Annotated in this window: 47 protein-coding genes (1 of these 47 only partly in view); 22 read left to right on the top strand and 25 right to left on the bottom strand. The window is 59.7% G+C overall.

All coding sequences use genetic code 11. The features are described 5' to 3' along the window. Positions 1-837 precede the first annotated feature (837 nt). The 8 genes from BLU75_RS00535 to rplM all read right to left on the bottom strand — a co-directional run bounded on the left by BLU75_RS00535 (position 838) and on the right by rplM (position 6,642). Positions 838-1,587, bottom strand: a complete 750-nt coding sequence (locus tag BLU75_RS00535) for a FadR/GntR family transcriptional regulator (RefSeq protein ID WP_084376329.1) — start codon at positions 1,585-1,587, stop codon at positions 838-840. 163 nt (positions 1,588-1,750) lie between these two features. Further along, the gene (locus BLU75_RS00530; RefSeq protein WP_084376330.1) at positions 1,751-2,170 is read right to left on the bottom strand and encodes a ClpXP protease specificity-enhancing factor; all 420 of its coding nucleotides are present in this window, start codon (positions 2,168-2,170) and stop codon (positions 1,751-1,753) included. 17 nt (positions 2,171-2,187) lie between these two features. Further along, positions 2,188-2,805: a glutathione S-transferase N-terminal domain-containing protein gene (locus tag BLU75_RS00525; RefSeq protein WP_084376331.1), complete on the bottom strand. Its 618-nt coding sequence runs from the start codon at positions 2,803-2,805 to the stop codon at positions 2,188-2,190. A 150-nt stretch (positions 2,806-2,955) separates the two neighbouring features. Then, positions 2,956-3,735: a cytochrome c1 gene (locus BLU75_RS00520; protein WP_084376332.1), complete on the bottom strand. Its 780-nt coding sequence runs from the start codon at positions 3,733-3,735 to the stop codon at positions 2,956-2,958. Continuing rightward, complete coding sequence (locus BLU75_RS00515) at positions 3,735-4,946, bottom strand: cytochrome b (RefSeq protein WP_084376333.1); 1,212 nt, start codon at positions 4,944-4,946, stop codon at positions 3,735-3,737. The genes BLU75_RS00520 and BLU75_RS00515 overlap by 1 nt, the downstream gene beginning before the upstream one ends. Continuing rightward, on the bottom strand, positions 4,946-5,539 hold the full coding sequence (gene petA / locus BLU75_RS00510; protein ID WP_038443372.1) for a ubiquinol-cytochrome c reductase iron-sulfur subunit: 594 nt from the start codon (positions 5,537-5,539) through the stop codon (positions 4,946-4,948). The genes BLU75_RS00515 and petA overlap by 1 nt, the downstream gene beginning before the upstream one ends. A gap of 267 nt (positions 5,540-5,806) precedes the next feature. Further along, complete coding sequence (gene rpsI, locus BLU75_RS00505) at positions 5,807-6,199, bottom strand: 30S ribosomal protein S9 (RefSeq protein ID WP_002555064.1); 393 nt, start codon at positions 6,197-6,199, stop codon at positions 5,807-5,809. A 14-nt stretch (positions 6,200-6,213) separates the two neighbouring features. After that, on the bottom strand, positions 6,214-6,642 hold the full coding sequence (rplM, locus tag BLU75_RS00500; protein ID WP_029291908.1) for a 50S ribosomal protein L13: 429 nt from the start codon (positions 6,640-6,642) through the stop codon (positions 6,214-6,216). A 248-nt stretch (positions 6,643-6,890) separates the two neighbouring features. Here rplM and BLU75_RS00495 point away from each other — a divergent pair, with 248 nt between their 5' ends. Beyond that, positions 6,891-7,931 carry an NADP(H)-dependent aldo-keto reductase gene (locus tag BLU75_RS00495; protein ID WP_084376334.1) on the top strand — a complete coding sequence of 347 codons (1,041 nt, stop codon included), beginning with the start codon at positions 6,891-6,893 and terminating at the stop codon, positions 7,929-7,931. Positions 7,932-8,048: 117 nt separating this feature from the next. Here the strand turns inward: BLU75_RS00495 and BLU75_RS00490 are convergent, their stop codons facing one another. After that, a complete protein-coding gene (locus tag BLU75_RS00490; protein ID WP_084376335.1) occupies positions 8,049-9,185 on the bottom strand; it encodes an acyl-CoA dehydrogenase family protein in 1,137 nt (378 codons plus the stop codon). A gap of 244 nt (positions 9,186-9,429) precedes the next feature. Here BLU75_RS00490 and BLU75_RS00485 point away from each other — a divergent pair, with 244 nt between their 5' ends. Beyond that, positions 9,430-10,326: a GlxA family transcriptional regulator gene (locus BLU75_RS00485; RefSeq protein ID WP_172832090.1), complete on the top strand. Its 897-nt coding sequence runs from the start codon at positions 9,430-9,432 to the stop codon at positions 10,324-10,326. 122 nt (positions 10,327-10,448) lie between these two features. Here the strand turns inward: BLU75_RS00485 and zapE are convergent, their stop codons facing one another. The 3 genes from zapE to BLU75_RS00470 form a co-directional block, all read right to left on the bottom strand. Further along, the gene (gene zapE, locus BLU75_RS00480) at positions 10,449-11,543 is read right to left on the bottom strand and encodes a cell division protein ZapE (protein ID WP_084376337.1); all 1,095 of its coding nucleotides are present in this window, start codon (positions 11,541-11,543) and stop codon (positions 10,449-10,451) included. 79 nt (positions 11,544-11,622) lie between these two features. Continuing rightward, the gene (locus BLU75_RS00475) at positions 11,623-12,978 is read right to left on the bottom strand and encodes a tryptophan--tRNA ligase (protein ID WP_084376338.1); all 1,356 of its coding nucleotides are present in this window, start codon (positions 12,976-12,978) and stop codon (positions 11,623-11,625) included. 24 nt (positions 12,979-13,002) lie between these two features. After that, a complete protein-coding gene (locus BLU75_RS00470; RefSeq protein WP_084376339.1) occupies positions 13,003-13,632 on the bottom strand; it encodes an alpha/beta hydrolase in 630 nt (209 codons plus the stop codon). Between the two features lie 147 nt (positions 13,633-13,779). On the opposite strand from BLU75_RS00470, the gene BLU75_RS00465 reads away from it, so the two are divergent. Beyond that, on the top strand, positions 13,780-14,217 hold the full coding sequence (locus BLU75_RS00465; protein ID WP_084376340.1) for a Z-ring associated ZapG family protein: 438 nt from the start codon (positions 13,780-13,782) through the stop codon (positions 14,215-14,217). 196 nt (positions 14,218-14,413) lie between these two features. Here the strand turns inward: BLU75_RS00465 and BLU75_RS00460 are convergent, their stop codons facing one another. Next, positions 14,414-14,974, bottom strand: a complete 561-nt coding sequence (locus BLU75_RS00460) for a response regulator transcription factor (RefSeq protein WP_084376341.1) — start codon at positions 14,972-14,974, stop codon at positions 14,414-14,416. Further along, positions 14,967-16,229 (bottom strand): ATP-binding protein, encoded by a 1,263-nt coding sequence (locus tag BLU75_RS00455; RefSeq protein WP_084376342.1) that lies wholly within the window; start codon positions 16,227-16,229, stop codon positions 14,967-14,969. Before BLU75_RS00455 ends, BLU75_RS00460 begins: the two co-directional genes overlap by 8 nt. 224 nt (positions 16,230-16,453) lie before the next feature. Here BLU75_RS00455 and BLU75_RS00450 point away from each other — a divergent pair, with 224 nt between their 5' ends. The 9 genes from BLU75_RS00450 (at position 16,454) to BLU75_RS00410 (ending at position 29,447) form a co-directional block, all read left to right on the top strand. Continuing rightward, on the top strand, positions 16,454-17,170 hold the full coding sequence (locus BLU75_RS00450; protein WP_084376343.1) for an SIMPL domain-containing protein: 717 nt from the start codon (positions 16,454-16,456) through the stop codon (positions 17,168-17,170). 834 nt (positions 17,171-18,004) lie between these two features. Beyond that, positions 18,005-19,606: an ABC transporter substrate-binding protein gene (locus tag BLU75_RS00445; RefSeq protein ID WP_084376344.1), complete on the top strand. Its 1,602-nt coding sequence runs from the start codon at positions 18,005-18,007 to the stop codon at positions 19,604-19,606. 169 nt (positions 19,607-19,775) lie between these two features. Continuing rightward, a complete protein-coding gene (locus BLU75_RS00440) occupies positions 19,776-21,170 on the top strand; it encodes an OprD family outer membrane porin (RefSeq protein ID WP_084376345.1) in 1,395 nt (464 codons plus the stop codon). 80 nt (positions 21,171-21,250) lie between these two features. Then, the gene (locus BLU75_RS00435; protein ID WP_084376346.1) at positions 21,251-22,846 is read left to right on the top strand and encodes an ABC transporter substrate-binding protein; all 1,596 of its coding nucleotides are present in this window, start codon (positions 21,251-21,253) and stop codon (positions 22,844-22,846) included. 73 nt (positions 22,847-22,919) lie between these two features. Beyond that, positions 22,920-23,930, top strand: coding sequence for an ABC transporter permease subunit (locus BLU75_RS00430; protein ID WP_084376347.1), 1,011 nt, complete (start codon positions 22,920-22,922; stop codon positions 23,928-23,930). Between the two features lie 10 nt (positions 23,931-23,940). Further along, positions 23,941-24,852 (top strand): ABC transporter permease subunit, encoded by a 912-nt coding sequence (locus tag BLU75_RS00425; RefSeq protein ID WP_084376348.1) that lies wholly within the window; start codon positions 23,941-23,943, stop codon positions 24,850-24,852. A gap of 10 nt (positions 24,853-24,862) precedes the next feature. Further along, positions 24,863-25,831, top strand: a complete 969-nt coding sequence (locus BLU75_RS00420; protein WP_084376349.1) for an ABC transporter ATP-binding protein — start codon at positions 24,863-24,865, stop codon at positions 25,829-25,831. Then, a complete protein-coding gene (locus BLU75_RS00415; RefSeq protein ID WP_084376350.1) occupies positions 25,831-26,802 on the top strand; it encodes a peptide ABC transporter ATP-binding protein in 972 nt (323 codons plus the stop codon). The genes BLU75_RS00420 and BLU75_RS00415 overlap by 1 nt, the downstream gene beginning before the upstream one ends. Positions 26,803-27,188: 386 nt before the next feature. Then, positions 27,189-29,447, top strand: coding sequence for a TonB-dependent siderophore receptor (locus BLU75_RS00410; protein ID WP_084376351.1), 2,259 nt, complete (start codon positions 27,189-27,191; stop codon positions 29,445-29,447). 132 nt (positions 29,448-29,579) lie between these two features. Here BLU75_RS00410 and BLU75_RS00405 read toward each other — a convergent pair whose 3' ends face one another. Continuing rightward, positions 29,580-31,163, bottom strand: a complete 1,584-nt coding sequence (locus BLU75_RS00405; RefSeq protein WP_084376352.1) for a peptide chain release factor 3 — start codon at positions 31,161-31,163, stop codon at positions 29,580-29,582. A 294-nt stretch (positions 31,164-31,457) separates the two neighbouring features. Between BLU75_RS00405 and BLU75_RS00400 the strand changes: the two genes are divergently transcribed. From BLU75_RS00400 to BLU75_RS00380, 5 genes are all read left to right on the top strand, one after another. Continuing rightward, positions 31,458-32,207 (top strand): ABC transporter permease, encoded by a 750-nt coding sequence (locus tag BLU75_RS00400; protein ID WP_373863630.1) that lies wholly within the window; start codon positions 31,458-31,460, stop codon positions 32,205-32,207. A gap of 20 nt (positions 32,208-32,227) precedes the next feature. After that, positions 32,228-33,121, top strand: a complete 894-nt coding sequence (locus BLU75_RS00395; RefSeq protein WP_084376354.1) for a glycine betaine ABC transporter substrate-binding protein — start codon at positions 32,228-32,230, stop codon at positions 33,119-33,121. 14 nt (positions 33,122-33,135) lie between these two features. Continuing rightward, positions 33,136-33,789 carry an ABC transporter permease gene (locus BLU75_RS00390; RefSeq protein ID WP_084376355.1) on the top strand — a complete coding sequence of 218 codons (654 nt, stop codon included), beginning with the start codon at positions 33,136-33,138 and terminating at the stop codon, positions 33,787-33,789. Continuing rightward, positions 33,786-34,943, top strand: a complete 1,158-nt coding sequence (locus BLU75_RS00385; RefSeq protein ID WP_084376356.1) for an osmoprotectant ABC transporter ATP-binding protein OsmV — start codon at positions 33,786-33,788, stop codon at positions 34,941-34,943. The genes BLU75_RS00390 and BLU75_RS00385 overlap by 4 nt, the downstream gene beginning before the upstream one ends. A 441-nt stretch (positions 34,944-35,384) precedes the next feature. Beyond that, positions 35,385-36,548 carry a type III PLP-dependent enzyme gene (locus BLU75_RS00380; protein WP_084376357.1) on the top strand — a complete coding sequence of 388 codons (1,164 nt, stop codon included), beginning with the start codon at positions 35,385-35,387 and terminating at the stop codon, positions 36,546-36,548. 129 nt (positions 36,549-36,677) lie between these two features. Here BLU75_RS00380 and BLU75_RS00375 read toward each other — a convergent pair whose 3' ends face one another. Further along, positions 36,678-37,433 (bottom strand): tetratricopeptide repeat protein, encoded by a 756-nt coding sequence (locus tag BLU75_RS00375; RefSeq protein ID WP_084376358.1) that lies wholly within the window; start codon positions 37,431-37,433, stop codon positions 36,678-36,680. 2 nt (positions 37,434-37,435) lie between these two features. Next, positions 37,436-38,116, bottom strand: a complete 681-nt coding sequence (locus tag BLU75_RS00370; RefSeq protein ID WP_084376359.1) for a Fe2+-dependent dioxygenase — start codon at positions 38,114-38,116, stop codon at positions 37,436-37,438. A 217-nt stretch (positions 38,117-38,333) separates the two neighbouring features. Between BLU75_RS00370 and BLU75_RS00365 the strand changes: the two genes are divergently transcribed. The 3 genes from BLU75_RS00365 to BLU75_RS00355 all read left to right on the top strand — a co-directional run bounded on the left by BLU75_RS00365 (position 38,334) and on the right by BLU75_RS00355 (position 44,048). After that, entirely contained in the window at positions 38,334-40,616 is a 2,283-nt protein-coding gene (locus tag BLU75_RS00365; protein ID WP_084376360.1) for a TonB-dependent receptor, read from the top strand. A gap of 135 nt (positions 40,617-40,751) precedes the next feature. Continuing rightward, positions 40,752-43,277: a PepSY domain-containing protein gene (locus BLU75_RS00360; protein ID WP_084376361.1), complete on the top strand. Its 2,526-nt coding sequence runs from the start codon at positions 40,752-40,754 to the stop codon at positions 43,275-43,277. A gap of 366 nt (positions 43,278-43,643) precedes the next feature. After that, positions 43,644-44,048 (top strand): endonuclease domain-containing protein, encoded by a 405-nt coding sequence (locus tag BLU75_RS00355; protein ID WP_084376362.1) that lies wholly within the window; start codon positions 43,644-43,646, stop codon positions 44,046-44,048. On the opposite strand, the gene BLU75_RS00350 is transcribed toward BLU75_RS00355, so the two are convergent. The 4 genes from BLU75_RS00350 to ptsP form a co-directional block, all read right to left on the bottom strand. Then, positions 43,990-45,531, bottom strand: a complete 1,542-nt coding sequence (locus BLU75_RS00350) for an alkaline phosphatase D family protein (RefSeq protein WP_084376363.1) — start codon at positions 45,529-45,531, stop codon at positions 43,990-43,992. The two genes, BLU75_RS00355 and BLU75_RS00350, sit on opposite strands and share 59 nt — an antisense overlap. A 66-nt stretch (positions 45,532-45,597) precedes the next feature. Continuing rightward, positions 45,598-47,316: a fructose-specific PTS transporter subunit EIIC gene (locus BLU75_RS00345; protein ID WP_084376364.1), complete on the bottom strand. Its 1,719-nt coding sequence runs from the start codon at positions 47,314-47,316 to the stop codon at positions 45,598-45,600. 11 nt (positions 47,317-47,327) lie between these two features. Beyond that, positions 47,328-48,269 carry a 1-phosphofructokinase gene (gene pfkB / locus BLU75_RS00340; RefSeq protein WP_084376365.1) on the bottom strand — a complete coding sequence of 314 codons (942 nt, stop codon included), beginning with the start codon at positions 48,267-48,269 and terminating at the stop codon, positions 47,328-47,330. After that, positions 48,270-51,128: a phosphoenolpyruvate--protein phosphotransferase gene (gene ptsP, locus BLU75_RS00335; protein WP_090221340.1), complete on the bottom strand. Its 2,859-nt coding sequence runs from the start codon at positions 51,126-51,128 to the stop codon at positions 48,270-48,272. It abuts the gene before it with no gap. 294 nt (positions 51,129-51,422) lie between these two features. On the opposite strand from ptsP, the gene cra reads away from it, so the two are divergent. Both cra and BLU75_RS00325 read left to right on the top strand, forming a co-directional pair. Beyond that, a complete protein-coding gene (cra, locus tag BLU75_RS00330) occupies positions 51,423-52,418 on the top strand; it encodes a catabolite repressor/activator (protein WP_084376367.1) in 996 nt (331 codons plus the stop codon). A 2-nt stretch (positions 52,419-52,420) separates the two neighbouring features. After that, positions 52,421-53,197, top strand: coding sequence for a TatD family hydrolase (locus BLU75_RS00325; protein WP_084376513.1), 777 nt, complete (start codon positions 52,421-52,423; stop codon positions 53,195-53,197). A 32-nt stretch (positions 53,198-53,229) separates the two neighbouring features. Here BLU75_RS00325 and BLU75_RS28195 read toward each other — a convergent pair whose 3' ends face one another. The 4 genes from BLU75_RS28195 to BLU75_RS00305 form a co-directional block, all read right to left on the bottom strand. After that, complete coding sequence (locus BLU75_RS28195) at positions 53,230-53,934, bottom strand: methyl-accepting chemotaxis protein (protein ID WP_462687347.1); 705 nt, start codon at positions 53,932-53,934, stop codon at positions 53,230-53,232. A 1,501-nt stretch (positions 53,935-55,435) separates the two neighbouring features. Next, positions 55,436-56,272 (bottom strand): regulatory signaling modulator protein AmpE, encoded by an 837-nt coding sequence (gene ampE, locus BLU75_RS00315; RefSeq protein WP_084376369.1) that lies wholly within the window; start codon positions 56,270-56,272, stop codon positions 55,436-55,438. Further along, on the bottom strand, positions 56,269-56,832 hold the full coding sequence (ampD, locus tag BLU75_RS00310; RefSeq protein ID WP_084376370.1) for a 1,6-anhydro-N-acetylmuramyl-L-alanine amidase AmpD: 564 nt from the start codon (positions 56,830-56,832) through the stop codon (positions 56,269-56,271). The genes ampE and ampD overlap by 4 nt, the downstream gene beginning before the upstream one ends. A gap of 61 nt (positions 56,833-56,893) precedes the next feature. Next, on the bottom strand, positions 56,894-57,671 hold the 3' end of the coding sequence (locus BLU75_RS00305; protein ID WP_084376371.1) for a DUF1631 domain-containing protein. It continues 1,406 nt past the right edge of the window; only the last 778 of its 2,184 coding nucleotides appear in the window; its start codon lies beyond the right edge, outside the window; its stop codon occupies positions 56,894-56,896.

Below are 57,671 nucleotides of genomic sequence, written 5' to 3'. Positions count from 1 at the left end.
TTGATCGTTCATGTCGTACGTCATCGTACAACTATAAAAATATTCGTCAACTGTCTTTCGCTCTGCGAGGCAGAATTTTGCTGAACGATGGCGCCTGCGGCGCAATGTTGATCAGTCAGGATTGAGCCATTTTCTGTTGGACCGCCCTCTCCAGGACAGTGTTTGGAACACCGCGGCGCCGCCAGGACGTGAATGTACTGGACGCATGATTGGTGAGGATGGAGTCCGTATTTGTTGCTTAAGGGTTAAAAGCCGATACGCCTTTGCCCTGAAGTGGAGCCTGGACCCGGGCGGTTGGGACCGTTTGACGAAACTATGATTTCTGACAATTTAAGAGCAAATCGGAGGGAAGGATAAATCTGCTCAGGAACCAGAAGCCTGGCGCCTGAGTTGAACCTCTGCCGCTACGACGGCAACCCCAGGAAAATTCATCATGGAAAATCCAGCTCCCGGCCTCAATACCCTATCAGCGGCCCCTTTGACCCGGCAGAGATCAGCCTTGCCACTTTCACTGGGCCTCTGATACTCCGCATCCCCAACACCGCCAAGCTTTTACCCGAGGGCTCGGTGTACGCAATCCTGGGACCAGACCCGACAATTCCGACCTGGTCTGGCGCAAAAGAGAACGGGGTTATGGCGAGTGAGTGGCGTAGCGCTCCACCGCCGGCGGAGGAGATGAAGGGCAATACGAGCAATTGAAGCACCTTGAAGTCAAAGTGCCTAAATCCGCTTTGGAGCCGTTCGCGAACCAAACGACGCTACTGCGCGATCAAGCCAGCGCAGAGTCCAGCGTGCCGATCAACTCGGAGCCGGTTTCGCTGACTATCAACCGATGACTCAACCGCGCTGCGCTTGCGCCTCCTCATGGGCCTGGCGCAGCCGCTCCCGGCTGTTCGTCAGATGCAAGCGCATCGCCGCCCGCGCCGCGTCCGAATCCTGACGCTCGATCGCTTCGTAGATTTCTTCGTGTTCGCGGCTCAGGCGCTGCATGTAGTGTTGCTGGTCATCATGCGCCAGGCGCGCCGAGTTCAAGCGCGTACGCGGAATAATGCTGGTGCCCAGGTGGGTAATGATGTCAGTGAAATAACGGTTACCGGTCGACAGGGCAATCTGCAAATGGAACTGAAAGTCCGACGCTACAGCATCACTGGCATGCGCCGCGCTTTCGTTCAGAGCATCGAGGGCGGCACGCATGCCGGCCAGTTGCTCGTCACTGCGCCGCAAGGCCGCCAGGCCAGCGGACTCCACTTCCAAGCTGATGCGCAGTTCGAGAATCGCCAGCACATCACGCAATGTCACCACAGTGGCCGGATCAATGCGGAACCCGCTGGGACTGGGCGTATCCAGTACGAATGTGCCAATGCCGTGACGGGTTTCCACCTGCCCCGCCGCCTGCAATCGCGAGATCGCTTCACGTACGACCGTGCGACTGACCCCATGAGCTTCCATGATCGCCGACTCGGTGGGCAACTTGTCGCCGCGCTTGAGCTGTCCGTCACGGATCTGCTCGGACAACACCGTGACCAGTTCCTGGGCAAGGCTGCGACGCTTGCGGGGCATACGCGGGACAGTGTTGGAGTTTTCCATGGGCAGTCAGCTATCTCGGCGATCATAAACGAGCATCATAGCCCAAGGCGGTTGTACGATCACCGTTGGTGATCATTTTAGTCTGCACGATTTTGTTTCACGCAAAAAAATGCCCCGGCACAGCCGAGGCATTTTCAACACGTCGCCACAGGCTCGTGTTCTATCACTTGACCACTTTCAGACTCGGCCGGCCGGTTGGACGCGGTGGCTCGGAATCCGGCGGTGGCAGATCATCGTCACTTTCGAGTTCGATCGCTTCGTCATCTTCAAGAGACGCCTCCAGATCAAACACCATGCCCTGCCCATTCTCACGGGCATAAATCCCCAGGATGGCGCCAACAGGCACATAGAGCGTGTGCGGTACACCGCCAAAACGCCCTTCAAAACTGACCGCTTCATTGTCCATGTGCAGTTGTCGCACAGCACTCGGTGAAACGTTCAGGACAATCTGTCCATCGCTGGCAAAACCTTGTGGCACCTGCACCGCAGGAAACTCGGAATTGACCAGCATGTGCGGGGTGCAATCGTTATCCACAATCCACTCGTAGAGCGCGCGGACCAGATAAGGTCGACTGGAGTTCATCAACGGCTCCTTAAGCCTTAGCGCATGTCGCGTTCGACGCCAGACAAACTCGCCTGGAAAGCCTCACGCGCAAACTGGCGCTCCATGTAGTCAAGCAGCGGCTTGGCAGGCCGCGGCAGTTCAATGCCCAGAATCGGCAAACGCCAGAGTATGGGTAATAGGCAGCAATCCACCAGGCTTTGTTCCTCACTGAGGAAAAAAGGTTTATCCGCAAACAATGGCGAAACCCCAGTCAGGCTTTCACGCAATTCCTTGCGTGCCTGAACCCGGGCAGCTTCTTTGCTGCGTGAATCCAGTATCACATCCACCAGGCCACACCAGTCACGCTGGATCCGATGGATCAGCAGACGGCTGTTGGCACGCGCCACCGGATACACCGGCAGCAAAGGCGGATGCGGGTAACGCTCATCCAGATATTCCATCACCACGGTCGACTCCCACAACGCCAGGTCACGATCGACCAGGGTGGGCAAGCTGCCGTAAGGGTTCACTTCGATCAGTTTCGGCGGCTGTCGACCGGCCTCCACGCTGATGATCTCGGCGCTGACACCCTTCTCGGCCAGTACGATACGTACTCGGTGGGAATAGTGGTCGGCGGGGTCGGAGTAACAGGCCAACCGGTTGGTCACGCCCATGGCGGTCCTCCTCGCTTGTTGAAATTATGGAAAGCTCAAAAACGAGCGCGCCCAGTGAGCATCTCCCGTAACACCTGGATCAACCAGATCGTTACCTGTTCAGAGATGTCGCTGGGCGCGCAAGATTAACAGCAATTGCCTACGCTTGGATCAATGCACATCCTTCCAGTATTCACGCTTGAGCAAATAGGCGAATACGAAGAAGAAAGCCAGGTACAGCAACACGTAGGTACCGATGCGCTGATGCTCCAGCTTCACCGGGTTGGCCGAATAGGCCAGGAAGGTCACCAGGTTCTTGACCTTCTCGTCGAACTGCTCTTCGTTCAGAGTACCGGACTTGGGCACGATGGTCAGTTGATCACACGCTTCATGGGTCAGAGGCGTGCCGGTCAACGGGTCATATTGCTTCTTGCCGTCTTCAACGACCTGCACCTGTTTGCAGCCTATTACCTGGCGACCTTGCAGGCCGACCAGCACGTTAGGCATGCCGACGTTCGGGAAGACCTTGTTGTTCACACCCCAGGGACGCGTCGGATCTTCGTAGAACGACTTCAGATAGCCATAGAGCCAATCGGTGCCACGCACACGCGCCACCAGGGTCAGGTCAGGCGGAGCAGCGCCGAACCAGGCCTTGGCATCGTCGGATTGCATGCCGATGTTCATGTGGTCGCCGATCTTGGCCCCGGTAAACACCAGGTTTTCGAGCATCAGCTCATGGGGAATTCCCAAGTCGTCGGCGACACGCTCGTAACGCTGGAACTTGGCGCTGTGGCAACCCATGCAGTAGTTGGCGAACGTACGGGCGCCGTCTTGCATAGCAGCCTTGTCAGAAACGTCGATGTCGACTTTTTCCAGTTCCACGCCTGAGCCGGCGGCAAACGACAGAGCCGGCAGGGCAGCAAGAATCAATGCAGCGAATAATTTTTTCATCAGCCAGTCACCCTTTCCGGAACCGGTTTTGTCTTCTCGAGCCGGGTGTAGAACGGCATCAGAATGAAGTAGGCGAAGTACAGGAAGGTGCAGACCTGCGACAGCAGCGTGCGGCCTGGAGTCGGTGCCAATACGCCCAGCACACCCAGGATCACGAACGAAATGCAGAACACCCACAGCCAGATCTTGCTCATCCAGCCCTTGTAGCGCATGGACTTGACCGGACTGCGGTCGAGCCATGGCAACACGAACAGCACCGCAATGGCCGCCCCCATCGCGATCACGCCCAGGAGTTTGTCGGGGATCGCGCGCAAAATCGCGTAGAACGGCGTGAAGTACCAGACCGGGGCAATATGTTCCGGCGTCTTGAAGGCGTTCGCCTGTTCAAAGTTCGGTTTTTCGAGGAAATAGCCGCCCATTTCCGGGAAGAAGAACACAATCGAGCAGAACACGAACAGGAACACCACCACGCCGACGATATCTTTCACGGTGTAGTACGGATGGAAAGGAATGCCGTCCAGCGGAATACCGTTCTCGTCCTTGTGCTTCTTGATGTCCACGCCGTCCGGGTTGTTCGAGCCGACTTCGTGCAACGCCAGGATGTGCAGCACCACCAGGCCGAGGATCACGATGGGCAGGGCCACCACATGCAAGGCGAAAAACCGGTTCAGGGTGATACCGGAAATCAGGTAGTCACCACGGATCCACTGGGTCAGGTCGTTGCCGATGACCGGGATCGCACCGAACAGCGAGATGATCACCTGTGCTCCCCAGTAGGACATCTGACCCCACGGCAGCAGGTAGCCCATGAAGGCTTCGGCCATCAGCGCCAGGTAGATCAGCATGCCAAACACCCACACCAGCTCACGAGGCTTCTGGTACGAGCCGTAGAGCAAGCCACGGAACATGTGCAGATAGACCACAATGAAGAACGCCGAAGCGCCAGTGGAGTGCAGCAGGCGCAGGATCGAGCCGTACTCGACATCACGCATGATGTATTCGACGGAGGCGAAGGCTTCTTCCGCCGACGGGGTATAGCTCATCGTCAGCCAGACACCGGTTACGATCTGGTTGACCAGTACCAGCAATGCCAGGGAGCCAAAGAAATAGAAGAAGTTGAAGTTCTTCGGAGCGTAATACTTGCTGAGATGGTCTTCCCACATTTTGGTGGCGGGAAAGCGCGCATCCACCCAATCCATGAACTTGCTCATTACGCGCTCTCCTTATCGACACCAATGACAATAACGTCGTCAGATTCGTAGTTGTGCGGCGGAACCGGCAGGTTCAGGGGAGCAGGCTGCGACTTGTAGACGCGACCAGCGAGGTCGTAGTGAGAGCCGTGGCACGGGCAGAAATAACCACCGACCCAGTCCTTGCCCAAGTCCACGGGCGCCACTTCCGGGCGGAAGGTAGGCGAACAACCGAGGTGAGTGCAGAGACCGACCAGCAGCAGAATCTCTGGCTTGATCGAACGCACTTCGTTTTGGGCGTAGGCGGGCTGGTCGGAATTCTTAGACTCGGGGTCAGACAACTGGCCTTCGATCTTCTTCAGATTCCCCAGGATTTCCTCGGTACGACGAACGATGAAGACTGGCTGGCCGCGCCACTCAGCAATCATCTGCTGGCCTGGCTCGATCTTGCTGACATTCACCTTCACCGGTGCACCTGCGGCTTTCGCCTTGGCACTGGGAAACCATGACCCCACGAACGGGACCGCAGCCCCCACCGCTCCTGCAGCACCCACCACGGATGTGGCTGCTACCAAGAAGCGACGCCGGCCTGCATTCACGCCGTCATTGCTCATTCAGTCCTCTCCCATCAGCTTTTTGGCCTGTTAAATCAGGCGTCTACTAAGTATTAAATCTGAACTTATAAAAATTTTGCCGAATGGTAATGAAAAGCCCCACCTCTGACAAGGTAATTACCCGGAGCCCAAGCTCCAAGCCTTGTAGTATAGGGCGTCTACAGATGTGGCAAGTTGTCACAGTGAAAAAACCTGGATAAATCTCAGGCAATAAAAAACGCCCAGCTCCGCGAGGGGGCTGGGCGTTTTCTGGAACGTAAAAGCGAATTAACGCTTCGAGTACTGCGGACGCTTACGCGCTTTACGCAGACCGACTTTCTTACGTTCAACTTCACGAGCATCGCGAGTCACGAAGCCAGCTTTGCGCAGAGCGCCACGCAGGGTTTCGTCGTACTGCATCAGAGCGCGAGTGATACCGTGGCGGATTGCGCCAGCCTGACCACTTACACCGCCACCGATAACAGTGACGTAGATGTCGAACTTTTCAACGGTCTCGGTCAATTCCAGCGGCTGACGAACTACCATGCGGGCAGTTTCGCGACCGAAGAAGTTGTCCAGGGAGCGGTTGTTGATCGAGATGTTACCAGTGCCCGGACGCAGGAAAACGCGTGCGGTTGCGGTTTTGCGACGGCCAGTGCCGTAATTTTGAGTCGCCGACATAATGAACTATTCCGTTAAAACTTCAGTTCTTGGGGCTGCTGAGCAGCATGAGGGTGAGCAGCGCCCGCATAGACTTTCAGCTTGCGATACATGTCGCGACCCAGTGGGCCCTTCGGCAGCATACCTTTGACCGCGATCTCGATCGGGGCCTCAGGCTTCTTGGCAATCAGGCCTTCAAAGTTGGAAGACTTGATACCGCCTGGGAAACCGGAGTGACGGTAGTACATTTTGTCGCTGGCTTTGTTGCCGGTTACACGAACCTGCTCAGCGTTGATGATCACGATGTAGTCACCGGTATCAACGTGAGGGGTGTACTCAGGCTTGTGCTTGCCACGCAGACGGCTGGCGACTTCAGTGGCCAGACGACCCAGGGTCTGACCAGCGGCGTCGACGACAAACCAGTCGCGCTGAACTGTTTCTGGTTTTGCAGTAAAAGTTGTCATTCTTTAATAGCCTCAGGGGCCGCCCTGTAAATTAGACGGCGGATCTTACTGAATAGTGCGTACTTTGACAAGTCAAAGGCAGCCGGATACAGACGCTATCGGGGGCTCGGGTCGGCGCGTCCGTTCAACGGCAAGATTCTTCGGCAGACGGCGCATCACTTCCACTGCAGAAAGAGGTGGGCAATTATGCAGATTGCGAAAAAAAATTCAACCTGCTTTTATGATTGTTTTCCCCGAAGGAGCACCCGATGGATTATCGACAGCTGGGCCGGACCGATCTGAATGTAAGTGCGATCTGTCTCGGAACCATGACCTGGGGTGAGCAGAACAGCGAGGCAGAGGCCTTTGCCCAGATTGAAAGGGCCAAAGCCGCAGGCATTAACTTCCTCGACACCGCCGAAATGTACCCGGTACCGCCCAAGCCGGATACCTACGCCACCACCGAGCGTTATATCGGCAACTACTTCAAAAGTCGCGGCGACCGTGCCGACTGGGTCCTCGCCAGCAAGATCGCGGGCCCCGGCAATACCATCGACTATATTCGCGACGGCCACCTCAAGCACAACCGCAAGCATATCGTCGACGCCCTGGACGCCAGCCTCAAGCGCCTGCAGACCGACTGGATCGACCTGTACCAGTTGCACTGGCCGGAACGCAGCACCAATTTCTTCGGACAACTGAGCTACACGCACAAGGACGAGCCAGACCTGACACCACTGGAGGAAACCCTCGAAGCCCTGGACGAACAGGTCAAGGCCGGCAAGATTCGCCACATCGGCCTGTCCAACGAAACGCCGTGGGGCACCATGAAATTCCTGGCCCTGGCCGAAGCCCGAGGCTGGACCCGCGCCGTGTCGATCCAGAATCCCTATAACCTGCTCAACCGCAGCTTTGAGGTCGGCCTGGCGGAAATCGCCATTCGCGAACAGTGTGGCCTGCTGGCGTACTCGCCGCTGGCGTTCGGCATGCTCAGTGGCAAGTACGAAGGGGGCGCGCGCCCAGCGGGTGGACGCTTGAGTCTGTACAGCCGCTTCAGCCGTTACTTCAATCCGCAGTCAGAAGCGGCGTGCAGCCGCTATGTCGCCCTGGCCCGGGAACACGGCCTCGACCCGGCGCAAATGGCCCTGGCGTTCGTGACGCAACGACCGTTCGTGACCAGCAATATCATCGGCGCCACCACGCTGGAGCAACTCGACAGCAACATCGCCAGCTTTGATCTGAAGCTGTCGAAAGGAGTGCTGGAAGGAATTGAAGCGATTCAGAAGGCTCATCCGAATCCGGCACCTTGATTGATCTGTAGGCCGCTTTCGCGAGCAAGCCCGCCCCCCCCATTTTGATTGGTGAACAGCGTCAAAAATGTGGGAGCGGGCTTGCTCGCGAAGGGGCCCTCAAAAACCACGCAGCACTCAAAGCGCCCGCGCAATAATCTCTTTCATGATCTCGTTGGTCCCCGCATAAATCCGCTGCACCCGTGCATCCGCCCACGCCCGCGCAATCGGGTATTCCCACATGAAACCGTAGCCACCGTGCAACTGCACGCACTCATCCAGCACCTTGCATTGCAGGTCAGTGGTCCAGTACTTGGCCATCGCCGCCGTGGGTACATCTAGCTTGCCTTGCAGATGCAGCTCCAGACACTTGTCGACAAACACTCGACCAATCTGCACTTCGGTGGCTATCTCCGCCAGCTTGAAGCGAGTGTTCTGGAAATCGGCAATCGCCTTGCCAAACGCCTTTCGCTCGCGGGTGTAGTCCAAGGTCCATTGCAAGGCCGCTTCCGCCGAAGCCAGGGCCCCGATCGCCACCGTCAAACGCTCTTGGGGCAACTCCTGCATGAGGTAAGCGAAACCCATGCCGGCCTGGCCCAACAGGTTTTCCTTGGGCACGCGCACATCCTGGAAGAACAGTTCGGAGGTGTCCTGGGCCTTCATCCCGACCTTCTCCAGGCGCTTGCCTTTGTCGAAGCCCGGCGTATCGGCCTCGACCAGAAACAGACTGGTGCCCTTGGCGCCGGCCTTGGGATCGGTCTTGGCCACCACAATCACCAGATCCGCCAGAAAGCCATTGGTGATGAAGGTCTTGGAGCCGTTGATCACATACTCGTCGCCATCCAGCAGGGCCGTGGTCTTGACCCCTTGCAAATCAGATCCGGCGCCGGGCTCGGTCATGGCGATGGCCGTGACCATCTCGCCAGAGACCAGCCTGGGCAGGTACTTGTGCTTCAGCGCCTCGCTGCCGTAATGCAGGATGTACGGCGCAACAATGTCCGAGTGCAGCGAGAAGCCGATCCCGGTCAGCCCCAGACGAGCGATCTCCTCGATCACCACCGTGCTGTAGAGAAAGTCTGCGCCGAGGCCACCGTATTCTTCCGGCAGATGAGAGCAGAGCATCCCCGCCTCCCCCGCCTTGCTCCACAGCGCGCGGTCAATATGCCCTTGTTTTTCCCATTGCCCGTGGAACGGCGCTGCGTCTTTTTCGAGGAACGTGCGCACGCTTTGGCGGAAAAGCTCGTGCTCCGAGCTGAACAAGGTTCTGGGAATCATGGGTCACCTGCCTGGATTGTCGGACAAAAACAAGATCACAGAGCCTAAGCGGCATGGCCGTCACAGGACACTGGACACATGCGACAAAAAATAAGACGATCCAGCCGTCTGGTGACCACTTTCCCCTATAAGAATAAATGAAATTATGTCTAACCAAATCTCCACGCCATTGCGGCGCGTCAGCATTTTGGCCATTGATCGGGTCTTCGCTTCAACCCTCATGCAAGCCAAGGATTTCTTCCACCTGGCCAGCCTGCGCTACGGCAAACAGCAAGGCCTGGGCCTCACGCCAGCCTTTGAAACCCGCCTGGTCAGCCCCGACGGGCTACCGGTGTGCAGCTTCAGCGATGTGATCATGCCGGTGGACGGCGCCCTGGAAAACGCCGACATAATCGTGTTGCCGGCGTTCTGGGACGATTTCGATACGCTGTGCAAACGCTACCCGCAGATCCTGCCCTGGCTGCGTGAGCAACACGCTCGAGGCGCAGTGTTATGCGGTGAAGCCACCGGTGTTTTCTGGCTCGCCGAAGCCGGCCTGTTGAATGGCAAGGAGGCGACCACCTACTGGCGTTTCTTCAACGTCTTCAGCGAACGTTTCCCCAAGGTCCAGCTCAACCAGGACAAGCACCTGACCGACGCTGACAACCTCTATTGCGCCGGCGGCACCACCTCGGCCTGCGACCTCTATATCTACCTGATCGAACGTTTCTGCGGCGCGAACATCGCCCAGGCCGTGGCCCGCGACATTCTTTACGAAGTTCAGCGCAATTACGCGCCTGGGCGCATCGGCTTTGGCGGGCAGAAACTGCACCAGGACGTGATCATCCTGCAAATCCAGCACTGGCTCGAAGAGCATTTCGCCGACAAGTTCCGCTTCGAGGACGTGGCACGGGAACACGGCATGAGCATCCGCAACTTCATGCGCCGCTTCCAGACCGCTACAGGCGACAAGCCCCTGCACTACCTGCAACGCTTGCGCATCGAGACAGCCAAGGGCCTGCTTTCCGGCAGCCGTAAAAGCATCAAGACCATCAGTTATGAGGTGGGTTACGACGATGCGAGCTTCTTTGCGCGACTGTTCAGACAGCACACAGACCTGTCGCCGAACCAGTATCGGCAGCAATTCCAGCAAGCCGCATAAGCCTTTCCCCTTGTAGGAGCGAGCTTGCTCGCGAAAAACTCAAGAACAACGCGGGGAATCAGACACCCCGCGTTATTATTGAAGATCTTCGCGAGCAAGCTCGCTTCTACAAGGGGTAACGCTTAGGGTTTGTGCGCCCGCGACAGGAATTCGTGGGACTGCATTTCCAGCAAGCGACTCAAGGTGCGCTGGAATTCGAAGTTCAAGCGACCGCCGGTATAGAGGTCCTTGAGTTCGACTTCGGCCGAGATGATCAGCTTGACGTTACGGTCATAGAACTCATCGACCATGTTGATGAACCGTCGGGCGATGTCGTCGGTGGTGACGCTCATCTGCTCGACGCCACTCAAGATCACCGCATGAAAGATCTTGCCCAGTTCGATGTAGTCGTTCTGGCTGCGTGGGCCGTCGCACAGTTCGCGAAAGTTGAACCAGGCCACGTCATCACAGGTGCGCAGCGCCCGAATCTCGCGATTCTCGATGAGCAACACATCGTTTTCCACCGCCTGAGTACATTCCGGCGTCAGCGCGCGGAAGCTCTTGCGCAGGCTTTCATGCGCCGTTTCGTCGAGCGGGAAGTGGAACAGTTCTGCTTGTTCGAGATGCCGCAGACGGTAATCGACGCCGCTGTCGACGTTGACGATGTCAGTGTGCTGCTTGATCAGCGCAATCGCCGGCAGGAAACGCGCGCGTTGCAAGCCATCCTTGTACAGGCCGTCCGGCACGATGTTCGACGTGGCGACGAGGGTCACGCCGTTCTTGAACAATTCTTCCATCAGCGTGCCGAGAATCATGGCGTCGGTGATGTCGGAAACGAAGAACTCATCGAAACAGATCACCCGCGCCTCTTGGGCAAAACGCTTGGCGATGATCGTCAGCGGGTTCTTCTCGCCGTGCAGGGTCTTCATTTCTTCGTGAACGCGCTTCATGAAGCGGTGGAAGTGCGTGCGTGACTTTTCCTTGAACGGCAGCGCTTCAAAGAAGGTGTCGACCAGATAGGTCTTGCCCCGGCCCACGCCACCCCAGAAATACAGACCTTTGACCGGCGTCTGGTCTTTCTTGCCAAACAGCTTGCTGAGCATTCCCGGCTTGCTTTGCGAGGCCGCGACCAAGTCCTCGTACAGGCGCTGCAAATGACGCACCGCCGTTTCCTGGGCAGCATCATGGAAGAAGTCGGGGCGTTTCAGATCAGCTTGATATCGTTCTAGGGGCGTCATAATTTCGTTAGCAAGGCAACAAAAACGGGCCGTCACTGTAACGACGGCCCCGGATAATGGCAATCAACCCTTGGTCGGGTCAGTCCTCGAGGGGAGTCAGCGCCACACGCAAAGCTTCAATGGCGGCATCCCGCGCAGCGCTGTCGGCGAATGCCGGGCTATCGGCCACACACGCACCGTCCAGCCAGACACTGAAGCCCAGCGCCTCACTGCGCACATCCAGCGCTTGGCCAGACTGCAATTGCTTGGTCACCGCGCCCGCCGCTTTACCGTCGGCAAAGTGCCGCGACAGCAGCAGTTGCTCGCCGTCGGCGGCCAGCAGACGGAAACGGAAGCTGCCGTCGTCTTCGCGGAAACTGACAAAACGTGGCGCTTTCACGGTTTTTTTCTTGCTGCTGGCAGCAACGCTGGTCTGGTTGACGAACGAACGCAGGCCCACCGCTTCACGCAGTTCCTGGAGGAACGGAGCGGCGACGGCCCGGGCTTTTCTGGCCCCGACCAGCAGCAGGTCTTCCATGTCTGACGGACGCGACATCAACTGGTGATAACGCTCACGGGCTTCACCCAATTGACCGTCGAGCAATTGGAACAGACGGTTCTTCGCCTCACCCCACCCCAGGCCGTCGAGCAGTTCATTGCGCAGTTGTTGTTTCTCGGCCTTGCTGGCAAACGCTTCGTACAGCGTGAACAGGTGCGAATTGTCCGGATCTTTAGCCTCGCCCGGCGCACGGGAGTCGGTAACGATCCGCGAGATAGCGTCCTTCATGTCCTTGGCACTGGTGAACAACGGGATGGTGTTGTCGTAGCTCTTGGACATCTTGCGGCCATCCAGGCCCGGCAAGGTGGCGACGCTTTCTTCGATCAACGCTTCGGGCATGGTGAAGAACTCTTTGCCATTGCCGAACAGGTGGTTGAAGCGCTGGCCGATATCCCGGGCCATTTCCACGTGCTGGATCTGGTCGCGACCGACCGGTACTTTGTGCGCGTTGAACATCAGAATGTCCGCCGCCATCAACACCGGATAGCTGTACAGGCCCATGCTGATCCCCGCATCCGGGTCGTCACCGTTTTCCAGGTTCTTGTCCACTGACGCCTTGTAGGCGTGGGCGCGATTAAGCAGGCCCTTGGCCGCCACACAGGTCAGCAGCCAGGTCAGCTCCGGGATTTCCGGGATGTCGGACTGACGATAGAAGGTCACCCGGTTCACATCCAGGCCGCCAGCCAGCCAGGTGGCGGCGATTTCCATACGCGAGCGCTGGATGCGCTGCGGGTCATCGCACTTGATCAGGGCGTGATAGTCGGCCAGGAAGTAGAACGAATCGGCATTGGCATCCTGGCTGGCGAGGATCGCCGGGCGGATGGCGCCGGCGTAGTTGCCCAGGTGCGGCGTGCCGGTGGTAGTGATGCCGGTGAGGATACGGGTACGAGTCGTCATGGGTAATCGCTTGTCAGACTGCTATCAATTCGAAAGGCGTGGCAGCACCAGATCCTTGAGATCGGTGAGCTTGCCATGAAAAAAGTGCCCGCATTCTGCCACTTTCAGCAGCTCATGGGGGCGATTCAAGGCCGCGGACCAGTCGTAGACCGTCTGCGGGTCGACCACTTCGTCGGTTTCGGGTTGGATCAGGGTCAACGGGCAACCTTGAGGAAGCACGTCGGTATCGCGCAGACGCATCACCGCCGCCGCCACCATGAACAGGTGATTGAGTTGCTCCCCCTTGGCCTCCAGGCGACCACCGAGACTTGCTGCAACAAATCCGCCGAAGGAAAACCCCAGAAGGGTGATCGGCAAGTCCGGGTGTTTTTCACGCAACCAGGTCGCGGCCGCTTGCGCATCGTCGACTTCACCACTGACCATGTCGTGGGTACCGACACTGGCGCCAACGCCACGGTAATTAAACCGCAAGGTGATCAAACCGGCATCGCGCGCGGTACGTTGCAGGGTCGAAACCACTTTGTTAAGCATGGTTCCACCCTGCACCGGGTTAGGGTGACAGATCAGCGCCAGGCCACGCGGCTCGGGCTGATCCAGGTACAGGGCTTCGAGTTGGCCTACCGGGCCATCGATCAAAACGGGGGTTTCACGCATTAGCAAGGAAGGAACTCCGTGACCTCTCAAAGGGTCGACTCGTCTAGCTAAAAGTCTGTGCATGGCATCATTGCGAGCTTAATCGCGGTATACAGCGCAGGTCCGAGCCGTTAACGTAAAGCAAAGCCGTTTATAGAGGAAGGACTCGTGGAACACTCGCTCTTAGTTTGGTTGTTGCCGACTCTTGCCCTGGTTGCCGGTGTCGCCATTGGATTCCTGGTTGCTCGCCTGCTGCCGAATGCCGCGCCTAACCGCACGCAGCGTCAGTTGGATGACATTCAGGAACGTTTTGACAGTTATCAGAACGAGGTTGTTACCCACTTCAACAGCACCGCGACCCTGGTGAAAAAACTCACCCAGAGCTATCAGGAAGTACAGGATCATCTCGCCGAGGGCGCCAACCGTCTGGCCCTCGACGACATCACCCGTCAGCGCCTGCTGGCCGCGCTGCATTCCGATGCAGTGCAAACGCCACGCGAACGCCTGACGCCGCCGCGTGAGAATCAGGAACCGCCTCGGGACTACGCGCCCAAGACGCCCAATGCCCCCGGCATGCTGGATGAGCATTACGGCTTGAAGAAATAAGTCGCTTCACGCGATACAAAAGCCCGGCTGATCGGTGATCAGCCGGGCTTTTTATTGGGTTTACGCTTATCAAATGTGAGAGCGGGCTTGCTCGCGATAGCGCGGTGTCAGTCAAGTATTCATCAACTGACCCACCGCTATCGCGAGCAAGCCCGCTCCCACAAAAATCCCACCTACCAAACCGATCGAGCCCGTTTCAACGACGTACCGGACGCTTTTGCAACTTGCGCTGCAAGGTTCGGCGGTGCATGCCCAGGGCGCGGGCGGTGGCGGAGATATTGCCTTCATGCTCGGTCAGCACGCGCTGGATATGCTCCCACTGCAAGCGATCGACCGACATCGGGTTTTCCGGCACCAGGGTGTCGAGGTCGGCATGCTCGGACAGCAGCGCGGCCAGTACATCATCGGCGTCAGCCGGCTTGCACAGGTAGTTGCAGGCGCCGCGCTTGATGGCCTCGACGGCGGTGGCGATGCTGGAATACCCGGTGAGGATCAGCACGCGCATTTCCGGGTCCAGCTCCAGCAGCTTGGGCAACAGCACCAGTCCGGAGTCACCGTCCATTTTCAGGTCCAGCGCGGCGTAATCCGGCAGGTCGGCCTGGGCGATGGTCAGGCCTTCCTCGGCCGAACTCGCCGTGCTGACGCGAAAACCGCGTCGGCTCATGGCACGGGCCATGACCCGGGTAAAGGTAGCGTCGTCATCTACCAGCAACAGGTGCGGCAGTTCTTCGCCTTCGACTTGGATCTCGTCACTCATCGATGTCTCCTCGGACGACACGGGGCAGGCGCAGCTCGGTGAGCGTGCCGCCTTCCTCATGGGGGTAAAGTTTCACGGAGCCGCCGGCGCGGGTCACGCTGGCCTTGCTCAAAAACAGGCCCAGGCCGAAACCTTTGCCCTTGGTAGTAAAGAATGGCTTGCCGATTTGTTCGGCAATGGCCAGCGGCACACCGGCGCCGTGGTCGCGAATGCTGATGGTGAGATTTTCCGCGTCCCAGTCCAATTGCACTTCCAGCCCTTCCGGACAGGCGTCGGCGGCGTTGTTCAACAGGTTCAGCAACGCCTGGGTCAAGTCCGGCGGCGGCGCCATGCGCGGCACCGTGCCCTGCCCCAGCAGTTGAAAACGGTAACTGGCTTCGGGCCGCATCAGGTGCCAGCGGTTCAGCGCCTCATCCAGCCATTGCGTGACATCTTGCATATCCACCGCCAGGCGACGATTGGCTTCAGCGGCACGCACCAGTTGCTGCAAGGTCTGCTTGCACTGCTTGACCTGCTCCTGCAGCACCTCGAGATCGTCTTGCAGCGCCGGGTCATGGTGATCCTGGCGCATTTCCTTGAGCAACACGCTCATGGTCGCCAGCGGTGTGCCCAATTCATGCGCCGCCCCGGCGGCCTGGGTGGCGACCGCCAGCAACTGCTGGTCGCGCAAGCCTTCTTCGCGGCGGATGGCACGCAGTTCTTCCTGGCGTCGCAGCTCCTCCGCCATGCGGGCGGCGAAGAACGTGATCACCGCGGCCGCCAGGGCAAAACTCAGCCACATGCCGTAGATCTGCAGATTCTCACGGGCGATAGGAAAGGTCTGCAACGGGTAGAACTGTGCCAACAGCAGGGTGTACAGCGTGAGTGCGATGCCCGACAACACCACCGAATAGCGCCATGGCAGCGTCACGGCGGCAATGGTCAGCGGCACCAGATAGTAGGAAACAAAAGGATTGGTCGAGCCACCGGAGAAATACAACAGCGCGCTGTGGATAAACAAGTCACAAGCCAGTTGCAGAGCGTATTCCAGTTCGGTCACCGGCCAGGTAGTCCGCAAGCGAATGGCAGTGAACACACACAACACGGTGGAAAAGGCCAGGGTCACGGCCAGCTGCAGCCACGGTAATGGCAACAGCTCAAGCCAGTAGGCAAGTCCGACGGAACCCGCCTGCGCAGCCAGCACCAGGGTTCGGATAAACGTCAGGCGCCAGAGGTTCTGGCGAGTGGCGGAAGTCAATTGTAGAGGGGCGAGCATGAGCTCTCCTGATGAGCGCTCCAGGCGGATCGCACCGAGTATAAACGAAGCAACAGTACAGGCAGCGCGCGTGTGGCCCTTTGACGCAGGTCATGCACGGGTGAATGGAAGGTCAAGTTTGACCGTTCGTCGGCACCTTATTCAAGTGTAGAGAGTTTGTAACCCGATGAACCCCACCCACCCGTCTACAGTCTTACCGAACACGATCACATCAAGGAGCTTCCATGACTCGTTTCACTCGCAGTGCCGCCCTTATCGCGCTTGGCATGGGCACCGTCGCCAGCCTGCCCGCGCTGGCTGCCGACACGCTGCATTACAACCAGATTTCCCTGCGTGCCGAAGTCAGCCAGGAAGTGGCTCGTGACCAGATGATCGTCACGCTTTACACCGAGGCCCAGAACACCGATCCGGGCAAGCTGGCCGCCGAGATCACCACGTCCATGAACAAGGCGCTGGCCCAGGCCCGCGAAGTCAAAGGCATCACCTTGCGCCAGGGCAGCCGCAACAGCTACCCGATCTACGACAACAAGAACCAGAAGATCACCGGCTGGCGTGAACGCGCCGAGCTGCGCATGGAAAGCTCGGACTTTGCCGCGCTGTCCAAGCTCACCGGGGAAATGCTCAGCACCCTGAAGATGGACAGCATGGACTTCGCCATCGCCAACCCGACCCGCAAGGCCAGCGAGGACGCCCTGCTCAAGGAAGCGGTCAACGCGTTCAAGGCGCGCGCGCAACTGGCTACCGATGCGTTGGGCGGCAAGGGTTACAAGATTGTTAACCTGAACTTCAACACCAACGGTTATCCACAACCCTACGCCCGTGGCGGCGCCATGATGATGAAAGCTGAAGCCATGGATTCAGCGCCGACTCCGCAAGTCGAGGCTGGCACCAGCCAGGTCAGCATGAGCGCCGACGGTGTGATCGAAGTCCAACTGCCTTGACCCCAAGCAGGTAAGCAACGGCGGTCACCCAGGTGACCGCCTTTTTTTTGCGAAGCGTCGGACGATTGGCGCTGAATGCTCCGCCCCAGGCCAGTGGTCTTATCGTAAAAATACTCAGCAAACGCTCTGGAATGCGCTCGATGCCCGGGCGCTACCAAAAGAAGCAGCGGTTGCACTGGGTATCACCGTCAACCTGCGGACCTTCGTCATGCAGAGCCCCGTCAATCCCGCGCCCCGTCGGTCGGCAGGAAGCCGTAAATCCGGGTGTCATCGGCGATCAGCGATGCCCTGAATAACAGCTTCGGTGTGCTCCGCCCTTGTGCCGCAGTCGAGCGCAGCACGCCGCAAAAAAAACCTAGACCGACGTCCAGAAATGCACGGCGGCAAGTCAAATCAAGGTCAATCGCCACGCCCCAGCAAGTGGTATCAGATTTATTAAAAAAACTTTAAAAACAATAACCTACTTAACCCGTTCGAGCATTGGCGGTTTTCCCGCCCGCACTTCCAGATGTCCAGCGCTTCCAGATCAGCGCCCGCGGACTGTCCTCGTTCGTTGTCGCGAGTCTGATTAAGTAACAGCCGCGCCCCAGCAAGGTGCACAGAACCGCTCTACTGAGCACTTCAGGTGCATGTCGCGCACCGGAAAAAACCGCAAAAAACACGATTTTGTGTCGAAAGTTATACAGATGCGACATTCTTGTACGTTCGTACCACTGTTTAGGATTTGTAGCCTATCAACATCTTGCAATGGGTATGGGGCCTGCATAAGTATCCGCAGGTCGACTCACGAGGTCGCCCTCACTACCAAAAATGACAACAAATCATGAGGCCAACATGCTTAAACACGCAGTCATTCCGTTTTTAGTCAGCGCCGGTTTAATGGCCGCTGCACCTTTCGCCCAAGCGGCGACTAATCTGGTGTTCTGCTCCGAAGGGAGCCCGGCCGGTTTCGATCCAGGCCAGTACACCACCGGAACAGACTTCGATGCCTCGGCCGAAACCATGTTCAACCGTCTTAGCCAGTTCGAGCGCGGCGGCACCGCCGTGATTCCTGGCTTGGCCACCAAATGGGATGTGTCCGAAGATGGCCTGACGTATACCTTCCACCTGCGCGAAGGCGTCAAATTCCATACCACCTCGTACTTCAAGCCCACTCGTGAATTCTCGGCTGACGACGTACTGTTCACGTTCAACCGGATGATCAACAAAGACGATCCGTTCCGTAAGGCCTACCCCACCGAGTTTCCATACTTCAACGGGATGAGCCTGAATAAGAACATCGCCAAGGTCGAAAAAACCGACCCGCACACCGTGGTGATGACGTTGAACACGGTGGATGCTGCGTTTATCCAGAATATCGCGATGAGCTTCGCCGCGATTCTGTCGGCCGAATACGCCGAGCATTTGCTCAAGACCGGAAAGCCCAGCGACATCAACCAAAAGCCGATCGGCACCGGGCCGTTCGTGTTCCAGCGTTACCAGAAAGACTCGCAGATCCGCTATATCGCCAACAAACAGTATTGGGACCCGAGCCGGGTCAAGCTCGACCAACTGATTTTCTCCATCAACACCGACGCCTCGGTGCGCGTGCAGAAGCTCAAGGCCAACGAATGCCAGATCACCTTGCATCCGCGCCCGGCCGATGTCGAAGCCCTCAAGGCCGACCCGAAACTGCAACTGCTGACCAAGCCCGGCTTCAACCTCGGCTACATCTCCTACAACGTGCGGCACAAACCCTTCGACCAGCTCGAAGTGCGCCAGGCCCTGGACATGGCGGTGAACAAGCAGAGCATTCTGGACGCGGTGTATCAGGGCGCGGGGCAACTGGCGGTCAACGCCATGCCGCCGACCCAATGGTCCTACGACGACACCATCAAGGATGCGGCCTACAACCCGGAAAAAGCCAAGGAACTGCTCAAGGCCGCCGGCGTGAAGGAAGGTACCGAGATCACGCTGTGGGCCATGCCGGTGCAACGTCCGTACAACCCCAACGCCAAGCTGATGGCCGAGATGCTGCAGAACGACTGGGCCAAGATCGGCCTCAAGGTCAAGATCGTCAGCTATGAGTGGGGCGAATACATCAAGCGCACCAAGAACGGCGAACACGATGTCAGCCTGATCGGCTGGACCGGCGACAACGGTGACCCGGACAACTGGCTCGGCACTCTCTACAGCTGCGATGCCATCGGCGGGAACAACTACTCCATGTGGTGTGACCCGGCGTACGACAAGCTGATCAAGCAAGCCAAAGTCGTCACCGACCGCGAACAACGAACGGTTCTGTACAAGCAGGCGCAGCAACTGCTCAAGCAGCAGGTGCCGATCACACCAATCGCCCACTCCACCGTCAACCAGCCGCTGAGCGCCAAAGTCGAAGGTTTCAAGGTGAGCCCCTTCGGCCGCAACGTATTCTCGGGCGTCACTATCACCCCATAAGAAAACAACCGGATTGCGGAGAGCGAAACTGTCTCTCCTGCAAACGCGCAGCCTTAATTCGACATATTACAAAGGGCAAACGTTTGCATTGCTGAAAAGAGTTCCAAACCAATAGCCGGTCCACCTAAAAAGACCGGCATAAAAAAAGAGAACCAAAGGAGCTTCACCGATGAAATTGAGCAACAAAGCGCTTCTGGCCCTGGCCATCAGCAGCATCACGGCGACCGCCTATGCTGAACCTGCAAGCCAAGACTTCGTACCGACCACCCTGGCCAGCACCAACGCCCAGAGTGAAGCCAACGGCTTCATCGAGGATTTCAGCCTGGGCGGTCAAACGCGTAACTGGTATTCCAATGAACAGAAGTACCGGGGCGGCACTTTCTCCTATCAGAAGCACGGTCAAACCGTTACCGACCGTCGCCGTGAAAACTGGGTTCAAGGCACCATCGTCAACGCAACCTCGGGCTTTACCCAAGGCACCGTCGGTGTAAGCACCGAAGTGGCGGTGTACAACGCCCTGGTCCTGGACCGCAGCAGACGCGACATCAAAGGCGGTTCCAACCGTACCCTGGCTGACTCCAACGGCGATGCCGTAGATCAGTGGAGCAAGCTGGGTCTGGCCAACGTCAAGTTCCGTGTCTCGAACACCACCTTGACCGCCGGTCGTCAGAACTTCAGCAGCGGCATCGTCGACACCATCGGCAACCGTGCACTGCCATCAAGCTTCCAGGGCGTAAGCATCGACAGCCAGGAGTTCAGCAACCTGTCGTTCCAGGGCGGTATTTTTGACCGCGTCTCGCCGCGTAGCGAACAGAGCCTGTCGAAATTCCGTACCGAATACGGCAATGGCGCAGAGACCGACAAGGTCTACACCGCCGGCTTGAACTACCAGCCGTTCAAAAGCCTGAAGACCAGCTTCTTCGGCGCCAACGTCAAGGACTTCTGGAACCAGTATTACTTCGGTGCCGCCCACCAACTGGGTGATAGCCAAGAGCTGGCACTGACCACCGGTTTCAACTACTACAAAACCGTCGATGAAGGCAAAAAGCTGATGGGGGAAATCGACAACGATACCTTCTCCCTGTCCCTCGGCCTGGCTCACCAAGCCCACAGCCTGACCTTCTCCTACCAGGCCGTGAACGGTAACGAATACTTCGACTACCTGCACGAAACCAACGGCATCTACCTGGCCAACTCCCTGACGTCCGACTTCAACGGCCCGAACGAGAAATCCTTCCAGGTCGCCTACGCCATCAACATGGCCGAATACGGCGTACCGGGCCTGAAGTTCAACATCTACTCCGCTCGCGGCTGGGGCATCGACGGCACCCACTACACCGGTAACGGTGGCCGGGCGAAATTTGCCTACGATGGCATTCAGTCCCAGGACGACGAGAAGCACCAGGAATACGGCGTCGGTGTCGGCTACGCGGTACAAGGCGGCCCACTCAAGGAAACCGCGATTCGTGCCACCTACGTGGAACACCGTGGCAGCGCGAACCAGTCCGACGGCAGCATCAAAGAGCTCCGTGTGGTAACCACCATCCCGTTCAACATTCTTTAATCAGCACCAGGTAAACGGCGGGCTCGGGAAGAGCCTGCCGTCTACATTTGTCTGGTCCCATCGATTGCAGAGGGCTCTTGATGAAAATGCTCCCGTTACAAGCTGCCATTGCCGCTGCGCTGTTGAGCGTTGCCATCGGCGTTTCGGCCAAGCCGCTGGTGGTCTGCACCGAAGCCAGCCCGGAAGGCTTCGATCCGGTCCTGTACACCGCGGCTGTCACCGCCGACGCCGCCGCCGAAACCATGTTCAACCGCCTGGTGGACTTCAAGCCCGGTACCACCGAGATCGTGCCGGCACTTGCCAAGTCCTGGGATATCAGTGAGGACGGCCTGACCTACACCTTCCACCTGCGCGATGACGTCAAGTTCCACACCACCGCCTACTTCAAACCCACGCGCAACCTGAATGCCGACGACGTGCTCTGGAGCTTCCAGCGTCAACTGGACCCGAAACATCCGTGGCACAACAAATCCACCACCGGTTTTCCCTATTTCGAAAGCATGGGCTTCAAGGAACTGCTCAAAAGCGTCGAGAAGACTGATGACCACACCGTGGTCTTCACCCTGACGCGCCCCGAAGCACCGTTCCTGGCCGATGTCGCAATGCCGTTTACCGCCATCCACTCCGCCGAATACGCTGACAAGCTGCTCGCCGCCGGCAAGACTGACGAGCTCAACAGCAAGCCGATCGGTACCGGACCGTTCATTTTTAGCCGCTACCAGAAAGACGCCCAAGTGCGCTTCAAGGCCAACCCGGAGTACTTCCGTGGCAAGCCGCCAGCCGATCCGCTGATCCTGGCCATCGCCATCGACAACAATGTGCGACTGCAGAAACTCAAGGCCAACGAGTGCCAGATCGCGCTGTACCCAAAACCCGATGACCTGCCGAGCATCAAGCAAGACCCGAACCTGAAAGCCAGTGAACTGGCGGCCATGACCACCAGCTACACGGCCATGAATACCACCCACAAGTACATGAGCGACGCCCGCGTGCGGCACGCGATCAACATCGCGTTCGACAAGGCCGGTTATACCGAGGTGCTGTACGGCAAAGGCAACGCGGTGGTAGGTACCGGCCCGTACCCGCCGACCTTGCTGGGCTTCAACGACAAGCTGAAGAACCCGCCCCGCGACCTGGACAAGGCTCGCGCCCTGCTCAAGGAAGCCGGCGTTCCCGAAGGCACCGAATTTACCTTGTTCACGCACAACGGCAGCGGCCCGACCAACCTCAGCCCGATGCTTGGCGCCCAGCGCATGCAGGCGGATTTGGCCGAGATTGGCCTGAAGGTCAACATCAAGGTCATGGAATGGGGCGAAATGCTCAAGCGCGCGAAAGCCGGCGAGCACGACATGGTTTCAGCGGGCTGGGCCGGGGATAATGGCGACCCGGATAACTTCCTCACGCCGAACCTGAGTTGCGACGCAGCAAAAAACGGCGAAAACTACGCCCGCTGGTGTAACGAAGAGTTTCAGGGGCTGATCGACAAGGCGCGCGCCATCGCTGAACCCGCTCAGCGCGCCGCACTCTATGAACAAGCGCTGGACGTTTTCGACAAGGACCAACCGTGGATTCCCATGGCGTACCCGAAAATGTTCACCGCCATGCGCAAGAACGTCGAGGGTTATATCCAAAGCCCTCTGACCAACAATAACTTCGCCAACACCCAGGTGAAGTAATAAGAAACGCCCGGCACCCTCGACGTTGACGGTGCCGGATTCGCCTAACCGGCTGATTGAGGTACACAACACGATGTTTAGTTTTATTGCCCGCCGATTGGGGTTATTGATCCCCACGTTCTTCGGCATCACGTTGCTGACTTTTGCGTTGATTCGCATGATTCCCGGCGACCCCGTAGAAGTCATGATGGGCGAGCGACGGGTAGACCCGGAAATGCACGCCCAGGCAATGGAACGCCTTGGCTTGAACAAACCGCTCTATGCGCAATACCTGGACTACGTCGGCAAACTCGCCCAGGGCGATCTCGGCGAATCCCTGCGTACCCGCACCAGCGTGTGGACCGAGTTCACCGCACTGTTCCCCGCGACCCTGGAATTGTCCATGGCCGCGCTGTTATTCGCCGGCATCCTTGGGTTATTGGCCGGGGTGATCGCGGCCTTGAAGCGAGGATCCCTGTTCGACCATGGGGTGATGGGCATCTCCCTGGCGGGATATTCGATGCCGATCTTCTGGTGGGGCCTGATCCTGATCATGTTCTTCTCCGTGAGCCTGGGCTGGACTCCGGTTTCCGGGCGTATCGACCTGCTCTATGACATCGAGCCGCGCACCGGCTTCATGCTGATCGACACGCTGCTGGCTGACGAGCCGGACGCCTTCTGGGATGCCCTGCACCACCTGATCCTGCCGGCCATCGTGCTCGGTACTATCCCACTGGCGGTGATCGCACGGATGACCCGTTCATCGATGCTCGAAGTATTACGCGAAGACTACATCCGCACCGCCAAGGCCAAAGGCCTGTCGCCGGCGCGCGTGGTGTTCGTGCACGGCCTGCGCAACGCGCTGATCCCGGTGCTGACCGTGGTCGGCCTACAAGTCGGTACATTGCTCGCCGGCGCGGTCCTGACCGAAACCATTTTCTCCTGGCCCGGCATCGGCAAATGGCTGATCGAAGCCATTGGCGCGCGGGACTATCCCGTGGTGCAGAACGGCATCCTGTTAATCGCCTGCCTGGTGATTATGGTGAACTTCGTGGTGGATATCCTCTACGGCTTTGCCAACCCTCGCATCCGTCACCAGCGCTGAGATCATGACCATGACCACTCCAACTACTTCGGTAGCAGTCGATCAAAGCCTGCTTTATCCGTCCCCGTACAAAGAATTCTGGCAAGCCTTTTCCAAGAACAAGGGCGCGGTTGCCGGCCTGATGTTCATGACCCTGATCGTGTTCTGCGCGCTCTTCGCACCTTGGGTTGCCCCGCATAACCCGAGCGAGCAATACCGTGATTTCCTGCTGACCCCGCCGTCATGGCTCGAAGGCGGGCAGATCCAGTTCCTGCTGGGTACCGACGAACTGGGCCGTGACTTGCTGTCGCGCCTGATCCAGGGTTCGCGCCTGTCGTTGCTGATCGGCTTGTCCTCGGTGGTGATGTCGCTGATCCCGGGGATCCTGCTGGGTCTGTTTGCCGGTTTCTTCCCACGCCTGCTGGGCCCGACCATCATGCGCCTGATGGACATCATGCTGGCCCTGCCGTCCCTGCTGCCGGCTGTGGCGATTGTCGCGATCCTTGGCCCTGGCCTGATCAACACCGTCATCGCTATCGCCATCGTGTCCTTGCCGTCCTATGTCCGCCTGACCCGTGCTGCGGTGATGGGCGAGTTGAACCGTGACTACGTGACCGCCGCCCGCCTCGCTGGCGCCGGCCTGCCGCGCCTGATGTTCATCACCGTGCTGCCCAACTGCATGGCACCGCTGATCGTCCAGGCAACCTTGAGCTTTTCTTCGGCGATTCTCGATGCTGCGGCATTGGGCTTCCTCGGCCTTGGCGTACAACCGCCAACCCCAGAGTGGGGCACCATGCTGGCTTCGGCCCGCGACTACATCGAACGCGCCTGGTGGGTAGTGCGTCTGCCTGGTTTGACCATTTTGCTCAGCGTGCTGGCAATCAACCTGATGGGCGACGGCCTGCGCGATGCGCTGGACCCGAAACTCAAGAATGCCGCCTGAGGAGATTCCCATGTCACTGCTAGAAATCAAGAATCTCAATGTCCGCTTCGGCGACAAGACCGCCGTGCCGGTGGTCGATGGCCTCGACATCAGCGTCGACAAGGGCGAAGTCCTGGCGATCGTTGGCGAGTCGGGTTCGGGTAAATCCGTGACCATGATGGCGCTGATGGGCCTGATCGAGCACCCCGGCATCGTCACCGCCGACGCGCTGAACTTCGATGGCAAAGACATGCTCAAGTTGAGCAACCGCCAGCGCCGACAGATTGTCGGTAAAGACCTGGCGATGGTCTTCCAGGACCCGATGACCGCGCTGAACCCGAGCTACACCGTGGGTTTCCAGATCGAGGAAGTACTGCGCCTGCACCTGAAAATGTCTGGCAAGCAAGCGCGAAAACGCGCCATCGAGCTGCTGGAAAAAGTCGAAATCCCTGGCGCCGCCAGCCGCATGGACGCCTACCCGCACCAGTTGTCGGGCGGGATGAGCCAACGCGTGGCAATCGCCATGGCAATTGCCGGCGAGCCCAAACTGTTGATCGCCGATGAGCCGACCACTGCGCTGGACGTGACCATCCAGGCGCAGATCATGGAGCTGCTGCTGGCGCTGCAAAAAGAGCAGGACATGGGCCTGGTGCTGATCACCCACGACCTCGCCGTGGTGGCCGAAACCGCCCAACGTGTGTGCGTGATGTACGCCGGCCAGGCCGTGGAGGTCGGGCAAGTACCGCAGTTGTTCGACATTCCGGCGCATCCGTACAGCGAAGCGCTGCTCAAGGCGATTCCAGAGCACAGCCTCGGCGCCACGCGCCTGGCCACGCTGCCGGGTATCGTTCCCGGTCGTTATGACCGCCCGCAGGGTTGCCTGCTGTCGCCGCGCTGCCCGTACGTGCAGGAATCCTGCCGTGCGCAGCGTCCTGCCCTGGACCCTAAAACCCACAGCCTTGCACGCTGCTTCTACCCCTTGAACCAGGAGGTGGCGTAATGGCCGTCGTTCTCACCGCCCGCGACCTGACCCGTCACTACGAAGTGTCCCGTGGCCTGTTCAAGGGCCACGCCACCGTGCGCGCACTCAATGGTGTGTCCTTCGAGCTGGAAGCCGGCAAGACCCTCGCGGTCGTCGGCGAATCCGGGTGCGGCAAATCCACCCTGGCCCGGGCGCTGACACTGATTGAAGAACCGTCTTCAGGCTCGCTGAAAATCGCCGGCCAGGAAGTCGCCGGTGCCGACAAGGCTCAGCGCAAACAACTGCGCAAAGACGTGCAGATGGTATTCCAGAGCCCGTACGCCTCGTTGAACCCGCGGCAGAAAGTCGGTGATCAACTGGGCGAACCGCTGCTGATCAACACCAACCTGTCCGCCGCCGAGCGCCGCGAAAAAGTTCAGGCGATGATGAAGCAGGTTGGCCTGCGCCCCGAGCATTATCAACGCTACCCGCACATGTTTTCCGGTGGCCAGCGCCAGCGGATCGCATTGGCCCGGGCGATGATGCTGCAACCCAAAGTGCTGGTGGCGGACGAACCGACCTCGGCGCTGGACGTGTCGATCCAGGCTCAGGTGCTCAACCTGTTCATGGATTTGCAGCAGGAATTCAACACCGCCTATGTGTTCATCTCCCACAACCTGGCGGTGGTGCAGCACGTCGCCGATGACGTGATGGTGATGTACCTCGGCCGGCCCGTGGAAGTGGGTCCGAAAGAAGACATCTATGCACGCCCCTTGCACCCGTACACCCAGGCGTTGCTGTCGGCCACCCCGACCATCCACCCGGACCCGGACAAGCCGAAGATCAAAATCGTCGGCGAGTTGCCCAACCCGCTGAACCCACCGCCGGGATGCGCGTTCCACAAGCGCTGCCCATACGCCACCGAGCGTTGCAGCAGCGAGGAGCCGCTGTTGCGGCCGTTGGATAATCGGCAGGTGGCCTGTCATTACGCAGAGCAATTTGTCGTGTAAGGCCCTGTGGGTTGCTCGCGATAGCATCACTGCGGTGTAACTGATGTACCGAGGTGCCTGCATCGCGAGCAAGCCCGCTCCCACACCAGCCTTCTCCCACACAAGCTCGCTGCTACAGAGGAGCACGGTGATACTGAGTTCTACAGCCCTTCCCGTCAGATTGCGCATCAGTCTGGAGGGGGGCTTTTTTGCTCTTACGGTATGCACAAGGGTTAATGGCCAAAGTGTATAGTTTGTAAATGCAATTTACTTTTATTTGAGAATAAATATCATTCCGGTCCATGGAGAGCACCGGATATGGCTGTCGGCAAACGAAGACCTCGCTGCAGGAAGGCGATTCTGGTGCATCTCACTCAGTTGCCCCTTCCCTAAAGGACTTTGCGGACATGTCGCCTCGATTCAGGCTTAGCCATTTCTCACTGGCGTTTATCGCCACCCTCTGCGCCCCCGCACTCCTGGCGGACACCCTGGAAAGAGAGCGAGACACAGTGCCAATAGAGGCTACAGATCTGCCTGTCGACGGCACCTCCCAAGCGTTGGAACTGGAAGAAACCCACGTTCTGGGCACCGCTGCCGAAGAACTGAAACAAGCCCCCGGCGTGTCGATCATCACCGCCGAAGACATCAAGAAACGCCCACCGAGCAACGACCTGTCAGACATCATTCGTCGCGAGCCCGGCGTCAACCTGACCGGCAACAGCTCCAGCGGCAGCCGTGGCAACAATCGCCAGATCGACCTGCGCGGCATGGGCCCGGAAAACACCCTGATCCTGATCGATGGCAAACCCTCAACCTCACGCAACGCGGTGCGTTACGGCTGGAGCGGGGACCGGGACACCCGTGGCGAAACCAACTGGGTGCCGGCCGAAGAAGTCGAACGCATTGAAATCCTCCGTGGCCCGGCCGCTGCCCGCTACGGCTCGGGCGCCATGGGCGGGGTGATTAACATCATCACCAAACGCCCCACCGATCAGTTGCATGGCTCGCTGACAACCTACATCTCGCTGCCCGAGGACGATGCCGAAGGCACAAGCAAACGTACCAACTTCAACCTCAGCGGTCCGTTGAGCGATAGCCTGGCGTTCCGGGTCTACGGCGGCCTGAACAAGACCGACGCCGACGACGCCACGATCAACCAGGCCCAACAGGCCAACGCCGACGGTTTGGTGGCAGGTCGCGAGGGCGTGCGCAACAAGGACGTCAACGGTTTGCTCAGCTGGCAGTTCAGCCCCGAACAAACCCTGGACCTGGAAGCCAGCTACAGCCGTCAGGGCAACATCTTTGCCGGCGACACCATGCTCAACGGTGGCGGTGCATTCGTCGACAGCCTGGTGGGCAAGGAAACCAGCGTGATTCAGCGCAGCAGTTTTTCCGCCACGCACCGCGGCGAGTTTGATTGGGGCTCGACGCTGGCGTCGCTGTCCCACGACCTGACGCGCAACGAACGTCTCAACGAAGGCCTCGCCGGTTCCGGCGAAGGCGCGCCGTCCGCCAACGCCGGCCGATTCGAGTCGCGTCTGCGCAACACCCGGGCCAGCGCCGAGATCAACCTACCGCTGAACTTCGGCACCGAGCAAGTACTGACCCTGGGCAGTGAATACCTCTACGAATCGATGAACGATGCGGGCTCGCTACGCTCGCAGAGCTACGATCCCGGCACCGGCGGCGTTCCGAACATCTCGGGTTTCAACCGCAACAGCAGCAAAACCACCGCGTCGAGTTACGCGCTGTTCGCCGAAGACAACATCGAGGTGGGCAGCAACACCATCATCACTCCCGGCCTGCGCTTCGACGATCACCAAAAATACGGTGGCAACTGGAGCCCGAGCCTCAACGCCTCGCACCAGTTGACCGATGAGTTGAGCCTCAAGGGTGGCATTGCCCGCGCCTACAAAACCCCCAACCTGTATCAGTCCAACCCCAACTATTTGTTATACAGCCGTGGCAACGGTTGCAACGCCGGTGAAGCCAACCTGGGTGGTTGCTACCTGGTGGGCAATCCGGACCTGAAACCGGAAATCAGCGTCAACAAGGAAATCGGCCTGGCTTTCGACAAGGGCAGCTGGCGTACCAGTGCGACCTACTTTCGTAATGACTACAAAAACAAGATCAACGCCAGCAACACGGCGGCGTTCCGCATGAGCAACGGTCGCCGAGTGCTGGAGTGGGAAAACAGCGGACCCGCGCTGGTCCAGGGAATCGAGGGCAACCTGTTCATGCGTCTGCGCGACGACCTGGACTGGAATACCAACCTCACTTACATGATCGATTCCAAGGACAAGGACACCGGCGAGCCGCTGAGCATCATCCCCAAATACACGCTCAACACCACACTGGACTGGCAGGCCACCGACAAACTCTCGTTCCAGGTCAGCGGGACCTACTACGGCAAACAGCAAGCGCCAACCCTCAACTCACGCAGCGTCACCTCTTATGATCGTACTGCCCAGCAGGATGTCGACCCGTACGGCTTGGTGGGCCTGAGCAGCGGTTATGAATTCAACGAGCATCTGAGCGTACGCCTGGGCATCAACAACCTGCTGGACAAGCGCCTGTACCGCAAAGGCAATGCCGAAGACGCCGGCGCGCAAACCTACAACGAACCGGGCCGCACCTATTTTGCTTCGGTGACGGCTTCGTTCTGAGGGGTGGGCGTTTTCGAGCGTTAAAAAATGCAGCGTTGACGGTGACGCCCCCCCCCGCTTCCCCCCACCAGCAAAAAAACCGCAAAAAAAAGGCGAAGCCATCACAGCTTCGCCTTTTTCTACTGCCAACCCTTAATGATGCTCACGGGTCGCGCGGAATTTCACATCCGGCCAACGCTCTTCCATCAGCGCCAAATTGACCCGCGTCGGAGCCAGGTAGGTCAGGTGACCGCCGCCATCGATGGCGAGGTTTTCCACGGCCTTGTTGGAGAATTCCTCCAACTTTTTCTTGTCGCTGCAATCGATCCAGCGCGCGGAGTACACGGTGATCGGCTCGTAGGAGCATTCAACCTTGTATTCCTCCTTCAAGCGGCTGGCGACCACATCGAACTGCAGCACACCGACCGCGCCGAGGATGATGTCGTTGCTGCGCTCGGGGAAGAACACCTGGGTCGCGCCCTCTTCCGCCAATTGCTGCAAACCTTGACGCAGTTGCTTGGATTTCAGCGGGTCGCGCAGGCGCACGCGGCGGAACAGTTCCGGGGCGAAGTGCGGAATGCCGGTGAACCCCAGGTTTTCACCTTCACTGAAGGTGTCACCGATCTGGATCGTGCCGTGGTTGTGCAGGCCGATGATATCGCCAGCGTAAGCCTCTTCCAGTTGCTCACGCTCGGAGGAGAAGAACGTCAAAGCGTCGCCGATGCGCACGTCCTTGCCGGTGCGCACGTGGCGCATCTTCATGCCTTTTTCGTATTTGCCGGAGCAGATCCGCATAAAAGCGATACGGTCGCGGTGCTTGGGGTCCATGTTTGCCTGGATCTTGAACACAAAACCGCTGAATTTCTCTTCGACCGGCTCGACCGTACGCTCGTTGGCGACTCGCGCCAGCGGGCGTGGGGCCCAGTCCACCACAGCATCAAGCACATGGTCGACACCGAAGTTGCCCAGGGCGGTACCGAAGAACACCGGGGTCAACTGGCCGTCGAGAAACTCCTGCTGGTTGAATGGGTGACAGGCACCCTGCACCAACTCCAGTTGCTCGACAAAGCGCTCGTACTCGTCGCCCAGGTGCGCGCGGGCTTCGTCGGAGTCGAGTTTCTCGATGATCTTGGTTTCGGTGCGCTCATGACCGTGGCCGGCGGTGTAGACAATGATGTAGTCGTCGGCCAGGTGGTACACGCCCTTGAAATCGCGGTAGCAACCGATCGGCCAGGTGATCGGCGCGGCCTTGATCTTCAGGACGGCTTCGATTTCATCCAGCAGCTCGACCGGATCGCGAATATCACGGTCGAGTTTGTTAATAAAGCTGACAATCGGCGTGTCACGCAGACGGCAAACGTCCATCAGTGCGATGGTCCGTGGCTCAACGCCTTTACCACCGTCGAGAACCATCAGGGCCGAGTCCACCGCGGTCAGGGTGCGGTAGGTATCCTCAGAGAAGTCTTCGTGGCCCGGGGTGTCGAGCAGGTTGATCATGTGCTCGCGATACGGAAACTGCATGACCGAGGTGGTAATGGAAATACCCCGCTGCTTCTCCATTTCCATCCAGTCGGAGGTGGCATGGCGGTCGGATTTGCGCGACTTCACCGTGCCGGCCACTGCGATCGCCTTGCCCATCAGCAAAAGCCTCTCGGTGATGGTGGTCTTACCGGCATCGGGGTGGGAAATAATGGCGAAAGTGCGGCGTTTCGCGACTTCGGCGGCCTGGTGGGTCATGGGAAATCGCCTGGCAGGTGAGTCAAAAAAGGGCGGCGAGTATAGCCTAAACCCAGCACACCGGACCACCGTTCACCCGGTTGGGGGTGGCTAAATACTGCCAAGTGTGGAACCTTTTAAAAGGTAGAGACGTCCACTCCCCTTGTACCGCACTCGTAACAGGGGCTGAAAAATCAGCAAGTTAGCCTGACGAGGCTGCGCTCATGGCTCGATCTCATGCCGCTTTGCGGGTATTGACGAGCTGCATTTCGCGACCACATTCAGCGGCAGCCAGAAATGGCATGCCACGAGGCAATGTGCTCGTCGACTGAAAATAGGAGTCCGCCTGTGGCTATTCGCTATGGCAAAGGGCTGATAGGGGGAGCGGTTGTCGTCGCCCTTCTGGCCCTGCTGGTCCACTGGATCGGCATCAACACGATCGAACTGTACCGCGACGATTTGTTGTTTTACCTGCAAGCTCACCTGATTCTCGTCCTTGTCTCCATGCTCGCTGCGCTGATGGTGGGGATTCCCGCCGGTATCCTGCTTAGCCGACCGAATATGGCCGCACGCGCAGAACGCTTCATGCAGATCTTCAATATCGGCAATACCGTTCCTCCCCTGGCCGTACTGGCCATCGCCCTCGGTGTCCTCGGCATCGGCAGCGGTCCCGCTATTTTTGCGCTGTTCCTCGCCTCCTTGCTGCCCATCGTGCGCAATACCTACGAAGGCCTGAAAAACGTCCAGGGCTCCCTCAAAGAAGCCGCCACCGGCATCGGCATGACCCCGCGCCAGGTGTTGTTTCGCGTCGAGTTGCCGAACGCCGTGCCGATCATCATCGGCGGTGTGCGCGTGGCGCTGGCGATCAACGTCGGTACCGCACCGCTGGCGTTCCTGATTGGCGCCAACAGCCTGGGCAGCCTGATTTTCCCCGGCATCGCCCTGAACAATCAGCCGCAACTGCTGCTCGGCGCCGCGTGCACCGCGTTGCTGGCGTTGCTGCTCGACGGTCTGGTGACCCTGGCCAGCCGCCTCTGGCTGGAACGTGGGCTGCGTCCGTCTTAAGGCTTGGCAAAGGAATCAACATGAAAAAACTGACTTTGATAGTGAGCTGCATCCTGCTGTTGGCCGGTGTTGCTCACGCCGCTGAAAAACCGCAGATCCGCATCGGCGCCCGGGTGTTCACCGAACAGACCCTGTTGGCCGAAATCACCGCGCAGTACCTGCGAACCAAGGGATATGCCCCGCATGTCACCGGCGGCCTGGGCAGCAACCTGGCGCGCAGTGCCCAGGAAAGCGGGCAACTGGATTTGCTCTGGGAGTACACCGGCGTATCGCTGGTGGCTTACAACCATATCGATGAGAAGCTCAACAGCGAACAGTCCTACGCTCGAGTGAAAGAACTCGACGCGAAAAAAGGCCTCGCCTGGCTATCGCCTTCGCGTTTCAGCAACACCTACGCGCTGGCCTTGCCGGAGAAGGTTGCCAAGCAATACCCGCATATCAACACCATCAGCGACCTGACCCAAGCGCTGGCCAAGGACACCAAAAAGAACCACCTGGTTGCCCTGGATACCGAATTCGCCAACCGCTCCGACGGCCTGGACGGCATGGTCAAGCTATACGACATGAACCTGTCCCGCGAAAACACGCGCCAGATGGACGCTGGCCTGGTTTACACCGCACTGCGCAATGGCCAGGTGTTTGCTGGTCTGGTGTACACCACGGACGGACGCCTCAGTGCTTTCAAACTGAAGTTGCTGGAAGACGACAAGCACTACTTCCCGGACTACACCGCCGCCCCGGTGATTCGCCAGGCCTACCTCGACGCCCATCCGCAACTGGCGGCCGAGCTCAAACCCCTGGCGGAACTGTTCGATGACGAAACCATGCGCCGGTTGAATGCACGGGTCGACGTTGATCATGAAAGCCCTTCCGCGGTTGCCGCCGACTTCCTGCGTCAACATTCGCTCAACTAATTAGAGGAGAAGACATGGAATTTCTGAACGCCTTTTCCCATCTCGATTGGGCCCTGGTCCTGCACCTGACCGGACAACACATCACGCTGGTAGGCATCGCGGTAATCTTCGCGATTGTCGTTGGCGTGCCGTTGGGCGTGCTGATGACACGCTTCCCCACATTGGCCGCTCCACTGCAAGCCAGCGCCACCGTGCTGCTGACGGTGCCGTCCATCGCCCTGTTCGGCCTGCTGCTGCCGTTCTATTCCAAGTTCGGCCAGGGCCTGGGGCCATTGCCGGCAATCACCGCGGTGTTTCTCTACTCGCTGCTGCCGATCATGCGCAACACCTACCTGGCCCTGACCGGCGTGGAGCCGGGCATTCGTGAAGCCGCCCGCGGCATCGGCATGACCTTCGGCCAGCGCCTGCGCATGGTCGAGTTACCGATTGCGGTACCGGTGATCCTCGCCGGTGTGCGCACCGCCGTGGTGATGAATATCGGCGTAATGACCATCGCCGCCACCATCGGCGCTGGCGGCCTGGGTGTACTGATTCTGGCCGCCATCAGCCGCAGCGACATGTCGATGCTGATCGTCGGCGCCGTGCTGGTCAGTCTCCTGGCCATCTTCGCCGACCTGCTTCTGCAATGGCTGCAACGCTCGCTGACTCCAAAAGGACTGCTCAAATGATCGAACTTCAAAACCTGACCAAGACTTTTCAAAGCAACGGCAAGACTGTTTCTGCCGTCAACGACGTAAGCCTGACCGTCAACGAAGGCGAGATTTGCGTATTCCTCGGCCCGTCGGGCTGCGGCAAGAGCACCACGCTGAAAATGATCAACCGCCTGATCAAGCCGACCTCGGGCAAGATTCTGATCAACGGCGAAGACACCACCGACCTGGATGAGGTGACCCTGCGTCGCAACATCGGCTACGTGATCCAGCAGATCGGCCTGTTCCCCAACATGACCATCGAGGAAAACATCGTGGTCGTGCCGAAACTGCTCGGCTGGGACAAGCAGAAATGCCACGACCGCGCCCGCGAGTTGATGAGCATGATCAAGCTGGAACCCAAGCAATATCTGCATCGCTACCCGCGTGAACTGTCCGGCGGTCAGCAACAGCGCATCGGCGTGATCCGCGCCCTGGCGGCTGACGCCCCGTTGCTGCTGATGGACGAGCCGTTCGGCGCGGTCGACCCGATCAACCGCGAGATGATCCAGAACGAGTTCTTCGAAATGCAGCGCGCCTTGAACAAGACCGTGATCATGGTCAGCCACGACATTGACGAGGCGATCAAGCTCGGCGACAAGATCGCCATCTTCCGCGCCGGCAAACTGTTGCAGATCGATCACCCGGACACGCTGCTGGCGCACCCTGCCGACGAGTTCGTGAGCAACTTCGTCGGGCAGGACAGCACCCTCAAGCGCCTGCTGCTGGTGAAAGCCGAAGACGCGGCGGACAACGCGCCCTCGGTGAGCCCGGAAACTCCGGTGGCCGACGCCCTGGAATTGATGGACGAACATGACCGTCGCTACGTGGTGGTCACTTGCGCCGAGAACAAGGCGCTGGGGTACGTACGACGTCGCGACTTGCACCGTCAGACCGGCACGTGCGGCCAATACCTGCGCGAGTTCAATGCCACCGCAGCGTTCGACGAGCACTTGCGCATCCTGCTGTCACGGATGTACGAGTTCAACCGCTCGTGGCTGCCAGTGATGGATGCCGAACGGGTATTCCTCGGGGAAGTCACCCAGGAGTCGATTGCCGAGTACCTGAGTTCCGGTAAGTCCCGTGGCGGCAAAACCAGCATCGTATCGCCCGCCGAAACCGCCCTGGCCTGACCCGCTATAAATTGTAGGAGCGAGCTGGCTCGCGAAGAACGTCAACGATACCCCTGGCATCCTGAATGTACGCGGTGCCCTGGCGTTTTTCGCGAGTAAGCTCGCTCCTACATTGCACATTCCGGGGAACATCAATCCGTCACACCGGTCGGTTACATAAGTAGCTGCACAGGGCCGCGCGACGAACGCGTGCAAAAACGCGACATTTTTTGTTGATCCCAGCCCCATCAAGCCCTAAAGTTCGCGCCGAACGTCCATGCTGGAAACGATCCATCCGGCTCAAGTACTGACGACGAGACAGCAAGGCCAAGGGAAGCTTGATCCCGTGGCCTTTTTGCTTTCGGCGACATGCCTTGGGAAGTAGGCGAACCAAAGTGGGGATACGGAGGACGTTCATTTGCACCCATTGCTAATTTCAGTTTGCCCTTAGGAGTCTCCAGCATGTCGATCAACGTCGAAGATTATTTCGCGCGCGCCACCTTTGACAAAATGAAGGCGTTCGCCGACAAGCAAGAAACCCCGTTCGTGGTCATCGACACCGCGATGATCAGCCAGGCCTACGATGACCTGCGCGCCGGTTTCGAATTCGCCAAGGTGTACTACGCGGTCAAGGCCAATCCGGCCGTCGAAATCATTGACCTGCTGAAAGACAAAGGTTCGAGCTTTGACATCGCCTCCATCTACGAGTTGGACAAGGTGATGGAGCGTGGCGTCAGCGCCGACCGTATCAGCTACGGCAACACCATCAAGAAATCCAGGGACATCCGCTACTTCTACGAGAAGGGCGTGCGCCTGTTCTCCACCGACTCCGAAGCCGACCTGCGCAACATCGCCAAGGCCGCGCCGGGCTCGAAAGTGTACGTGCGTATCCTCACCGAAGGCTCGACCACGGCTGACTGGCCTTTGTCGCGCAAATTCGGTTGCCAGACCGACATGGCGATGGACCTGCTGATCCTGGCCCGCGACCTGGGCCTGGTGCCTTACGGCATCTCGTTCCACGTCGGCTCGCAACAGCGCGACATCAGCGTCTGGGACGCCGCCATCGCCAAGGTCAAAGTGATCTTCGAGCGCCTGAAAGAAGAAGACGGCATCCACCTGAAGCTGATCAACATGGGCGGCGGCTTCCCGGCCAACTACATCACCCGCACCAACACCCTGGAAACCTACGCCGAGGAAATCATCCGCTTCCTCAAGGAAGACTTCGGTGACGACCTGCCGGAAATCATCCTGGAACCGGGCCGTTCGTTGATTGCCAACGCCGGTATCCTGGTCAGTGAAGTGGTGCTGGTGGCGCGTAAATCCCGCACCGCCGTCGAGCGCTGGGTGTACACGGATGTGGGCAAGTTCTCCGGCCTGATCGAAACCATGGACGAAGCCATCAAGTTCCCGATCTGGACCGAGAAGAAAGGCGAGATGGAAGAAGTGGTCATCGCCGGTCCTACCTGTGACAGCGCCGACATCATGTACGAAAACTACAAGTACGGTCTGCCGCTGAACCTGGCCATCGGTGATCGTCTGTACTGGTTGTCCACCGGCGCCTACACCACCAGCTACAGCGCAGTCGAATTCAACGGCTTCCCGCCGCTGAAATCCTTCTACGTATAACCCCAGCCGGCTCCCGGCTCCCGTAGGAGCGAGCTTGCTCGCGAAAATCGCCAACGATAACGCGTTCATTCAGAATGAACGCGTTATCGTTGGCCTGCCGCGAGCAAATCCCAGGCATCCACCTCGCCCCTACAACGCCCCCAACTCCACTTCACGCCGCCCGTACACCTGCGCCATAGCCCGAATCCGCGGGTCACCGGCCTGTTGCAAGGCCCGTCGCGCGACCCCCAAGAACTTCAAATTGCCGCCCTCCAGCGCCTGGCGCAACCACTCAAGCGCAGCCTCGACCTGCCCTTGCTCAGCCAGCAGCGCGGCATAACTGAACTGCCCGCGAAAATCCCCCGCCTCTGCTGAACGGCGATACCAATCCAGCGCAGCGTGCAGGTCTTGCACGCAGAACAGTCCTTGCTCCAAATAGCGTCCCAGCAGATTCATCGACTTGGCGTGGCCCAGTTGCGCGGCCCGGCGATACAGCGCCAGCGCTTGTGCCTGGTCTTGCACCACGCCACGACCGGTTGCCAGCAGGTTGGCGTAGTTATACAACCCCCAATCCAGGCCGGCCTCGGCGGCCAGCCGATATTCCTGTGCGGCCGCGGAAGCATCGGCGGTGCAACCCCAGCCGTGCTCCAGGCAGCGACCAGACATATTGCGCGCCATCCGGTGCCCGCCCTGCGCGGCGATCCGGAACCAGCGCAAGGCCAGCGTTTGATCGCGCTCGATACCGCGTCCGTCCAAGAGGATTTGCCCCAGCAACGCCTGGGCGTCGAGCACACCCTCTTTCGCCGCCATCAGGATCGCCTGGGCCGCTCGGGCCGGTGACTCCTCAAGCATGGCCCGCAGTTGTTCACCATCGAGGGTTTCTTCGCGGCGCAGATGAAAAGCCATGCTCAGACCTCGACCCAGCGGCGCAACAGGTTGTGATACGTGCCAGTGAGCTGGATCAGCGCCGGGTGATCCGGCATATCCTGGGTCAGTTGCTGGAGGGCGCCGTCCATTTCAAACAGCAGCGTGCGCTGGCTGTCTTCACGGACCAGGCTTTGGGTCCAGAAGAATGAGGCATATCGCGTGCCACGGGTCACGGCATTGACTTTGTGCAGACTGGAGCCTGGGTACAACACCATGTCGCCGGCGGGCAATTTGACTTGCTGTACGCCGAAGGTGTCCTGGATCACCAGTTCGCCGCCGTCATAGTCATCCGGATCACTGAAAAACAGCGTGGATGAAAGATCAGTGCGCACCCGCTCGGGGCTGCCCTTGGGCTGGCGCACCGCATTGTCGATATGGAAATCGAAACTGCCACCGGCGCTGTAGCAGTTGAGCAGCGGTGGAAAGACTTTATGCGGTAAAGCGGCCGACATGAATTGCGGACATTTCCACAACCGGTCAAGCATCGCTGCACCGATTTCCTTGGCCAATGGATGCCCTTCCGGCAGTTGCAGGTTGTGCTTGGCCTTGGCCGACTGGTGCCCGGCGGTGACTTTTCCGTCAGCCCACTCCGCTTGCTCCAGGGCTTCACGGATGCGCAAGACTTCTTCGCGGGAAAACAGGCCGGGAATATGCAGCAGCATGGTGGCTTTACCTGAGAGCAGAGGGGCGTCAATGGTATTGATTCTTATTGATCATGTACAACCCTGATCCGACGCAGAGACGCATGAGCGCCGCAAAACCGTAAAGCAAAAGTGTAAATTTTGTAAATTAAGTGCAAATAGCAATACATCTCAATTGCTATGCATAATTGTTTACAATATATTTCGCGTCCTTAATACCTCGGGGAAAGGAAATTTCATGTCGCGCCACACTCTAAAAACAGCATCGGCGTCACCACGTTTACTGGCCTCGGCCATGGGCGTGGCAATCAGTGCCAGCTCCGCAGCCCAACTGGCTCAAGCCGCTGAAGACACCGATCAGAAAAACGAGCGCAATAGCATTTCCCTGGGGGCCACCAGCATTACCGCCGAGGAACAGGACGTCACGTCCTATCAGGTCGAAAAGGCCTCTTCGCAGAAATACACCGCCCCGCTGGTCGATACCCCTCGCTCCGTCACCGTGGTGCCACAGCAAGTACTCAAGGACACCGCCGCCACCTCGTTGCAAGATGCATTGCGCACCGTGCCGGGCATTACCTTTGGCGCCGGCGAGGGCGGTAACCCCCAGGGCGACCGGCCGTTCATCCGTGGTTTTGATGCCCAGGGCGACACCTATCTGGACGGCGTACGGGACACCGGCGGCCAGAGTCGGGAGATTTTCGACATCGAGTCCATCGAAGTCAGCAAAGGCCCAAACTCTTCGTTCGGCGGTCGTGGCTCGGCCGGCGGCAGCCTCAATCTGGTGAGCAAGACCCCGCAAGCACGTGACTTCCTCAACGGCGGCTTTACCTACGGCTCCGACCAGACCCGTCGCTATGTGCTCGACGTCAACCGCCAGTTCCTCGACAGCGCCGCGTTCCGCCTGAACCTGATGAGCCACGAACAGAACGTCGCCGGGCGTGACGCGGTCAACTACGACCGCTGGGGCGTGGCGCCGTCGCTGACATTCGGCCTGGGCACCCCGACCCGCGTCAATTTCAGCTACTACCACCTGGAAAGCAACGACCTGCCGGATTCGGGGATTCCCTACGGCTATGGCTCTGCCAGCGCTACCGCCCACAGTCACGACAAACCCACCGACGGCGGCGACAGCAATAATTTCTACGGTCTGAAGAGTCGTGATTTCCGCAAGACCCGCGCCGATATCAGTACGTTCTCCATCGAGCACGACTTGAACGACAACATGACGCTCAAAAACACCCTGCGCCACGGCAGTACCGGCCAGGATTACGTAATGACACAACCCGATGACAGCAAACTCAACGTCAACAAGTTCGGTACCGTCTGGCGCCGCGCCAACAGCCGTGTGTCCACGACCACAACGACGACCAACCAGACCGATCTGTTCGGCAGTTTCCAGGCGCTGGGCTTCAAGCACACTTACTCCACCGGCCTCGAATTTACCGGTGAAGAAACCCGTGTCAGTAGCTACACCGTCAGTCCCAATAGCAACCCTGTCTGCAATGTCGCCAAGGGCAGTTCGGGCGGCAATTGCACATCGTTGAGCAACCCGAACCCGGACGACGCCTGGAACGGCAGCGTCGCGCGCAATTACAACGGTACCAACACCAAGGCCACCAGCCGCGCGGCGTATGTGTTTGACACCATCGAGCTGGATCCGCAGTGGCTGCTGAACGTGGGCTTGCGTTACGACACTTTTGATACTGAAGCCAACACCAACGCAGTCGCCGGCAGAACCAAGATCAAAGAGGACAGCCAATTCTTCAACTGGCAGGCCGGCCTGGTCTGGAAGCCTGTGGAAAACGGCAGCATTTATGCTTCCTACGCCACCTCAGCCTCCCCGGCCGGTGGCCTGGTCGGTGAAGGTGCCGACGGCAACCCGCTTTCCGCCGGTGCCGCCACCAGCGACTTGCAACCAGAAGAAACCGTCAACTACGAACTGGGCACCAAGTGGGATCTGTTCCACGACCGTCTGTCCCTGACCGCTGCGGTGTTCCGTACCGAAAAGAAAAACACGCGGATTCTGGTCGACGCACTGACCTACGAAAACGGCGGCGAATCGCGTGTCGACGGCCTGGAGCTGTCCGCCAGCGGCAAGCTCACCGATCAGTGGCAAGTATTCGCCGGTTATACCTATCTGAAGAGCGAACTGGTGAACCCCGGGTTTAATGGCCGCAACGGTGTCGTCAGCGCCGGTTCCAACAAAGGCAACCAAATGCCCAACACGCCGAAGAACGCCTTCAGCCTGTGGACCACCTACGACCTGACTCCGAAGCTGAGCGTCGGCGGCGGCGCATTCTATGTCGATGAAGTCTACGGAGATGCGGGCAACACCGTTTATGTACCGTCCTACACCCGCTGGGACGCGATGGCCAGCTACAAGCTGACCAAGAACGTCGACCTGCAGTTGAACGTGCAGAACCTGACCAACAAAACCTACTACGACAAAGCCTACTCGGCGCACTTCGCCAACCAGGCAGCGGGTCGTACGGCCTTGTTGACCACCAGCTTCCACTTCTAAGGCTGTAGGCACTTTACGCAAAAGCCCCGCGCATCGGATGCCCGGGGCTTCTATGTGTAAAAAAGAACGTTTCTCGACAACTCACGGCATAATGCGCGCCGTGAAATTTCATCCAGATCAGCGAGGCGCTCCGACGTGTTGAAGAAAACCCTATTTCAGTTGCACTGGTTTTTCGGCATTAGCGCCGGGCTGGTGTTGGCCTTGATGGGGATCACCGGAGCTTCGGTCTCGTTTCAGGATGAAATCCTGCGGGCACTCAATCCGACGGTGTTGACCGTCGAAAAACGTCCCGCTGGCGTACTGCCGCCCGCCGAGTTGGTGCGCAAGCTTGAAGCCACCGAAGGCAAGACCGTGTCCATGCTGTGGGTGGAAAGCGCGAGTGGCAACGCCGCCCGGGTATTCTTCACGCCGCCACCGGGTGAGCGCCGGGGTCAGATGCGCTATTTCGATCCGTACACCGGCGACTACATGGGTGACGCCGTGGGCCAGGACGTCTTCGGCTTCCTGCTTCGACTGCACCGCTTTCTGGCTATGGGCGAAACCGGCCGACAAATCACCGGCGCCTGTACGCTGATCCTGATTTTCTTCTGCCTGTCCGGTCTTTATCTGCGCTGGCCGCGCCAAGTGGCGAGCTGGCGCGCCTGGCTGACGTTGGACTGGCGCAAAAAAGGCCGCAGTTTCAACTGGGACCTGCATTCGGTGTTCGGCACCTGGTGTTTGTTGTTCTACCTGTTGGCCGCACTCACCGGTCTGTCCTGGTCCTACGAGTGGTACAGCAAAGGCCTGACCCGATTGCTGTCGGACGCCCCGCAGAGCGAACGGGTACGCCAGCGCGGTCCGGCACCTGCGGGCCCCGCGCCCATCGCCAACTACGAGGCGATGTGGAGCAGCATCTACAGCAACGCCGGCCCCGACTTGAGTGTCTACAATATCCGCATGCCAGCCGTCGCCGGACAACCGGCCACGGTCTACTATCTGCTGCAGAACTCGCCCCATGCCCTTGCGCGCAACCAGCTCAACCTCGACCCGGCCACCGGCGACGTCAAGAGCCATGCGCGCTACGCCGAAAAAAGCCTCAAGGCGCAGTGGCTGACCAGCCTCTACGCGCTGCATGTCGGCAGCTATTTTGGTCTGCCCGGCAGGATCATCGTCACTCTTGCCTCGCTGTGCATGCCGCTGTTCTTTATTACCGGCTGGTTGCTGTACCTGGATCGCCGTCGCAAAAAACGTCAGGTTCGTGATGCGCGCCAAGGCCTCGCAGAGAGCCACAGCAGTGCGCCGGCCTGGTTGATCGGATTCGCCAGCCAAAGCGGCTTTGCCGAGCAACTGGCCTGGCAAACCGCCGGGCAATTACAAGCCGCCGGGCTGCCGGTGAAGGTGCAATCGCTTGGCTCCGTCAGCGAGGATGACTTGCGTCAGTCGGCACATGCACTGTTTGTCGTCAGTACCTTCGGCGATGGCCAGGCGCCTGACAATGCTCGCGGGTTTGAACGCAACATGTTGGGCCGCGACCTGCCGCTCAAAGACTTGAGTTATTCGGTGCTGGCCTTGGGGGATCGCCAATATGAGCACTTCTGCGGTTTTGCCCGACGCCTGCATTTCTGGCTGATCAATCAAGGCAGCAACGCGCTGTTCGCGCCGATTGAAGTCGACAGCGGGGATCAAAATGCCCTGCTGCACTGGCAACAACAAGTGAGCCAAATCACCGGCCATGCGCCGACGCCGGCATGGGCCGGCGCCCGTTACGAAAGCTGGACGTTGAGCCAACGTACCTTGCTCAACCCCGACAGCAGTGGCTCGGGTGCTTACCTGCTCGGGCTCACTCCACCAGGCCCGCGGGACTGGCAGGCAGGAGACCTGGTGGAAGTATTGCCGCGTAATTGTTCCCAGGCCATCGAGCGTTTTCTCGCAGGTCTGGGCATCGCCGACAGTGACACCGTGGTGGTCGATGGCCTGGCCCAGAGCCTCGAACACGCCCTGGCCAGCCGCCAGTTGCCAAGCAACCGTGCGCATTTGGTCGGCCTGCACGCCCAGGCGCTGGTGGATGCGCTGGTGCCGTTGGGCATGCGCGAATACTCCATTGCTTCGATTGCCAGCGATGGCGTGTTGGAACTGATCGTGCGCCAGGAGCGTCATGCCGACGGCAGCCTGGGCCTGGCCTCGGGCTGGCTCACCGAACAGGCACCCGTGGGTTCAGCGATCAGCCTGAAGCTTCGGCGTAATAGCGGTTTCCACCTGCCCGCTGAGCCTGTGCCATTGATTTTGCTCGGCAACGGCACCGGCCTTGCCGGCTTGCGCAGCCTGCTCAAGGCACGGATCGCCGACGGCCAGCAGCGTAACTGGCTGTTGTTCGGCGAACGTAACATCGCCCATGACTACCTCTGCCAGGATCAACTGCAAGGCTGGCTGTCCAGCGGTGACCTCGCGTTGCTGGACCTGGCGTTCAGCCGCGATCAACAGGAGAAGATTTACGTTCAGGATCGTTTGCGTGAGTCTGCCGAAGTGCTGCGCAAATGGCTGGCGGAAGGCGCGGCGATCTATGTCTGCGGGAGTTTGCAGGGGATGGCGAGTGGGGTGGACCAGGCCCTTGTGGATATTCTGGGCAGCGAGGCCGTGGAGCGACTGATTGAGCAAGGACGCTATCGGCGGGATGTGTACTGACCGCGCCCCTCACCCTAACCCTCTCCCCAAGGGGCGAGGGAACTGAGCGAAGTGTGCGAAGAAATTTCGCGACCTGAAAGTTCGAGTCGATTATGGATTCAACACCGCCTGCAAACATCCCCTTACTATTGAGACCGGGGACATCGTTTACACCTTTCGAGGTGTGCTGAGAAATTTCGCGAGCTGACAGACCGAGACGGTTAAGGATTCAGCGCAGTACGTTCAGGTCGATGCATGTTTCAAACATCCCCCAATCGGCCCCCTCTCCCCTCTGGGAAGAGGGTTGGGGTGAGGGGCGATTTGAGGTCAGCTCCGCGATCCCGGACTACACTCAAACCTCCCCACACTTCACAAGGACCGTGAAGCATGCCCACTCGCCCCACTCCCAGCCAACGCCAGTTCGCCAAACACCTGCGCACCCATCAGACCGACTGTGAACAACGTCTCTGGCAACCGTTGCGTTCCCGCCAAATCGCCAATCTCAAGTTTCGCCGGCAGGTGCCCTGCCCGCCTTACATTCTCGATTTCTACTGCGTCGAGAAAAAACTCGCGATAGAACTGGACGGCGGTCAGCATTACGATCCACTGCACATCACTTATGACCAACGCCGGACCCACTACCTGAACCAGCAAGGCATCCAGTTACTGCGCTTCAGCAATCTGGAAATCCTCCAGCAAATGAACGCCGTCCTCGAACAGATCCTGCACACCGTCACACCGGCTGCAGCTTCTGCTCAAACACCGACACCCCATCCAGATCGCGCAAAATAACCGTCAACTCCGCCGTCTGCCCGTCGATCTGCACTTCACCGAAGAACTGAAACCCGGCAAACGGCGAGGTGTTTTGCGCCGGCGGGGCTTTCTCGAATACCACCTGCGGACCGAAGGTTTTATCCAGCGGATTAGGCCCAAAGCTGCCGGCGTTCAACGGCCCGGCGACGAACTCCCAGAACGGTTCAAAGTCTTGAAACGCCGCACGCTCAGGGTGGTAGTGATGCGCGGCGCAATAATGCACGTCAGCGGTCAACCACACATAGTTACGCACTTGCTGCGCCCTCAAGAACCCCAGCAATTCGGCGATTTCCAGCTCGCGGCCCTGGGCCGGTCCCGGATCCCCATTGGCGACCGCTTCCCAGCGCGGCACGCCGGGGCTGACTTCGCCATCGGGTACACCCAGGCCGATCGGCATGTCGGCGGCGATCACCTTCCACTGGGCTTTGGAGGCCTTGAGTTCGAGCTTGAGCCAGTCCAGTTGCGCGCGTCCCAGGAAGGGTCTGGCGTCGCCAAGATTATCGTCGTTGGCTGTGCGGTAGCTGCGCATGTCGAGCACGAACACGTCCAGCAGCGGCCCATAACTGAGCTTGCGATAAATGCGCCCGCCCTGGTCGGCGCTCTGCAAACGCATCGGCGCGTATTCCAGCCAGGCCTGGCGCGCGCAGCCAACCAAAGTGTTGATGTCCTTGGTCTGGTAACGCTCATCCAGTTGCTTGCCGGGCGACCAGTTATTCACTACTTCATGATCGTCCCATTGCCAGATCTGCGGCACTTCGGCGTTGAAACGCCGGAGATTGTCGTCCATCAGGTTGTAGCGGTAGTTGCCACGGTATTCATCCAGGGTTTCGGCGACCTTGCTTTTGGCTTCGGTGGTGAGGTTGCGCCAGATGCGCCCGCCTTCGGTGGGCAGTTCGGCCGGCACCGGGCCGTCGGCGTAGATGGTGTCGCCACTGTGGATAAAAAAGTCCGGCAGGCGCAGGCGCATGGCTTCGTAGATGCGCATGCCACCGATGTCCGGGTTGATACCGAAACCTTGGCCGACGGTGTCACCGCTCCAGACAAAACGGATATCGCGACGCTGTTGCGGCACGCTGCGCAGGTGGCCGAACCAGGGTTCGCTGGCCACGCCGGTCTGGGCGTCTTCGAAATACACGCGGTAGAAAATCGCCTGACCGGCGGGTAATCCGCTCAGTTCGACGCGGGCGGTGAAGTCGCTGCGGCTGTCTGCCAGGGGCGAAACTGCCTTGCGCGGGTTGCTGAATACACTGCGCGTGTCCCACTCCACGACCATGCGTGCCGGGCGGTCGCTGCGGCTCCAGATCATCGCCCGATCCCCCAGCAAGTCGCCCGACTGCACACCGTCGGTGAGTTGCGGCCGATCCTTGACCGAGGCAATCACCGCCGGTGCCAGGCCTGGCAGCAACAGGCCGGCGCCGACGACTTGCATTACGCGGCGGCGGCCGAGATCAAAGTGGCTCATGCAGTTTCCCTCAATGGATCAAAAGAGAAACTTAAGCATGCACCGATGAAGCGGATGTGACAGCGTTCAGGCGCTGGCCGGGGCGATGCCCAGCTCTACCGCTTCAGGACGTTTGATCAAGGCATACACCAACCCGGTCAACAGGCTGCCGGCGACAATCGCCAGCAAATACAACAGCGCATGATTGATCGCATTCGGGATCAACATCACAAACAAGCCGCCGTGGGGTGCCATTAGCTTGCAGCCGAAATACATCGACAACGCCCCGGTGAGCGCGCCCCCGGCAATGCTTGCCGGGATCACCCGCAACGGGTCCTTGGCGGCAAACGGAATCGCCCCTTCGGAGATAAAGCACATGCCCAGGATAAGCGCAGCCTTGCCGGCTTCACGTTCGGTCTGGGCAAACTTGCGCCGTGCCAGAAAGGTGGCGATGCCCATGCCAATCGGCGGCACCATGCCGGCGGCCATGGTGGCAGCCATCGGCGCGCCACTCTGGGCCGCCAGCAAGCCCACGGAAAACGCATAGGCCGCCTTGTTGATCGGCCCACCCAGGTCGACGCACATCATTCCGCCCAACAGGATACCCAACAGCACCGCATTGGCCGTGCCCATGTTGCCGAGGAAATCCGTCAGGCCGACGAGCATCTTCGCCACCGGCGGCCCCACCAGATAAATCATTGCCAGACCGGTGAACAAGCTCGCCAGCAACGGGATGATCAGGATTGGCTTGAGCGCTTCCAGACTCTGCGGCAAACGAACCGCGCGGGTGATCAGTTTCACGCAGTAGCCAGCCAGGAAACCGGCGAGGATCCCGCCGATAAACCCCGCACCCAAGGTGCTGGCCAGCAGGCCACCAATCATGCCGGGCGCCAGGCCGGGACGGTCGGCAATCGAATAGGCGATATACCCCGCCAGCAACGGCACCATCAACATGAAGGCCTGGTCGCCGACGCTTTTCAACGCCGCCGCCAAAGTGCCTGGCTCTTCAAAAGCATGAATGCCGAAGACAAACGACAGGGCGATCAACAGACCACCGGCCACCACCATCGGCAACATGTACGACACGCCGGTCAGCAGATGCTTGTAGACGCCAGTCTTCTCGGATTTGGCCGGCGCGCCGCTGGCCGCGCTTTCCTGCGCACCCTCGGCGAGGGCTTTGTTGAGGATCGCCTCCGATTGCTTGAGCGCGACACCGGTGCCGCAGCGGTAGATTTTCTTGCCGGCAAACCGCTCGGTGGCCACATCGATATCCGCCGCCAGCAGCACCACGTCGGCATCGCGAATGGCCTGCGGACTCAAGGGCGTGCGGGCGCCTACGGAGCCCTGGGTTTCCACCTGCAAGTCATAACCCAGGCGTTTGGCGGTTTGTTGCAAGGCCTCGGCGGCCATGAAGGTGTGCGCCACGCCTGTCGGACAGGCGGTGATTGCCACGATGCGGGGAGCATTGCGCACAGTTTGCGGCGCCTGGGAAGCAACGTAGACTTGCGCTTCATCAGCGCCTCGACGCAGCACCGCTTCAACATCCTGCAGCGCCTGCGCCGGGGTGCTCAGGAAGACTCGCTTGCCGACAAAACGCTGCATATCCACCGGCGTGCTGCTGACCAGCAAGACCCATTCGGCGGCATCAATCGTGGCCTGCGACAACTCACGCTCCGGGTGCTGGACGTCCACCACCTCGACACTGGTGCTCCAACCCTGGCGCTGCGCGGCGGCGTCCAACAAGCGGGCGCACAGCACACTGGTGACCATGCCGTTAGGACGGGCGGTAACAATCGCTAAATTCATCACAAACCCTCTTATTGTTCTGTCAGCGTGCGCACAACAACGCCGCTTTCGAGGCGCGCCAACTGCGCGTCATCGCTGATGCCAAAACCGATCTGCGTCACGGCCATGGCGGCAATCGCCGTGGCACGCCCCAGGGTCTTTTCGGGCTGATCCGACTCAAGCAAACCGTGAAGCATCCCGGCCAGCAACGAATCACCCGCGCCAACCGTGCTGGCCACGCTGACCTGCGGCGGCGTCGCGTGCAGCGCAGTGCCAGGACTGAACCAATTGACACCTTCAGCACCATGGGAAATCACCACATGCTCGACACCTTGTCGGTGCAAGCGCTCAGCGGCCAGCGCCTGTTGCTCGACGGTGTCGGTCGGGCAATCCAGGGCCTCGGCCAATTCGGCGGTATTGGGTTTGATCAACCACGGCCCGGCCGCCAGACCGGCACGCAGGGCATCTCCGCTGGTGTCCAGCGCAACTTTCAAACCCAGGTCCTTCAATTGCAGCAACAACGTGAGCAACCACTGCGAACTGACACCGCGAGGCAGGCTGCCGGCGACCACCACTGCGTCATGCCCCGGCGCAATCCGCTCCAACTCATCGAGCAACGCCTGCTGGGCCTGCGCGCTGACCAGCGGGCCCGGCGCGTTGACGTCAGTCACCCGGCCATCCTGCTCGGCAATCTTGATATTGCTGCGGGTTTCACCCGGCACGCGGACAAACGCATCGATAAAACCACGAAGGGCGATCAAGTCCTCGAACGCCTGGGGATTGTCTTGCCCGAGAAAGCCGCTCACGGTCACCTGATGCCCGAGGTCGGCCAGCACCTGGGCCACATTCATGCCCTTGCCGGCGGCGTGAGTGAGCATGGTTTCACTGCGATTGACCACGCCCGGCTCCAGACGCGTCAGACGTACGGTCAGGTCCAACGCCGGGTTCAGCGTCAGGCTTAAAATCCTTGCCATTTACACGGCCTCCACAAGAGCTCGCACTTCGGCGGGAGAACCCACCATCAGGGCTTTTTGCGCCAGGCCCCGGGCCTCGCTCAGACTGAATTCACGGACCCGCGCCTTCACTTCAGGAATACTGCGGGCCGACACGCTCAACTCATCCACGCCCAGGCCCACCAAGACCGGCACGGCCAGCGGGTCCGCCGCCAATTCACCGCACACCCCAACCCATTTGCCATGGGCATGCGCGGCGCGCACGGTGATGTCGATCAACTGCAAGACCGCCGGGTGCAGACCGTCGGCCTGGGCCGACAAGGTCGGATGGCCACGGTCGATGGCCAGGGTGTACTGGGTCAGGTCGTTGGTGCCGACGCTGAAAAAGTCCACTTCCCTGGCCAGTACCGGCGCCAACAACGCCGCCGAAGGCACTTCGATCATGATCCCCAGTTGCAGGTCCGCGACCGGAATTTCCTGGCGTAGCCGCTCGGTCATTTCGCGGGCCTGGCGCCATTCATCGACGCTGCTGACCATGGGAAACATGATGCGCAGTGGGCGGTTGTCCGCCGAGCGCAACAAGGCACGCAGTTGCGCTTCCATGATGTGCGGGCGTTGCAGGGTCAGGCGAATGCCGCGCACGCCGAGAAACGGGTTTTCTTCCTTGGCAATCGGCCAGTAAGGCAACGGTTTGTCGCCACCAACGTCCAGGGTTCGCACCACCAACGGTCGACCGCCCAAGCCGTCAAGCACCCGGCGGTATTCGGCTTCCTGGGTGGCCTCGTCGGGGACTTGTGGATGGGCCATGAAAATCAGTTCGGTGCGCAGCAAGCCAATGCCTTCGGCGCCCTGCTCCACCGCTGCGGCGACACCTGCGCTCTCGCCAATATTGGCAAACACTTCGACGGCATGCCCGTCGCGGGTCAGGGCCGGCTCATGGCGCTGGGCGGCGGCGGCTTCGAGGCGTTGCTCGCGGCTGTCGCGCTCTTCGCTGGCGCGCTGCAAGGTGCCGCCATCGGCATCCACATGCAGGCGGCCACGTTGGCCATCCAGCAACAACGGCGTGCCCGGTGCCAGCAGCAACACTGCGACGCCCGCGCCTACCAGTGCCGGGATGCCCAGGGCGCGGGCGACAATGGCGCTGTGGGCGGTGGCGCCGCCGCGCGCGGTGAGAATCCCGGCGACCCGCGCCGGGTCCAGACGGGCGACGTCCGAGGGACCGACTTCATCCATCACCAAAATGTAGGGTTCATCCGGTTCTTGCGGCGTGTCGACACCACATAACTGCGCCAGCACCCGGCGGCCAATGTCCCGCAGATCGGCGGCGCGTTCGGCAAGCAAGGCATCCTGCAAGGACTCCTGCTGTTTGGCGGCAGCCTCGATCACACTCATCCAGGCCGCTTCGGCGCTTTCGCCCTGCTTGAGACGCGTGTCAACGTCGTCGGTCAACTCCGGGTCGTCGAGCATTTCCTGATGCGTGATGAAAATTTCACGGATGGCCTTGGCGCTACTGCGCTCGATCAGGCCCTGGATATCGCGGCGCACCTCGGCCAGCGCAGCCTGCAGGCGCTCGCGTTCAACCCCGGCCGACTCGCCGCGTAGTGGATACTCGAACGGCTGCAACACCTGAATATGCGCCGGGCCGATAGCGATGCCGGGGGCAGCGGCGATGGCCTGGATCAGGCTGCCGGACGCCGGCGCGCTGATCAGCGGCTCGACCTCGAGCACTTCAACCACGCGGCTGACCGCCGGCAACGGCTCGACTTCTTCCCCCGGGCCTGCCTCTACCGCCGCCAACAAAGCCGGCAAGGCATCGGCAGCGATTCCGGGTTCAGCGACAAACTCCAACACCTGGCCGCGACGGGCGCCGAGGCTGAGCAACTTGCTCAAGCTTTTCACCGATACCGCAGCACCCGGCCCGTCGACAATGCGTACACGGATGTCACCCTCAAAGTTCTTCGCCAATTGCGCGAGGATCTTCGCCGGACGCGCATGCAAGCCGTGGGCATTGGCCAGGGCGATGCGCGCGTTCGGCCAATCGGCGGGCAATTCGCCGCCAAGCACTTCCAGGACGGCGCGGCTGCTGGTGGCGCGCCCCAGTTCCTGACCCCGCCCTTCAATCAGCAACGCACACAAGCGTTCGAGCAACGCTTGGTGGGCTTCGCCAAGGCTGGCCAGGCAGAACAGGCCGTTCAACGGCTGCCCCAGATAACGCATGGGTTTATCCGGGGTGACGAAGGCGAGTCCCGGACGTTTGACCGTTTGCTCGCTGTGCAGCCACCACAGACCATCCCCCAGCGGCAAGGCGTCGACCTGTTGCAACACGGCGGCAAAGCCATTGCTCACGCAGTCGGCCTGGCGTAACAACCGCGCGCCGCGCCAGACCAGCTCTTCGAAATCATCCGCCGAGACGCCCAGGCCAATCATTTGTGCATCCAGCGCCAGCTCTTGCGGCGCGCCTTGCAGCAGTTTGAGCAGCGCTTCGGCCGAGCTGGCGCGAGACAGCGCCTGACCCAGATCGGTCTCGCCAAGGGCGCGGGTCAACAGTTGCAGCAGGCGCAGGTGCTCATCGGATTTGGCGGCAATGCCAATCGCCAGATAGACGATCTGGCCATCGCCCCAGTCCACACCGTCGGGGAATTGCAGTAAACGTACCCCGGTGGTGAATACCTGGTCGCGGGTTTCCGGGGTACCGTGGGGAATCGCAATACCTTGGCCAAGAAAGGTCGAGCCCTGGGCTTCACGGGCTTGCAAGCCTTTCAGATAACCTTCGGCAACCAGGCCGTCGGCAACCAGATTGTCAGCCAGCAGTTGCAAGGCAGCAGATTTATCCACAGCCGTCTGGCCCATGGATATCTGCTCTATGGTGAGCTCGAGCATGCCTTTCTCCTAGTTAGTGCGACGCGCGCACTAGGTATTGTTTTGAATAAAACAGGGTAAACGGGTTCAATAACGACTGACTGAGCGGTCAGATGGCAGTGATCACTCTGTAGCGAACATCGTAAAAATACCCTTGCTGAAACGTTTAATCTAGAATTTATGGCAGATTACTTGTTAATTCTGCATCCTTGAAGCACCGCTCGGCGCTTGTCGTGCGACATTAGTCGCCTGCAGTAATCGGTTACGATTGGTCAAAATGTCGGGGCAAGCTCCAAAAAACAAGGAATTCCCGGTTTGAAACTCAGTGATATCGCTCGTCTGGCCGGCGTCTCAGTCACCACCGCCAGCTACGTCATCAACGGCAAGGCCGCACAACAACGGATCAGTAGCGCGACCGTTGCACGAGTGCGTGCGGTGGTCGAGGAACATGGCTTCACCCCCAATCCTCAGGCCGCCGGGCTGCGCAGCCGACACACACGCACCTTGGGCTTTATCCTGCCGGACCTGGAAAACCCCAGTTACGCACGGATCGCCAAGCTGCTGGAGCAAGGCGCACGGGCGCGTGACTATCAACTACTGATCGCCAGCTCCGACGACGACGCCGACAGCGAGCGCCAGTTGCTGCAGCTGTTCCGCGCCAGGCGCTGTGATGCGTTATTCGTTGCCAGTTGCCTGCCCGCCAGCGATGACAGTTATCGTGAGCTGCAAGCCAAAGGCCTGCCGGTGATTGCCATCGACCGGGTCATGGAGTCTACGCAGTTTTGCTCGGTGGTCAGTGATGACCGCCAGGCCTGCCAGCTATTGACCAGCAGCCTGCTGCAGCCGCGGCCGCGACAGATTGTGCTGATCGGCGCCCATCCGGAGCTGAGCATCAGCCAGGAGCGCGCCGCCGGCTTCAAGCAAGCGCTCAAAGACTTCGAGGGTGAAGCGCTGATCGAACACGGCGAAGCCTTCAGCCGGGAGTGTGGCCGTCAACTGATGGAGGAATTGCTGCAGCGCCTCGGCCATTTGCCAGAAGCGCTGGTGACAACCTCCTATGTCCTGCTGCAAGGGGTGTTTGACGCCTTGCATGATTTTCCGCTCAAGTCCCGGACACTGCGCCTGGGCACCTTTGGTGACACCCAGTTGCTGGACTTCCTGCCGCTGCCGGTCAACGCCATGGCCCAACAACATTCGTTGATCGCCGATACCGCCTTGCGCCTGGCGCTCGCCGCGATTGAAGAGCAGCAGTACCAACCGGGCGTCCACGCCATTGGCCGGACGTTCAAACAGCGAATCCACGAGGCCTGATGGTGGACCTGGTCGACAGCCACACGCACCTCGACTTCGAGGACTTCGACGCTGACCGACACGATGTCCTCAGCCGCAGTCGCCAACTGGGCGTGCGGCGAATGGTGGTGTTGGGGGTCTATCAACGCAACTGGCAACGGCTGTGGGACCTGGTGCAACAGGACGCGGACTTATACGCGGCGTTCGGCTTGCACCCGGTGTACCTGGAGGAGCACAGTCGCGCGGATATCACCGAGCTAGGTGACTGGCTGACCCGTCTCAGAGGCCATCGACAACTGTGCGCGGTGGGCGAGATCGGCCTGGACTATTTCCTCGAACAACTGGACCGCGAACGCCAGCAAGCGCTATTCGAAGCCCAACTGCAACTGGCCGTGGACTTCCAACTGCCGGCCTTGCTGCATGTACGGCGCAGCCATGCCGCGACGATTGCCACCCTCAAGCGTATCCGCCTACCACGGGGCGGCATCGTCCATGCCTTCGCAGGCAGCCAGGAAGAAGCCCGCGAATACATCAAGCTCGGTTTCAAATTGGGCCTGGGTGGCGCCGCGACCTGGCCTCAGGCCTTGCGCATGCACAAGGTCATTGCCCAACTGCCGCTGGAGTCGGTGGTGCTGGAAACTGACGCGCCGGACATGGCGCCCGCCATGCACCCCGGCCAGCGCAACAGCCCCGCTCACCTGCCGGACATCTGCCACGCCCTGGCCGAGCGGATGGCCATCAGCCCTTCAGTGTTGGCCGAAGCGAGCACCCGCAATGCCTGCGAAGTGTTCAATTGGTAACGGGCCTGCAAGGCGGGAACCAAGCCCCGGGCTCAGACCCGAAACGCTCCGATCAACTGCTTCAGCTCGATCACTTGCAATGACAATTGCCGGCTGGCCTCTTCGGTCTGATGGGCTCCCTGGGCCGCGTGCTCCCCGGCGCGATTGATTTCGACGATGTTCTGGTCGATGTCCTGAGCCACCGCCGTCTGCTGCTCCACGGCGGCGGCGATCTGCTGGTTCTGATCGACGATCATGCCCACCGCACCGAGGATGTTTTCCAGGGCCGACTGGACTTTTTCCGACTGCCCGACAGTGCCATTCGCCATTTGATGGCTGCTGTCCATAGCCTTTACCGCCGCCCCCACACCACTGTGCAACTTGATGATCATTTGCTCGATTTCTTCGGTGGATTGCTGGGTACGTCGTGCCAGGGTCCGCACTTCATCCGCGACCACGGCAAAACCACGGCCCTGCTCACCCGCCCGCGCCGCCTCGATGGCGGCGTTGAGCGCCAGCAGGTTGGTTTGCTCGGCAATGCTTTTGATCACCTCCAGCACCGTGCTGATGGATTGGCTATCGATTGCCAACTGGTTGATGACCAGCACCGATTGATCGATCTCGGACGCCAGTCGCGCAATGCTGCCTTGCTGGGATTGCACCAGACCGCGACCGTTGAGGGTTTCATCATTCACGCTGTGGGCGCTGCTGACAGCCGCCGCCGCGCTGCGCGCCACTTCGTGGGCAGTCGCCGACATCTGGTTCATGGCCGTGGCCACTTGTTCAATCTGGCTGCGCTGACTGGACACCGCCTGGTTGCTGCGCGCGGAAACCGACTCCACCTGCCCGGCCTGGTGCTCGACTTCCTGGATGGTCTGCCCTACTCGCTCGATCAAGTCATGGATCTTCGCCACGGTACCGTTGAAGACTTGCCCCAGATCCCCCAGCTCGTCACGGCTGTCAGCCCTGAAGCTGACCGTCATGTCGCCCGCCGCGACTTTATCCATCATTGCCCCCAAACGTCGCAGGGTGGTGAGGGTGGAGGCATAAAACCCACCGTACAAATAGACGATCAACAAGAAAACCGCCGCCAGGGCGGTCACCAGCAACACCATGTGCGTGCGGTTCTGCGCCAGGCGTTGTTGCAGTTGCTGCTCGAGAAAGGCCAGCGTCGCATCGTCTAATTGATAGGTCTTGGCCATCAGCCCACTGACGTTGTCGTAAAAACCCTGCCACGGCGCATCCAGGGTTTCAGCCATCACCACCTGTTCTTCAAACAGCTCGCTACCTTGCTTGAGGCTGGCCTGGCTGGCCTGGGCCAAGGCATCCAGCTTGGCATGCGCGCTCTTGCTGGCGCCCAGGGCGTCCTGCAACTTCAAACCGTATTCGGCGTGGAGCTTTTCCAGTTGTTGTAACAACTCGTCAAAGCGCGTGCTGGCCGATGAGTTGAGAAAACCCTGGCCCAGGGAGGACGCGCCCATCGCCCGGCCTTCGCCCAGGGTTTGCGTGACTTGCGGGGTGACGCTGGTGATCAGTTCGCTCAGTTGCCGCACGTCACTTTGCGAGTCGCGGCTCAGGCCCGACTGGCTGGCGATGATCTGGCTGAACATCTGAGCCTTGTTGAGCAGCTTGCCGATCAGCGCGCTTTTACTCAGCAGCGAAGATTCCGCTTGCTGGGCCTGGAAGGCGGCGATCATTTCGTCACGCTTGCCATTAAACACCGCGACTTGCTCTGGATCGGTGGTCATGGCCTGCAAACCCTGCAGGCGTCCCAGCACGTTTTGCTCCAGCGCGCTGATTTTGCTTTCTATATCGCCGGCCTTGCCCGATTGCCCAAGGGTCGCGTTGATCTGCACCTGATTGTTGAGGGTTTCCAGGTCGCGGCGCAGGACCAGACTGCTGCCCAACAGGTCCAGGCTCTGCAATTCGGTCTGCGTGCCTTGGAATTCACGCCAGGAATCGCGCACCAGATAGTAATTGGTCACCAACATCGGCAGGAAAAACAACACGCTGATCAGACTGAACTTCATGCCGAAGCTCAGGCGATTCATCAATGCGATGGCGGGATAGAGCAAGCTCTTCACAAGTGGACTCCCTTTTGTTTTATTTTTATTGAGGCGCAGGGCAGCGGCAGATTGCCACTATTTGGCACGCTGTCTGTATAACTTAAATCGGCGGGGAGTTTTGTAACTTAAGGTTAACGCGCAGGAAAAACCGGTCATTCCCCAGGAAATACCAGGGAATGACTGTTAAACGAGGTCAGGGCAAGACCGTCCAGATGGCAAATCCGGCGTACCACAGCACCGCGGCACGCAGTAGCAGCTCCCAAAGACGATCAAGGCTGTTGATGCCGTCGACGCCAACCGCCGGTGGAGGAATTTCGCCGGCAGCCAGCCCGACTTTTTCCACCAACTGTGCCGCGCTGATGTCCCAGCTCAGCAGCTCATGCAACATGACGCGGCTGACCGCGACGAAATTGCCCACCAGGGCGAAACTTGCGGTCAACAGCCGTACCGGCAACCAGTCAAAAGCGTGACGCAACTGCTCGGCACGCTCCGCCACCAGCGGGTTTTGCGCATACTCACTGGCCAGCGCCAGCAAACGATAAGCCAGAGCCGCCACGGGGCCTAACAGGAAATACCAGAAAATCACCGCGAAGAAGCTCTGATAGGCCTGCCACAGCAAGTGTCCCTGAACCCTTTCCAGCAGTTGTTCGCCACTGTCGGCGTCGATCCCCAGGTCGCGTTCGGCCACATGCTCCGCCGCCTGCAAATCTCCACGGCGCCAAGCATCGCGAAACGGCCCCAGCCCGGCGAGCAGGTCGCCGCGCCCCAGGCTGTAGATCACCACCAACAGGTGTACCGGCAGCGCCAGCAATCCGTAGGCCACCGGTTCCAGCACCAGCAACAACAGGCCCAACAGCATCACGGGCAACAACACCAGCAGCACCAGAATCAGCCACGGTTGCATGCCCAGGCGCTGGCTGGATTCAAGCCTGGCCAGTTCGTGCAACCAGCCAGCGTCGCGTTGTACCCGCTGGCGCAAGGCCGAGAATTTCTCGATCCACACCGCCAGCACCAACACCAGAAAACTCATTGTGCGCTCCCTCCATCCTGCAAGGCGCCGCGAAAACGCGCCCAATCAAAAGCCGTTCCAGGATCGGTCTTGCGTCCTGGGGCGATGTCGCTATGGCCACAAATGCGCTGGCGCGTGATATTCGGGTAGGTCGTCAGCAACTGACGACTCAGTTCGATCAACGATTGGTACTGGGCGTCGGTAAACGGCTGGTCGTCCGTGCCTTCAAGCTCGACCCCCAAGGAAAAGTCATTACACGTTTCACGCCCTTCGAAGCTCGACACCCCCGCATGCCAGGCTCGCGCCAGGCAGGACACAAACTGGGTGACCACGCCATCGCGCTCAATCAGAAAATGCGCCGAGACCCGTAGGCCAGCAATACTTTCAAAGTAGGGATGTTCCGTGACATCCAGGCGATTCTGGAAAAACTCCTGCACTTTGCCAGTGCCGAACTGCGCCGGAGGCAAGCTGATGTTGTGTACCACTAACAAGGAAATCTCGCCGTTCGGGCGTTCGTTGAAGTTGGGCGATGGGCAATGACGGATGCCCTGGCACCAACCACTGGCGGGGTCCAACTGCATACAGGTTCCTTGAACGAGACGGGGAGCACTCAGTATGCCGCGATCAGCACCGTGGTTGCGATCATTTGACGCTATTGAGCTGTCGCAGATTGCCGATCACCGACGCCAACGCCCGATCAAACAGCAGTGCATCATCCAAGGTTCGCACCCCGCCCCGCTTGAACTCCAGGGCCAACTGCAGGCAGGTTTTCTCCAGCACCTTGAGGCCCGTCCGGTTTACAAAAATATACCTGCCCGTCGGTTCGATAATCGCCGTCAGCTTGCAACGCAGGGTGTTTTCTTCGTCTTCCTGAAATTCGACCCAACTGCCGATGTGCAATTGCCGGGCCTTGCGCAGGTCGGGGTCATCGTCCGCTAAGTTCAGCGTCTCGGCAGGCGGCGCGGGGCTGAACACCATGTCCTCGCGCACCTCCACCAGCGCTTCACCCGAACGCGACGAGGGCGCCGCCGCACCGCCCTGGAATGCTTGAATATGCAGCGCTTGCAACTGGATGAAAAACTCACGGGACATGAACGGGTCGACGGCCGCCTCGTTCAAGCCATCGCGCAAGGACTTGAGCAGCGCCGGCAATTGCTCCAGCAGGTGGCGTCCGGCCTGCGTGTCCTCGCTCAAGCTGACACTCCAGATCAACTCGTCCATGGCTTGCAGCGCCGCCTGCCATGCCGGCGAATGTTCACCGTGCTTGAGACAGGCCACCAGCAACACCTGGCTCCAGGCATGTTGCAGAAACTGCACCATCACCTGCGGCAACACCTTGCCCAACAGCCGCTGGCTCAGCGCTTCGGCGACACGCCGGCGCGCCTGATCGGTACGGGCGCGGCCTTCTTCAGCGTCACGG

The organism is Pseudomonas mucidolens (assembly GCF_900106045.1).
Classification (GTDB): Bacteria; Pseudomonadota; Gammaproteobacteria; order Pseudomonadales; family Pseudomonadaceae; genus Aquipseudomonas; species Aquipseudomonas mucidolens.
The sequence above is the reverse complement of the archived record's forward strand: the minus strand, read 5'-3'. Positions and strand labels throughout refer to the sequence as shown.

Excerpts from the sequence above, each read along its gene's own strand:
- BLU75_RS00535 (WP_084376329.1), bottom strand. The coding sequence starts at position 1,587 with ATGGAAAACTCCAACACTGTCCCGCGTATGCCCCGCAAGCGTCGCAGC.
- BLU75_RS00530 (WP_084376330.1), bottom strand. The coding sequence starts at position 2,170 with ATGAACTCCAGTCGACCTTATCTGGTCCGCGCGCTCTACGAGTGGATT.
- BLU75_RS00525 (WP_084376331.1), bottom strand. The coding sequence starts at position 2,805 with ATGGGCGTGACCAACCGGTTGGCCTGTTACTCCGACCCCGCCGACCAC.
- BLU75_RS00520 (WP_084376332.1), bottom strand. The coding sequence starts at position 3,735 with ATGAAAAAATTATTCGCTGCATTGATTCTTGCTGCCCTGCCGGCTCTG.
- BLU75_RS00515 (WP_084376333.1), bottom strand. The coding sequence starts at position 4,946 with ATGAGCAAGTTCATGGATTGGGTGGATGCGCGCTTTCCCGCCACCAAA.
- petA (WP_038443372.1), bottom strand. The coding sequence starts at position 5,539 with ATGAGCAATGACGGCGTGAATGCAGGCCGGCGTCGCTTCTTGGTAGCA.
- rpsI (WP_002555064.1), bottom strand. The coding sequence starts at position 6,199 with ATGTCGGCGACTCAAAATTACGGCACTGGCCGTCGCAAAACCGCAACC.
- rplM (WP_029291908.1), bottom strand. The coding sequence starts at position 6,642 with ATGACAACTTTTACTGCAAAACCAGAAACAGTTCAGCGCGACTGGTTT.
- BLU75_RS00495 (WP_084376334.1), top strand. The coding sequence starts at position 6,891 with ATGGATTATCGACAGCTGGGCCGGACCGATCTGAATGTAAGTGCGATC.
- BLU75_RS00490 (WP_084376335.1), bottom strand. The coding sequence starts at position 9,185 with ATGATTCCCAGAACCTTGTTCAGCTCGGAGCACGAGCTTTTCCGCCAA.
- zapE (WP_084376337.1), bottom strand. The coding sequence starts at position 11,543 with ATGACGCCCCTAGAACGATATCAAGCTGATCTGAAACGCCCCGACTTC.
- BLU75_RS00475 (WP_084376338.1), bottom strand. The coding sequence starts at position 12,978 with ATGACGACTCGTACCCGTATCCTCACCGGCATCACTACCACCGGCACG.
- BLU75_RS00470 (WP_084376339.1), bottom strand. The coding sequence starts at position 13,632 with ATGCGTGAAACCCCCGTTTTGATCGATGGCCCGGTAGGCCAACTCGAA.
- BLU75_RS00460 (WP_084376341.1), bottom strand. The coding sequence starts at position 14,974 with ATGAGTGACGAGATCCAAGTCGAAGGCGAAGAACTGCCGCACCTGTTG.
- BLU75_RS00455 (WP_084376342.1), bottom strand. The coding sequence starts at position 16,229 with ATGCTCGCCCCTCTACAATTGACTTCCGCCACTCGCCAGAACCTCTGG.
- BLU75_RS00450 (WP_084376343.1), top strand. The coding sequence starts at position 16,454 with ATGACTCGTTTCACTCGCAGTGCCGCCCTTATCGCGCTTGGCATGGGC.
- BLU75_RS00445 (WP_084376344.1), top strand. The coding sequence starts at position 18,005 with ATGCTTAAACACGCAGTCATTCCGTTTTTAGTCAGCGCCGGTTTAATG.
- BLU75_RS00440 (WP_084376345.1), top strand. The coding sequence starts at position 19,776 with ATGAAATTGAGCAACAAAGCGCTTCTGGCCCTGGCCATCAGCAGCATC.
- BLU75_RS00435 (WP_084376346.1), top strand. The coding sequence starts at position 21,251 with ATGAAAATGCTCCCGTTACAAGCTGCCATTGCCGCTGCGCTGTTGAGC.
- BLU75_RS00430 (WP_084376347.1), top strand. The coding sequence starts at position 22,920 with ATGTTTAGTTTTATTGCCCGCCGATTGGGGTTATTGATCCCCACGTTC.
- BLU75_RS00425 (WP_084376348.1), top strand. The coding sequence starts at position 23,941 with ATGACCACTCCAACTACTTCGGTAGCAGTCGATCAAAGCCTGCTTTAT.
- BLU75_RS00420 (WP_084376349.1), top strand. The coding sequence starts at position 24,863 with ATGTCACTGCTAGAAATCAAGAATCTCAATGTCCGCTTCGGCGACAAG.
- BLU75_RS00415 (WP_084376350.1), top strand. The coding sequence starts at position 25,831 with ATGGCCGTCGTTCTCACCGCCCGCGACCTGACCCGTCACTACGAAGTG.
- BLU75_RS00410 (WP_084376351.1), top strand. The coding sequence starts at position 27,189 with ATGTCGCCTCGATTCAGGCTTAGCCATTTCTCACTGGCGTTTATCGCC.
- BLU75_RS00405 (WP_084376352.1), bottom strand. The coding sequence starts at position 31,163 with ATGACCCACCAGGCCGCCGAAGTCGCGAAACGCCGCACTTTCGCCATT.
- BLU75_RS00400 (WP_373863630.1), top strand. The coding sequence starts at position 31,458 with ATGTGCTCGTCGACTGAAAATAGGAGTCCGCCTGTGGCTATTCGCTAT.
- BLU75_RS00395 (WP_084376354.1), top strand. The coding sequence starts at position 32,228 with ATGAAAAAACTGACTTTGATAGTGAGCTGCATCCTGCTGTTGGCCGGT.
- BLU75_RS00390 (WP_084376355.1), top strand. The coding sequence starts at position 33,136 with ATGGAATTTCTGAACGCCTTTTCCCATCTCGATTGGGCCCTGGTCCTG.
- BLU75_RS00385 (WP_084376356.1), top strand. The coding sequence starts at position 33,786 with ATGATCGAACTTCAAAACCTGACCAAGACTTTTCAAAGCAACGGCAAG.
- BLU75_RS00380 (WP_084376357.1), top strand. The coding sequence starts at position 35,385 with ATGTCGATCAACGTCGAAGATTATTTCGCGCGCGCCACCTTTGACAAA.
- BLU75_RS00375 (WP_084376358.1), bottom strand. The coding sequence starts at position 37,433 with ATGGCTTTTCATCTGCGCCGCGAAGAAACCCTCGATGGTGAACAACTG.
- BLU75_RS00370 (WP_084376359.1), bottom strand. The coding sequence starts at position 38,116 with ATGCTGCTGCATATTCCCGGCCTGTTTTCCCGCGAAGAAGTCTTGCGC.
- BLU75_RS00365 (WP_084376360.1), top strand. The coding sequence starts at position 38,334 with ATGTCGCGCCACACTCTAAAAACAGCATCGGCGTCACCACGTTTACTG.
- BLU75_RS00355 (WP_084376362.1), top strand. The coding sequence starts at position 43,644 with ATGCCCACTCGCCCCACTCCCAGCCAACGCCAGTTCGCCAAACACCTG.
- BLU75_RS00350 (WP_084376363.1), bottom strand. The coding sequence starts at position 45,531 with ATGAGCCACTTTGATCTCGGCCGCCGCCGCGTAATGCAAGTCGTCGGC.
- BLU75_RS00345 (WP_084376364.1), bottom strand. The coding sequence starts at position 47,316 with ATGAATTTAGCGATTGTTACCGCCCGTCCTAACGGCATGGTCACCAGT.
- pfkB (WP_084376365.1), bottom strand. The coding sequence starts at position 48,269 with ATGGCAAGGATTTTAAGCCTGACGCTGAACCCGGCGTTGGACCTGACC.
- ptsP (WP_090221340.1), bottom strand. The coding sequence starts at position 51,128 with ATGCTCGAGCTCACCATAGAGCAGATATCCATGGGCCAGACGGCTGTG.
- BLU75_RS28195 (WP_462687347.1), bottom strand. The coding sequence starts at position 53,934 with ATGTCGGCGACTGCCCACGAAGTGGCGCGCAGCGCGGCGGCGGCTGTC.
- ampE (WP_084376369.1), bottom strand. The coding sequence starts at position 56,272 with ATGAGTTTTCTGGTGTTGGTGCTGGCGGTGTGGATCGAGAAATTCTCG.
- ampD (WP_084376370.1), bottom strand. The coding sequence starts at position 56,832 with ATGCAGTTGGACCCCGCCAGTGGTTGGTGCCAGGGCATCCGTCATTGC.